We start from the raw sequence: 56,861 nt of genomic DNA, 5'->3' as shown, positions 1-56,861 counted from the left end.
GACCGCGGCGCTCGGCGTCCAGGAGACGGCGCGCGTCGAGAAGATCATCCTCAAGCTGCGCGACGCCGGAGTGGCCGTGCTGCTGATCAGCCACAACTTCGACCAGGTGATGCGCCTGAGCGACCAGGTGTGGGTGATGCGCGCGGGCCTCGCCGTCGCCGGCCGCCGCACCGCCGAGACCAGCGGCGACGAGCTCGTCTCGCTGATCACGGGCGCGAAGGCCGCCTGATGCGCCCCGAGTTCCTGCACCGCGGGAGCACGGAGCGCTCGTCGCCGATCGGGGTCCACGCGGGCCTGCTCGTCGGCGACTGGACGCCGGAGTCGGGGCGCCGCGCGATCGGCGCCGCCGCCTCGATCGGCTTCGACCTGATCGAGATCCCGGCTCCCGACGACCCCGACGCCTCCGCGTGGACCCCGATCGGCGACGAGCGCTCCGTGCTCCCGCGGTGCAGGAACTCGGGGCGCATCAGGCGGCCTTCGCGCCCGTGATCAGCGAGACGAGCTCGTCGCCGCTGGTCTCGGCGGTGCGGCGGCCGGCGACGGCGAGGCCCGCGCGCATCACCCACACCTGGTCGCTCAGGCGCATCACCTGGTCGAAGTTGTGGCTGATCAGCAGCACGGCCACTCCGGCGTCGCGCAGCTTGAGGATGATCTTCTCGACGCGCGCCGTCTCCTGGACGCCGAGCGCCGCGGTCGGCTCGTCCATGATCACGATCTTGCTGCCCCAGCCCGCGGCCCGGGCGATCGCGACCGCCTGGCGCTGGCCGCCCGAGAGGCGGCGGACCTTGCTGGTGACCGGCGGGACGTTCACGGCGAGGTCGCCGAGCAGCTCCTGGGCCGTCTTCTTCATCTGCGTCCGGTCCAGGAACCGCACCCCGGGCACGCCCTTGGTGAGCTCGCGGCCGAGGAAGAAGTTCTGCCACACGGTCAGGTCCTCGACCAGGGCGAGGGTCTGGTGCACCGTCTCGATGCCGCCGTCCCGCGCGCCGAGCGGAGTGGTGAAGTGCACCACGTCGCCGTCGAGGGTGATGGTGCCGGAGTCGGCGGGGTGCACCCCGGAGAGGCAGCGGACGAGGGTGGACTTGCCCGCGCCGTTGTCGCCGATCAGGGCGGTGATCTCGCCGCGGCGCATCGACATCGATGCTCCCTTGAGAGCGTGGACGCCGCCGAAGGACTTCTTGATGTCACGCGCTTCGAGCAGGATGTCGCTGGTCATGGCTGGGCTCACTTCTTCTGGTAGCGGGTGATGAGGGCGGCGAGCACGACCACCAGGCCGACGGCGAGGGGCTGGTAGAACTGCGAGACGCCGAGCAGGGTCAGGCCGTTGGTCAGCGCGGTCAGGAGGAACGCTCCGATGATCGGGCCGACGATCTTGGCCTTGCCGCCGGTGAGGCTCACTCCGCCGAGCACGACGGCCGCGATGGAGTTGAGCAGGTACTGCGTGTTGATGGCCGGCTCCGCGGCGCCGACGCGGTCGACGCGGAGGAGCGAGCCGTCTCCGGCGAGGACCGCGGCGATGATGTACACCGCGATGCGCACGCGTCCGGCCTTGATGCCGTTGGCGACCGCGCTCTCCTCGTTGCCGCCGACCGCCTCCACGTGCAGGGCGGAGCGGGTGCGGAACATGACGACCCAGGCCACGACTCCGATGACCGCGGGCAGGATGATCGGGTAGCCGATGATCCCGATCGAGCCGGTGGTGAGGCGGAGCAGCTCGGGGCTGCCGACCGTGATCGGCTTGCCGTCGGAGACGATCAGCGCGAGACCGGTCGCCACCGAGAGCGTGCCCAGTGTCGCGATGAAGTCGGTGACCTTGCCCTTCGCGATCAGGAAGCCGTTGATCACTCCGATCAGCCCCGCGAAGAGCAGGGCCGCGAGCGCCGAGAGCCAGAAGCCCCAGCCGGCGCTCCAGCCGATGCCGAAGCCGACCGCTCCGACGGTCATCGTCGCCGAGATCGAGAGGTCGATGCCGCCGGTGGTGATGACGAAGGACTGGCCGATCGAGAGGATGACCAGGATCGCGGCGGCGACGAGCATCGCCTTGATGTTGCCGAGGCTGAGGAACGTCGGCGTCGCGATCGAGAACACGATCACCAGGGCGACGAGCCCGATCGGTGCGGCGTTCTCGGCCCAGAAGCTGAGCTGACGGAGGTTCGCCAGCAGCGGGGAGGCGCTGGCCGGGGGTCGGGCGGTGACTGAGGTCATGGTCGCTTCCTGGGTTGCCATGGGCGGGAGGTCCTACTTGCCGGGGACGAGCGCGGCGAGCGGGTTGTCGAACTCCTCGAACCGCTGGGGGAAGGCGCCGAGGGCCTGCTCCGCGGTCTCGGAGGTCACGAGCGCGGTGGGCGACTCGATCTCGGCGGGGATCTCCTCGCCGGCGCCGACGGCCTCGCACGCCTGCACGCCGAGCTGGCCGATCGCGAAGGGGTACTGGGCGACGGTGGCGGTGAGCCCGCCGTCCTTCACCGACTGCAGCGCGTCCTCGTTGCCGTCGACGCTGACCACCTGGACGGAGCCGGTGAGGCCCGCGTTCTCGACGGCCTTGACGATGCCGAGGCCCATGTCGTCGTTCGCGGCGAAGAACGCCTTCACGTCGGGGTTCGCAGCGAGGATGTCGGTCGCCTTGGTCAGCGCGACCTCGCGCTTCCAGTCGGCCGCGGCCTCCTGGACGACGGTGAGGTCGGAGCCGATCGCGGCGGTGAAGCCGTCGACGCGGGCGGCGCTGGTGACGTCTCCCGAGACTCCGCCGATGACGGCGACCTCGGAGCCGGCGGGCAGCTGCTGCAGGAGGAAGTCGCCGGCCTTGCCGCCGGCGGCCTCGTTGTCGGTGCCGATGTAGGTGGTGACGTCGAGGTTCGCGGCCTCGACCGCGTCGGGGTCGAGCGGGCTGTCGATGTTGACGATCGTCTTGCCGGTGGCGGAGGCGAGGGCCTGCACCAGGTTCGTGCCGCTGATCGGGTTGACGATGAGGCAGCCGAAGTCCTGGCCGGCGACGGTGGTGAGCTTGTCGGCCTGGCCGGTGGTGTCGCCGATGTCGGCGGCGGCCTGCACCGAGACGTCCACGGAGTCGTCCTTCGCGGTGTCCTCGATGCCGTTCTCCATCGCCTGGAAGAAGGGGTTGTCGAGGCCCTTGATGACCGCGGCGACCTTGGTCGATCCGGAGCCGCCGGCGGCCGTGTCGCCACCCGAGGCGCAGCCGGTGAGGAGGAGTGCGAGGGCGCCGACCGGTGCGAGAACCGGGAGGAGGCGGCGTGCTGTGCGGTTCATCGTCATCCTTGAGGATCAGTGGCACCACTGCGTGCCGGTGTGTGAAAACTACCGGGGCTTTCGCGTTATCGCAATACGAAAGTCGGGGCACTTCAGGCTTCCCGTCGGCAGGCATGTACGCTGACCGTGACAAGAGGGGGAGCGATGACGGGGTACTCCACCGGCGAGGCCGGTTCGCACGTGGCCGACGTCCTCGCGCTGTTCCGCGAGCAGGGCGAGGTCTCGCGCAACGCGGTGATGGAGCAGACGGGGCTCTCCCGCTCCACCGTCAACCAGCGCCTCGCGACCCTCGTGGAGCTCGGCCTGATCGCCCCCACCACCGGCGGCGAGTCGACCGGCGGGCGCCCCTCGAGCATGTTCGCGATGAACCTGGTCGGCACGGTGTTCCTCACCGCCGACATCGGGGCGAGCGGATTCGTCGCCGCCGCCTGCGACCTCCGCGGCACCCCCCTCCGGCACGAGAGCGGCGTCGTCGACGTCTGGGAGGGACCGGACGCCGTGCTCTCGCTGGTGCTCGCCGCGTTCGAGCGGCTGCAGCAGGGTGACGCGGTCGCCGGCATCGGCGTCGGAGTCCCGGGGCCGGTCGAGTTCGCCGCCGGGCGCGTGCGCAACCCGCCGATCATGACCGGCTGGGACGACTTCGACATCGCCGGCTACTTCGCCGAGCCGCACGAGGGCGTGCAGGTCGTCATCGAGAACGACGCGAACGCCCGCGCCCTCGCCGAGTCGCGCCACCACGGCTCCGACAACCTGATCAGCCTGAAGCTCGGCACCGGCATCGGCTCGGGCCTCGTCTTCAACGGAGCGACGATCCGCGGAGCCGTCGGCGCGGCCGGCGACATCGGCCACACCCGCGCGGTCACGGGCACGGTCGACGCGGATCCGCTGCCCTGCCGCTGCGGCAACGCCGGCTGCGTGGAGGCGTACGCGAGCGGCTGGGCCCTCGTCCGCGACCTCTCGGCCGACGACCCCTCGATCAAGCACGTCGCCGACGTCACGGCCCGCGTGCTCCGCGGCGACATGCGCGCCACCCAGGCGGTGCGCCAGGCCGGCCGCGTCCTCGGCGAGGCGGTCGCCGACCTCGTCAACATCCTCAACCCGCGGACCATCTTAATCTCGGGGCAGCTCGGCGACTGCGGGGAGGTGCTGATGTCGGGCCTGCGCGCGCGCGTCTACCTGCGCACCCACCCGCTCGCCACGCGGCACCTGACCATCCACACATCGGACCTGGGCGAGCTGGCCGGCGTGATCGGCCTCGCCCTGACGACAGCCGACCAGGTCTTCAGCCGCGAGCGCTTCGACCGCGAGGCGAGCGCCGAGAGCCCCCGCGCGGCGGCCGCCGCGAGCTGAGCGGGAGCGCCCGGCAGCGGCGGGACCGGCGTGAGCGACCCCCTCCGCCCCGCGCACTGTTACGCCCGGCGACGAAGGATTACGCCGGGCGACGCGGGCCGGGACGGGCGGGCCCGCGGTGCTCCATCATCGTGTCCGGGACGACGCGGAGAGGCCGCGGCCGCCCGACCCGTCCGAAGGAACGCGATGATCCGGCTCGAGCAGCTCAGCAAGTCGTACGGTCCGGCGACCGTGCTCGACCGCCTCGACTTCTCGGTCGCGACCGGCGAGATCTTCGCCGTCGTCGGCCCGAGCGGTGCGGGCAAGAGCACGCTCGCCGCCTGCGTGAACCTCCTGGAACGGCCCACCTCGGGCACGGTCGTCGTCAACGGGGAGGCGCTCTCGCAGCTCTCGGAGGAGCGGCTGCGCGTCGCCCGCCGCCGCATCGGCACCGTCTTCCAGTCCGACGGACTCTTCAGCCGCCGCACGGCCGAGCAGAACGTGGCCCTTCCGCTGGAGTACCTCGGCGTCACCGCCGCCGAGACGAAGCGCCGCGTCGCGGAGCTGCTCGAGCGCGTCGGCCTCTCGGACCGCGCGCGCTACTACCCGCACCAGCTCTCCGGCGGTCAGCGCCAGCGCGTCGGCATCGCCCGCGCGCTCGCCCTCCGCCCCTCGGTGCTGCTCTCGGACGAGGCCACCTCGGGCCTCGACCCCGCCTCGACCACCGCGATCACCACGCTCCTGAAGGAGCTGCGCGACGACCTGGGCCTCTCGATCCTCTTCATCACCCACGAGATGGAGACGGTGCGCCAGGTGGCCGACTCCGTCGCCCGCCTCGACCACGGCCGCATCGTGGAGTCGGGGCGCCTCGTCGACCTGCTGCGCGACCCCGCGTCCCCGCTCGGCCTCGCCCTCAACCCGGTGCGCCCCTCCGTCGCGCCCGGCCCGGGTCTGGGCGAATGGGTGGTGGGCTACTCCCGCTCCGGAGTGCCGACCGACTGGGTCACCCGGCTCGCGGAGGCGGTCGGCCCCGTCTCGCTGCTCGGCGCGGCGATCGAGACGGTGGACGGGCAGGCGGTCGGCCACGCGACGATCGGGCTCGGCCCGGTCGACGAGGCGCGGCTCACCCGTGCGGCGGCCGAGCTCGGCCTGTCGGTCCGGCCCGCCGGCGTGCGCGTCCTCGCCGAGGAGGTGGCGGCGTGATCCTCCACCTCGACAACAAGGTCCCGCTCGAGCAGATCCCCGCGCTGGTGCTGCCGGCGCTCGGCGAGACGCTGATCATGGTCGGCATCGTCATGGCGATCGTGGTGCTGGTCGGCGTGCCGCTGGGCGCTCTCGTGCACAACCTCGCTCCGGGCGGGCTGGCCGAGAACCGCGCCGCCCACCAGGTGCTCAGCGCCCCCATCAGCGTCGGCCGCTCGCTGCCGTTCCTCATCCTGATGGCGTCGATCATGCTGTTCACGCGCCTGATCACCGGCACCAACATCGGGATCGCGGCGGCCGTCGTGCCGATGTCCATCGCGGGGATCGCCTTCTTCACCCGCATCGTCGAGAACGCGCTGCGCAGCGTGCCGCTCTCGCTCACCCGCGTCGCCCGCGCCTCCGGAGCGTCGCGGCTGCAGGTGGTGCGGACCGCCCAGCTCAGCGAGGCAGTGCCGCAGATCATCGGCGGCCTGACGATCAACACGATCGCGATGATCGAGTACTCGGCGATCGCCGGCACGATCGGCGCCGGCGGCATCGGCTACGTCGCGGTGACCTACGGCTACCAGCGCTTCGACACCACCGTCATGCTCGCCACCATCGTGATCCTGGTCGCCACCGTCGCGACCGTGCAGCTCACCGGCGACGCCCTCGTCCGCGCGACCACGCCCGGCGCCTTCCGCTCGCGGCGAGCGCCGCGGGTCGCGGCCGCCGTCTAGAACCACCACTCCTCCTCCTGCGCCCTCGGGCGTCCCTCCCGCGCGCCCGCGCACCCCCTCTTCGAAAGGCACCGCCATGTCCACTCCCGACGACCTCGGATTCGATCTCAAGAAGAAGCGCCGCTGGCCCTGGATCGCCGGAGCGGCCGTCGTCGTCGTCGGCGTCGCCTCCGCGATCGCCGTCCCGCTCCTCTCCCCCGCCGTCTCGGCCAACGAGCAGGAGGGAGCGACGCTCTACGTCGCGACCGCCGAGGGCAATGCCTCCGAGCAGGCCCTGGTCGACTTCGTCGCGAAGGAGGTGGCGCCGCGCTACGGCATCACCGTCGCCTTCAAGGGGCTCTCGGACAGCAACACCATCAACCGCGCGGTGAGCGAGGGCGAGGTCGCGGCCACGGTGTACCAGCACAAGCTCTGGCTGGGACAGGTGCTCGAGGCCAACCCCGACTTCGAGGAGGAGGCGGCCACCCCCGTCTTCCGCTGGGGCTTCGGGCTCTGGAGCGACAAGTACTCCGACGTCTCCCAGATCCCCGACGGCGGCACGGTCTCGCTCTACTCCGACCCCGCCAACGAGGCGCAGGGCCTCTGGCTGCTGCAGAACGCCGGCCTGATCACGCTGAAGCCGGGCACGGAGCCGGGCACCGCGACCCAGGACGACATCGCCGAGAACCCGAAGAACCTGCAGTTCACGCTGCTCGACTTCGCCGCCCAGTCGCGCGCGCTGCCGGACCTCGACGCGGCCGTCGGCTACACCGAGTACTACCTCGCCGCCGGCATCCCGATCGAGCAGCAGATCTTCGCCCCGCAGGCCCCCGACGACTTCGCCGGGCAGCTCACCATCGGCTCGAAGTACCGCGACACCGAGAACGTGAAGAAGCTCGTCCAGGCCTTCCAGGACCCGGCCGTGCAGGAGTTCCTCGCCACGGACGAGACGGTGAAGGGGATCCTGCTGCCGATCGACGGCTGAGCAGGGCCGGAGCGACGGGGTCGCCTGAGGAGTCGCGCGCGGCTTCTCGGGCGACTCGGCGTCTGCGGACGTAGCGTGGGCTCATGAACACGTTCACTCTCCACAACGGTGTCGAGATCCCCGCCCTCGGACTCGGCGTCTTCCAGTCTCCGCCCGACGAGACCCGCGCCGCCGTCGCCGCCGCGCTCGACGCGGGGTACCGGCACATCGACACGGCGGCGGCCTACGGCAACGAGCGCGAGGTGGGCGAGGCGATCGCCGGCCGCGACGACGTCTTCCTCGAGACGAAGGTGTGGATCAGCGACTACGGCTACGACGAGACGCTGCACGCCTTCGACAAGAGCGCGGGCAAGCTCGGCGTCGAGCGGATCGACCTGCTGATCCTGCACCAGGCCCTGCCCGAGGCCTTCGACCGCACCCTCGACGCCTATCGGGCGCTCGAGCGGCTGCTCGCCGACGGGAGGGTGCGGGCGATCGGCGTGAGCAACTTCATGGTCGAGCACCTCACCCGCCTGCTCGCCGAGACCGACGTCGTCCCCGCGGTGAACCAGCTCGAGGTGCACCCGTACTTCCAGCAGCGGCGGGTCGAGCGCTTCGGCTGCGAGAACGACATCCTCACCCAGGCCTGGTCGCCGATCGGCGGCATCACCGCCTACCGCGACTCCCCGCGCCGCAGCTTCGACGACCCGGTGCTCCTCGAGCTCGGCGCCAAGTACGGGAAGACGGCCGCGCAGGTGATGCTCCGCTGGCACCTGCAGGAGGGCCGCCAGGTCATCCCGAAGTCGACCCGCCCCGAGCGCATCGCCGAGAACATCGACGTGTTCGACTTCGCGCTCTCCGGCTCGGAGCTCGCAAGGATCGACGCCCTCGAGGCCGGCGTGCGCGGCGGACCGGAGCCCGAGGCCGTGACGCTGGAGGCGTACGGCCGCGACATCCCCGAGGCGTGAGGAAGGCGCCCGCGACGGGAACACCGGAGCCGTCGCGGGCGTTGCCCTCACCATGAGCGTTCCCCTCTCCATCCTCGACCTCGCCCCCATCGCCCCCGGTGAGACCGCTCGCGACAGCTTCGCCGCCTCCGTCGCCCTGGCCCAGGAGGCCGAGCGGAACGGCTACCGCCGCGTCTGGTACGCCGAGCACCACAACATGGCGAGCATCGCCTCCAGCGCGACCTCGGTGCTCATCGCGCACGTCGCCTCGCAGACCTCCACGATCCGCCTCGGCTCCGGCGGCGTCATGCTGCCGAACCACTCCCCGCTCACCATCGCCGAGCAGTTCGGCACCCTCGAGACGCTGCACCCGGGACGGATCGACCTCGGACTCGGCCGCGCCCCCGGCAGCGACCAGGCGACCTTCCGCGCGCTCCGCCGCGACCCCGACTCCTCCGAGCGCTTCCCGCAGGACGTGCTGGAGCTGCAGGCCTTTCTCGCCGGCGAATCCCGAATCCCCGGGGTGAGCTCGACGCCCGGTGCCGGCACCCGCGTCCCCCTCTACATCCTCGGCTCCTCGCTCTTCGGCGCGCAGCTGGCCGCCGCGCTGGGCCTGCCGTACGCGTTCGCCTCGCACTTCGCTCCGGACGCGCTCCACCAGGCCTTCACGGAGTACAGGGGCGGTGTCCGCCCCTCCGATCAGCTCGACGCCCCCTACGTGATCGCCGGGATGAACGCCATCGCCGCCGACACCGAGGAGGACGCGCAGGAGCAGTTCGCGCAGATGAAGCGCGCCCGCCTGATGATGCTGCTGCGCCAGAGCGGGCAGATCCCCGTCGGCCAGACCTTCGACGACGAGGAGCTCGACGCCCTGCTCAGCGCGCCGATCGGCGCCCACGTCGCGAGCATGACCACCTACACCGGTGTCGGCACCGGCGACCAGGTGGCCGACTACGCCGCCGACTTCGCCCGCTCCGCCGACGCCGACGAGGTCATCGTCGCTCACGCGTCGCTGCAGACGGAGGCGCGCCTGCGCTCGGTCGCGCTCCTCGCGCAGTCGAACGCGCGCGTCGCCGCCTGACGGGCGGCCGAGTCCGTCGACGCCGCCGCACGGGCCCCGTGCGCGACCGGGGCCGCGCATCGGCGGGCGTGCGGCGCGCATCGGCGGACTCCTGTGAAAGTGAGCCTCTAACGGGGGCCACCTCACAGGGAGTAACCCCGGGAGGAGCGCGTCCGCGGTGCCAGGCTGAGCCCTGTGTCGACGATGACGGGCAAGCGGCGTGAGCCCGGGGACGGCCCTGCGCGGTCAGCGGCCCTGCTGCTGCGGGTCTGCGCGGGCGACCGGACCGCCTTCCGGCAGCTCTACTCGCTCACCGCGGGCCGGGTCTTCTCCAGCGCCGACGTCGTGCTCGACGACCGCGCCGCAGCCCAGGAGGTCGCGCAGGAGGTCTACCTCGAGCTCTGGCGCACCGCCCGCTCGCTCGACCCGGGCCGTCCCGTGCTCGCCTTCCTGGCCCAGGTCGCGCACCGCCGTGCCGTGGACCGCGCCCGGGCGGACCGGTCGGCGCGGCGCCGGGAGCTGCAGTACACGGTCCTCGACCGGCCCCGCGATCACGAGTGGGAGCGCTCGGACGTCCGGCTGGCCCTGGCGCCCGCGGCCGGCGCGATCCGGCAGCTCGCCGCCATCCACCACGACGTCCTCTACCTCGCCTACGTCCGCGGGTACAGCCACTCCGAGATCGCGGAGGAGCTGTCGATCCCGCTCGGCACCGTCAAGACCCGGCTGCGCGACACCCTCATCCGCCTGCACACGCACCTGCAGTCCGCCGGCCCGGCGGATCCGGACGGCGGACCGGGACGGCGCATCCGGCACTGACCGGTGGCGCGAACGCCTCTGCGCCACCGGGGTCGCACGCTTCAGGACCGTGTCCGGCCCGCTCAGCCCGCCTGCGTCGCGCCCGAGACCGCGAGCCCGACGATCACCGTCAGTACCGTCGTCCACAGTGCGATCGCGACGCCCTGCCAGAGCAGGATCCGCCCGCGGCCGACTCCGGCGCCCGCCAGCATCACCGCGGTGAAGTGCGTCGGGAGCAGCAGCGGCCCCAGCAGGCTCACGCCCGGGACGCCGTAGCGGGTGAAGGCCCGCTGGAACTTCTCGCGCCGCGGAGTCGTCCGCTTCGCCTCCGAGCGGCCCGTGATCGCCGAGCGGACGCCGGTGCCCAGCAGCACGAGCAGCGCCACGCAGACGAAGTTGCCGATCGCCCCGGCGAGCCCGGCGACGACCGGGTGGATGCCGCCGATGATCCCGATGCTCGCCCCTCCCTCGCCCTCGATGAAGGGGACGGCCCCGTCGGCGGCGACGACGAGGGGCTGCACGAGGTCGGGAACGCGGCCGATCAGGTCCTGGAATACGAGGATCGCGTCGCTGATGATCGTCATGGTCGTGCCTTACGGTACGTGGCCCCGGCTCTCGGGACTCCTCCATCCGACCGTGTCCGCGCCCGCTGCGGCAGTGCCGCCGGGTCACCGCGTCCCGGGAGGATCGACGGCCCGAGGGGTGACAAGTGTCATGGGCGTAGCCTGGGCCGCATGGTGAACTCGACCGAGGCGCATCCGCCCGTGCGCGCGGGCCGCGGCGTCGCCGTGACCTGGTGGTACACGCTCGCGTCGGCCGCCTCCTTCGTGGTGATCGTCCTGGCCGTCTGGTCCGTGGCGGTGCTGAGCGCCGAGGCCGAGGAGTGGCGGAAGGGCGCCTACTTCCTGGGTGCGGCCGCCTGGGTCGCGGTGTTCTCGCCGACCGCGCTCGCGTACCGGCGCGCCGACCGCGAGGGCCCGGTGCGTCTCCGGGCTGCGCCGACCCTGGTCTTCTGCCTCGGAGTGGCGGCCGCCGCGCTCACCGGCACGGCCGCCGGGAGCCTCGCGCTCGGGCTCTCGCTCGCCGCGACCCTGGTCGCCGTGCTGCCCTGGCAGAGCGGCGTGCGGCTCCGGGTGATGGTGCTCTGCACGATCGTCCTCGCGGTCGCGGCGGTGCTCGAGCAGACGCGCGCGGCGCCGGACGCGTCGGCCGCGCTCTCGACCCTCCTGCTGTTCGCGACGCTGCTGCCCCTGACGGTCGTCAGCGCGCTGTGGTGGTGGGACATCGTCCGCGAGCTCGACCGGGCGCGCGCCGCCGAGGGCCGTCTCGCCGCCGCGCAGGAGCGCCTGCTGCTCGCCGGCGACGTGCACGACCTCCAGGGCCACCACCTCCAGGTGATCGCGCTGCAGCTCGAGCTCGCCGAGCGCCTCCTCGGCAGCGACCCGGAGGCCGCTCTCGATCAGCTGCGCGCCGCACAGCGCTCGGTCGACGGCGCCCGCACCGGCTCCCGCGAGCTAGCCACGCGCTTCCGCAGCGTCCCGCTCGTCGACGAGCTGGCCAACGCCGCCGACCTGCTCCGCTCGGCCGGGCTCCGCGTCGAGCTCGAGGTCGACCCGGCGGCGTCCCACGCGCCGGCGGAGACGCTCGGGCCGGTGGTCCGCGAGACGACGACGAACATCCTCAAGCACGGCGGCGGCTCCAGCGCGCGGCTGCGGCTCGCGCGGGAGCAGGACGAGTGGCGGTTCGAGGCGGTGAACGACCTGGCACCGGACGCGGAGGAGGCGGACGGGACCGGCTCGGGCGTCCTCGGCATGGCGGAGCGGGTCGAGCGCGCGGGCGGGACGCTGCGCGCCGGGGCGGTCCGCCGCTCCTTCGAGCTGGACGCGCGCCTGCCGGTGGGGAGCGACTCGTGAGCCGGGTGCTGATCGCCGACGACGAGGACATGCTCCGCACGGCGCTGGCCGCGCTCCTCCGCCTCGAGGAGGACCTCGAGATCGTGGGCGAGTGCCGCGACGGCGAGCAGGCGGTCGCGGAGGCGCTGCGCCTGCAGCCCGACGTGTGCCTGTTCGACGTCGAGATGCCCGGGCTCGACGGGATCGAGGCGGCGGAGCGGCTGCGCCGGGTCTCGGCGACGCGGGTCGTGGTCGTCACCCGGCACGCGCGGCCGGGGGTCCTGCGGCGAGCGCTCGGAGCGGGCGTCAGCGGCTTCCTGCCGAAGTCGCGCCGGGTCGAGGACGTCGCCGAGGTGATCCGCCAGGTCGCGAGCGGACGCCGCTACGTCGATCCGGAGATCGCCGCCGACGCCCTGGCGAGCACGCGCAGCCCGCTGACCGACCGCGAGCTCGACGTGCTCAGCGCCGGCTCCCGCGGCGAGACGATCGGCGAGATCGGCGCGGCGCTGCACCTCTCCTCCGGCACCGTCCGCAACCACGTCTCGTCGATCCTGCGCAAGCTCGCCGTCGCCACCCGCCAGAGCGCGGTGATCGAGGCCCTCGAGCGCGACTGGATCTGAACGGAGGCGCCGCAACGGCAGCCACTACGCAGGAGTCGTCGCAATCGATCGCGAGTGCGACGACTTCTGCTTTCTCGCGAGCGGTGCCCGTCAGGCCGTCGGCGTCCAGATCCGCATCGTCGACGGCCCGCGGTTCGCCCAGCGGTGGTACGGCCGGAACTCCGCCTCGAAGCGGCGCCCCTCCTCCACCGGCACGGAACCGTAGGGCCAGCCGGGAGCCGCCTCCCGCGCCACGAGGGACACGCGCGCTCCCTCCGCCGTCACGACGGGCGGCACCGACGCGTCGACCGCGATGTGCTCGGTGTCCAGGCCCTCGGGCAGGTCGAGCGACTCGATCGCCAGCACGAACGGCCCGCGCTCGAGGGCGACCTGGCCGCGCACCGCGTCGATCCGGGGGTGCGGGGCGACGAAGCGGGCCGACATCGGCAGCGAGAGACGCACGGTGTCGCCGGCGGAGAACGCCCGGCGGACGGTGACGGTCGGCGTCGAGACCGGCTCGCCGTCGAGCAGCGCCGAGCCCCGCGCGAACGGCGGCACCCGCAGCGTCAGCGCGAACTCCGCGTCCTCGAGGATCCGCACGACGATCTCGCCGTCGGCCGGGTACTCCGTCTCGACGCGCAGCGCGACGCCACCGGTGCGCACCTCGTACGCGCCGTACTGGTGGAGCTGCACCCCGTCGTCGGTGGCGGTCGCGAAGCCGAGCTCGACGCTCGCCAGAGTGCGGGCGGTGTTGGTCGGGCAGCACGAGACCCAGAACCAGGGCGCGCGGAGGCTGGACTGCGCGCGGTCGGTCTCGCGCGACTCGTCCGGCGCGACTCCGTCGACGCGCTGCTGCAGGGTGTTCGTGTAGAAGAAGGCGCGGCCGTCCTCGCGGGTCGCGGGGAGCACCGCGTTCAGCAGTGTCCGCTCCATGAGGTCCGCGTAGCGGGGCTCGTTCGAGCCGAGCAGGAGCCGCCAGCTGAGCATCGTGGAGCCGATCGCCGCGCAGGTCTCGGCGTACGCGCGGTCCGGCGGCAGCTCGTAGTCGGCGCCGAACGCCTCGTCCTGGTGGTGCGAGCCCATCCCTCCGGTGACGTAGGTGCGCCGCTCGACGGTCGCCTCCCACTGGCGGCGGACCGCCTCCTCCAGCTCGGCGTCGCCGGTCTCGACCGCGACATCGAGAGCCCCGGAGGCGAGGTAGAGGGCCCGCACCGCGTGGCCGCGCAGCACCTCCGCGTCGCGCACGGGCACGTCGTCCTGGAAGTACTCGGCGCCGAACGCGATCGGCTTCAGCGTCCCCGTCCCGCGCCGCTCCACGAAGAGGCGGGCCAGCTCGAGGTAGCGCTCCTCCCCCGTCGCCCTCGCCAGCTCGGCGAGCGCCGGCTCGATCTCGGGGTGGCCGCACACGGCGACCCTCCGCTCGGGCCCGAACTCGCGGTGCACGTGGTCGGCCAGCCGTCGGGCGACCTGCGGCAGGAGGTCGTCGTGCCCGGTGCGGAGCCGCGCCACGGCGGCCTGGATCAGGTGCCCGAAGCTGTACAGCTCGTGGCCCCACTCCAGGTCGGAGTAGCGCGCACGCTGGCCGGGCCGGCCGAAGCTCGTGTGCAGGTAGCCGTCCGGGTGCTGGGCGGAGGCGACCCGCGAGACGAGGTCGTCGTACCGCTCCTGCAGCCCGGCGTCGTCGCTCCGGCCGAGCTCCCAGGCCATGGCCTCGAGGAGCTTGTAGACCTCGGAGTCCACGAACTCGATGCCCGCGTGCGCGTCGCCGCTCTCGGCTGACGAGATCGAGCCGTCGGCAGCGCGGTCGAAGTTGCCGGCCCAGCCGACGCGCTCGATCCATGAGCGGCAGTGCTCGATGACGGCGGAGGAGTTGAGGTCCTGGTAGTGCTTCCAGAAGCCGCCGGTGAGGCGGATCTCGTCCTGGCGCAGCGGCCGGAGCACGCTCCGCGAGGGGGCGACCGGGCCGCCGAGGGCGGTGGCGGTGGGGGCGGTGAGGGTCACGGTGTCTCCTTGGAGGGACGGGTCAGTCCTTGACGGCGCCGGCGGTGACTCCCGCCGAGACGTACCGCTGGGCGACGACGAGGAGGACGGCGGCCGGGAGCGAGGCGACCACGGCGGTCGCCATGATCGAGTTCCACTCCTGGTTGTTGTTGCCGATGTACTTGTAGATGCCGAGGGTGATCGGCTGGAGCTTCCCGCCGCTGTCGAGCGTCGAGGCGAAGATGAAGTCCGACCAGGCCCAGAGGAACGCGAACAGCGAGACGGTGACGACGGAGTTGCGGCTGATCGGCATGATCACCGAGGTGAAGGTGCGCCAGGCGCTCGCTCCGTCCATCCGCGCCGCCTGGGTGAGCTCGTCGGGGATCCCCGACATGAAGGCCGTGAAGATCAGCACGCCGAACGGCACCGCGATGGTGGAGTCGGCCACGATCAGGCCCGGGATCGAGTTGAGCAGCCCCAGGTTGAGGTAGATGGCGTAGAAGCCCATCGCCATGATGATCGCCGGGATCATCTGCGCGATCAGCAGCACGAACGAGAGGGCCTGACCGCCGCGGGGCCGCAGCTTCGCCAGCGAGTAGGCGGCGGGAGCGGCGATCGCCACGGTCAGCAGCACCGTGCCGAGGCCGACGACGAGGCTGGTGCCCAGGTAGGGCAGCTGCTCGCTCAGCACCGCCTGGTAGCCGGTGAACGTGGGAGAGAACGGGAACCAGTCCGGCGGATCCTTCCGCATCGAGCCGGTCGGAGTGAGGGAGACGTTGATCATCCAGTAGACGGGGAACAGCATGACCGCCGTGAGGGCGATCCCGACCACCGTCAGGTACCAGGGGCGGCGGGCGGTCACGAGTCGGCCTGCTTCCGCTGGACCCGGATGTACACGAGGCCGAAGACGAGGGCCAGGATGATCAGCAGGTTGCCGACGGCCGCGGCCGGTCCGAAGTCGGGCAGCATCGAGCCGAAGCCGAGCTGGTACGTCCAGGTGGCGAGCGTGGTCGAGGAGTCGGCGGGCCCGCCCTTCGTCATGATCCAGATGATGTCGAACACCTTCAGCGTGTAGACGAGGCCGAGCAGGATCGTGATCGCCGACACCGGCCGCAGCAGCGGCAGCGTGATCCGCCAGAACTGCTGGGCGCCGGTCGCGCCGTCGAGCGAGGCCGCCTCGTAGAGGTCCTGCGAGATGTTCTGCAGGCCGGAGTAGAGGATCACCAGGTTGAACGGGATGCCGATCCAGATGTTCGCGATCAGGACCGCGATCAGCGAGGTGGTCGGCGAAGTGAGCCAGTTGATCTGGCCGATCCCGAACGCCTCCAGGCACGCGTTCACGATGCCGGAGTCGCTGTTCACCATGCACGACCAGGTCGCCGCCGAGACGATCAGGCACAGGCGCCACGGCACCAGGAACACCGCCCGGAGCGTGCTCGCCAGCGGGAAGCGGCGGTAGAAGAACACGGCGAGCGCCAGCCCCAGCGTGAACTGGAAGAGGAGCGAGACGCCGGTGAAGACCGCCGTGTGCAGCAGCGCCGGGCCGAAGGTCGCGTCCTGGAACACCTGGACGTAGTTGTCGAACCAGACGAAGGGCGCGTTCCCCTGCACGAACGAGCGGACCGTGTAGTCCTTCAGGCTCAGCTCGAGGTTGCGGTAGAGCGGGAACGCGTAGAAGACGAGCAGGTAGGCGACGAGCGGGGCGAGGAACGCCCACGCGACCAGACGGCCGCCCTCGGGGCGCCGGCGGCGCCGACGGCTCTCGGCGGCCGGGGCGGGCGGGGCCGGCGGCTCGGTGCCGCGCCGCAGGAGGCGGGCGGTCTCGGTGGCAGTGGTCATGGTCTCTCCCGTCCCCCCGGCCGGTGCGCGGAGCACCGGCCGGGGGGACCTCGTTCGGGGAGCGGGAGCCCCCGGTCGTCCTACTTCGTGGCGGATTCGGCGGCCGACTGGGCGGCCTTCAGGGCGTCCTCGGGAGACTGCGAGCCGCTGAGCACGGTCTGCACCGCGCCCCACAGCTGCTCCGAGATCTTCGGGTACTTCGTGCCGAGGTCGTCCGAGGTGCGGCCCTTCGCGGCCTGCACGGCGGTGACCCACGGCTCGAGGTCGGCGTTGCCGGCGACCTGCTCCTGCTGCGCCTCGGCCGTCGGCGCGATGTACGAGAGCGTGTTGTCGGTCGTGACCAGGCTCTCCGTCGAGGTCAGGCACTCGGCGATCTTCTTCGAGGTCTCGTAGCGCGCCGTGTCCGACTGCACCGGGAGGGTGAGGAACTCGCCTCCGGTCGGTGCGGGGGCCGCTCCGCCGTCCTTCGACGGGATGGTCAGGACGCCGTAGTCGATGCCCGAGGCCTTCGCGTTGGCCAGCTGCCAGGTGCCGTTCTCGCCGAACGCGTACTCGCCGGTCTCGAACTCCTGCCAGCTCGTGGTCTGCGTGTTGCCGATCACGGAGTTGGGCGCGTAGCCCTTCTCGAGCCAGTCGCTCCAGAGCGAGACGGCGTCGACCGCGGCGGGCGAGTCGAGGTCGGTCAGCTCGGCGCCGGAGCCCCAGAACCACGGCAGGAACTGGAAGGTCCCCTCCTCCGTGCCGATGCCGGAGAACGTGATGCCCTTGCCGCCGGAGGCGGTGACCTTCTCGAGCGCGTCGGTCAGCCCGGCCCAGTCCGTGATGGAGGCGGCGTCCACGCCGGCCTTCTCGAGCACGGCCTTGTTGTAGTACAACGCGAGCGTGTTGGCGCCGATCGGCACGCCGAAGGTGTCGCTGCCGGTCTGGCCGGCCGCGAGGATGTTCGCGTCGATCCCCTCGGTGGAGAGCCCGGACTCGGCGGTCGTGGTCAGGATGCCCGACTCCGCGAGCGTCGAGACAACGGGGTTGTCGACGAGCAGGAGGTCGGGCGAGTTGCCCTGCTGACCGGCGAGCAGCGCCTTGTTGGTCAGGTCGGTGGTGTCGTAGCCGGTGCGCTCGACGGTGACGCCGGCCTCGGTCCCGCAGGAGTCGATGAGCTTCGCCCAGTCGGACGACTCGTCGAACTGGGGGTACGGGTCCCAGAACGTGTAGCTGCCTCCCGCGGCGGAGCCGGAGTCTCCCCCGGAGCCGCTCGCGCAGCCGGTCAGTGCGGCGGCGGCCGTCCCCAGCAGGACGGCGGCGGCGAGGCCCCGAGCGTGCTTCCTCGTCTTCACGGATGATCCCTTCGTCGTTGACGGATTCCTCGGCAGTCGTCCCGATCGTCTGCGCCGGGCCGAAACTACTTTCTGTCGGGTAAACCTAGGCAGGGGAGGTCAGCGCGTCAAGAGATGCGATCTTTTCGGTCTTTTCGGTTTTTCGCCGGAGTCGTGCGAGGATCGACGCGGCGGCCCGCCGGGCCCGGAACGGAGGCGCGGTGCCACCACGCAAGCCCACCGGCACCATCACGCTCACCGACGTGGCGGCCGCCGCCGGCGTCTCGATCGCCACCGCCTCCAAGGCGCTCAACGGCCGCGACCAGGTGCGCGCCGAGACCCGCCAGCGCGTGCTGGACGCCGCCGAGGCCCTCTCCTTCACCCCGAACCCGTTCGCGCAGGCCCTCAACTCCCGGCGCACGGGCACCACCGGGATGCTCACCAACGATCTCGACAACCGCTTCGTGCTCCCCGTGCTGCTCGGCGCCGAGGACGCGTTCGGCGCAGGATCGACGTCGGTGCTCCTCTGCGACGCCCGCGGCGACTCGATCCGCGAGCAGCACCACATCAAGAACCTGCTCGCCAAGCGCGTCGACGGGATCGTGGTGCTCGGCCGGACGACGAACCCGCGCCCTTCGATCACGCGCACCATCCCGGTGCCGGTCGTCTACGCCTATGCGCCCTCGGAGGATCCGCGCGACTCCTCCTTCACGCCCGACAACGTGCAGGCCGGCGTCCTCGCCGCCCGCCACCTGATCGAGCGCGGACGGACCAGGATCGCCCTCGTCAACGGCGAGCCGAGCTACACCGCCGCGCACGACCGCGCCCGGGGCGTCGAGCAGGCGCTGACGGAGGCGGGGCTGCCGCTGGTCGGCGGCGGCGTCCTCTTCGGGCAGTGGTCCGCGAGATTGGCGCGTGAGTGCGCCGAAACGATGCTGCGAGCGCATCCGGACCTCGACGCGATCATCTGCGCGAGCGACCAGATCGCCCGGGGCACGCTCGACCACCTGCGCGAGACCGGCCGCCGGGTGGCGCAGGACGTGGCCGTCGTCGGCTTCGACAACTGGGCCCGCCTCGGCGGGGCCGCCCGCCCGCCGCTCTCGAGCATCGACATGATGCTCGACACGCGCGGCCGCGCCGCCGCGGAGGAGCTCTCGAACGCGATCCACGGACGTCCGACCGCAGGCGTGCAGGCCATGCCCGTCCGCTTCGTGCCGCGGGAGTCCTCCGGCTGACGCCCCCGCCCTCCGCGAGAACGCGGAGGACACCGCCTGCTCAGCGGTGCCCCGACGCTCGGAGCGGCGTCTCGACGCACGAGCGGGCCTGCGCGCATCGGCGAGGACACCCGAGAGACGGGCGGAGCGGGATCGTGGGCGCAGACGTGCGCCGGACCCCTCGGGAGTCCGGCGCACGGCCTGGCGGTGATCAGCTGCCGGTGATCAGCCGGGATCAGCTCCCGGTGCGCTCACCGCGGCGTCGGAGGGTGAGGAGCATCAGACCGCCGCCGAGCAGGGCGAGCAGGCCCAGCACTCCGGCGGTCGCCGTCGCTGCGGCGTCCACTCCGGTCGAGGCGAGAGCCGGACCGCGGGGACCGTTCGACCCGGACACGGGAACGACCGCGGCGTGGGAGGGCGCCGGTCGCGGCGCTGTGGTCGCGGTCGGAGTGGGCGAGGCCGTGGGCGTCGCGGTCGGCGTGGGGGTGGGGGTCGCCGTCGGAGCCACGGTCGGGGTCGCCGTCGGCGTGGTCGTCGGCGTGACCGTCGGAGCCACGGTGGGCGCGATCGTCGGAGTCACCGTCGGAGTGACGGTGGGCGTGACAGTCGGAGTCACCGTCGGAGTGACGGTGGGAGTCACCGTCGGCGTCACAGTCGGCACGACGGTGGGAGTCACCGTCGGGGTGACGGTGGGAGTCACGGTCGGCGTGACGGTCGGGGTCACCGTCGGAGTGACCGTCGGCGTCACGGTCGGCGTGACCGTCGGAGTCACGGTCGGCGTCACGGTCGGAGTCGCCGTCGGCGACGATCCGCCGTCGGTGGGCTCGCAGCCCGGCTCGGTGAAGTCGTTGGAATCGAGCGTGACCGCTCCCGTGCGGGCCAGTGCGCGGCCCTCGACGGAGACGCCCGTCGTCACCGTGATCGAGACCGAGGCGAGCACGGAGCCCACGAAGTCCGAGTCGGTGCCGAGCGTCGCGGAGCTGCCGATCTGCCAGTAGACGTTGCAGGCCTGCGCTCCGTTGAGCAGGGCCACCGTGCTCGACGACGCCGTCGTCAGCGTCGACGCGGCGCGGATCACGAAGACCGCCTCGTTGACGCCCTCGGCGTCGAGCGTGAGCGTCCCCGTCGCTCCGACCGGTCCGGCCGCGGTGTACACCCCGGGCTTCAGCGTGCTGCCGCCGATCTCGGCGTCGACCTGCGCGGTCGTCGCCTGCGAGGCGAGCTGTCCGTAGGCGGTGCCCACGTCGGCCTGGGCCTGAGCCGCCTCCGCGTCTCCGCGGTGGATCACTCCGTCCGTCCGTCCGGGCGGGAACCCGGTGACGGCGGTCAGCGGGCTGACCCCGACGCTCTGGTCCAGGACGCTCGACCCCGTGTTCGTCACGGTCGACGCGGCCAGGACCGAGTAGTCCTCCGCCGTGCCGAGGTCGGGAGCAGTGGCCGCCTGCGCCGAGACGCCGGCGAAGAGCGCGGCGCCGACGACGGCGAGGACGACACCCGTCCCGATCGCCCCTCTTCTGCGGTTCTGCCGATGACGGCGGAGCGAGGTGCGAGAGGACACGTGCGGCATGAGGCCAGCGATCTGCCCACGTCAGCGTGAGCTCAATAACCCGAGGTGGGAGGCTCGAACCGTGGGTCGCGCTCCTCGCCCGCGTCGACGCCGCGACCCTGACGGGGGGCAGGATCCGCCGACGGCGTCCCCCGACCCGGGACATGCCCGCCACCGGAGTCCTCGCGCCGGTGACGGCGGACCCGGCCGGCGGAGCGGATCAGCGGTGACGCCCGCGGCACCCGAACCGGTCGGAGTGCTGTGCGTCCCGGGAGCCCTCAGCCGAGAGCCGCCACCCGCTCGATCACGCCCTCGCCCAGCCGGGCGACGTACCCCTCCGGATCCGGCCCGGCCGGCGCCAGCTGCACGTGGTCGATCCCCAGCGCCGCGTACTCCTCCATCGCGCGGACGAAGCCGTCGGGGTCGCCGATCGGATCGCCGCCCCCGGTGATGGTCTTCGTGATCGTCGCGTAGTCGCGCCCGAGGTCGTCGCAGTGCCGCTTCAGCACGTCGAGCTTGTGCGCCACGTCGTCCGCGCCGGTGCCGAACAGGTTGCAGGCGTCGCCGTACTGCGCGACCAGCCGCAGCGTCTTCCTCTCTCCGCCGCCGCCGATGAGGATGGGCGGGCCGGGCTGCTGGATCGGCGCCGGGTGGTTCAGCGTCTCGGCGAGCCGGTAGTGCGTCCCCTCGAACGGCCCGTCGTCGTCGCTCCACATCTGACGGCAGATCCGCAGCGTCTCCTCCAACCGCTCGAACCGCTCCTTCAGCGGCGGGTACGGCACGCCGAGCCCGAGGTGCTCGCGCTCGTACCAGGCCGCGCCGATCCCGAGCATCGCGCGCCCGCCGGAGAGGACGTCGAGGGTAGTGACGATCTTCGCGAGGAGTCCCGGGTGGCGGTAGGTCACGCCGGTGACGAGCAGCCCGAGCCGCATCTTCTCCGTCCGGCCGGCGACGAAGCCGAGCGAGGTGTAGCCCTCGAGCATCGGATCCTCGCTGGTCGCGAAGTGCTCCATCTGGAAGTAGTGGTCCATCAGGGTGAACCAGGCGCAGCCGACGTCCTCGGCCGTCCGCGCGGTCGCTCCGAGGATCGGCGCGATCCCCGCGCTCCCGCCTGGAAGGGTGAAGTTCATGAAGTGAATGCCGAGCTGCACGCGCGTCTCCTGTCGTCCCGGGATGTCCAGGAGCCAGTGTGCGCCGAGCCACCGCTCAACACGCCGACGCGCCCGCCTCTGAGCGGCGTCTCATCCGTTCCGCGGTGTCTCGGCCGATCGCACCCGCCGAGGGGCGGCCGCCCTCACTCGCAGACGCGGAAGCGGTTCCGGTCGAACCCGACGACGTCGCCGACCGCGAGCTGGCGGCCGCGGCGCAGATCGACTTCGCCGTTGACGGTCACCATCCCCACGCCGACCGCCTCCTTGGCCTCGCCGCCCGAGAGGATCCCCGCGAACTTGAGGAACTGGCCCAGACGGATCGACCCGCCGCCCAGCGGGACGTCGACGGGCTCGGGGACGGCAGCGGCGCCCTTCACGTCTGTGAACGCGCCCGCGAAATGTCGCCGCAGGCCCCCTGGATCAGCGGGTTTCCCACGTAAGTGTCGCCGCAGTTTCCAGCACAACGTGTCGCTCCGAACATGCCCGCGTGATTCCGCGGATCTGAGGCCTCGATGGGGTCATTCGGTGGCCCCTCGCCGCGCAGGAAGTGCCCGGCGGCCATACGAGGTCGGGTTGGCACAGACTTCGGGTTCAGTCTCCACGAAGCCTTCCTCGGCGTCGCGGTCGGCGTCGGAGCTGCCGCCCTGCGCGGCCTGCTCGAACGGGCTGGCTGCCGGAACAGCCGCAACAAGCGAGGCGTCAGGGCGATGTCGGTGCGGCTGTTTCGCATGCATGCCTGCGGGCGAAGCACTAGAGGGTGTTCTTCGTGGTCGCCAGGTACTCCGGCGTGGCGAGCGCTTGCATGGAGAACCAATGTGTCGCCTCGAGGCTCGCCTCCAGGTGTCGCCAACCGTTCGAGACGAACGAGCTCGTCTGCGCGCCGGTGAACATATAGACGACGGCTCGAGCGGCAGTCGGGATATCGACCTCGGCGCGAAGATTGCCTTCAGCTCGTGCCTGTTCGAGAAACAACGCTATCGCGTCGAGCCAGACTGGATCCGGCAACTTCGCAACGCCGGGGAATTCAGATGAGGCTTGTGCGACGAGACGCAGGCCTGCTTGCGCCGTTGGATCGTGCTGCACTGCTCTCGCGAGGGACCGGGACAGCGTGAGCAGTGAAGCGAGGCCGTCGTCGCCCGACTCCAGAATCGAATCCCGGAGGAGGATGAAGCCCTGGTCCTGGCGGCGGATGATCTCCTCCGCCACCTCGATCTTGCCCCTGCGGAAATGAAAGTAGAAACCACCCTGCGTGACGGATGCTGCTTCTAGGATATCGGCGACGCGAGCGGTCGAGTAGTGCAGGCGCGCAAACACCTTCGCCCCACCGAGAATAATCGCCTCTCGTGTGGCGATCCCGCGTTCCTGTTGTGCCACGCGCACCTCCGACTGATCCCAAAGCCACTCTATCGGCCCATGGTTCAGCGTCTCTGCCGTCTGGTCCCCGTTCGGGAGGGTTCACGCTGAGTAGCCGAACGCCGCGCTGGCGCTCGCACCGTGCTCGGATGTCGAGACCAACCTCACGTCGCGGAGGGTTCGGCCGCCGATGACGACCTCGGCGTTCCTGCGCACGGACGTGCGAGCGGAGAATCGAGCCTGGCCGCCGGACGGAGCGGGCGTCCGAGAGACGGAGGCGCGCCTGAGCCAGAGGTTCGGTACAGCGGAGCGGCTGGTGTCATTGACGGCGTAGATGAGGACTTGCGCCAACTGACCGAACATGACGAGTTCATCGACGGCGTCAAGGCGGGGCGGGGCGGCTGAGTACCCTGCCTGGGATGATGTGACGGAATGGGACGTCTCGAGGTGTCCATCGACGAGGTCCACGCGATCGACGTGGGACGACATCTGGTTCGAGTCGCCTGCTGCCGCATGGGTGAGGCCGGGTGCCGCCTCGGCTGCGCCCGGTCGGGCTCGGCTCGGGGCGCACTCCAAGTCGACGTCCAGTCCGCCGATACAAGCCCGCAATGACTTGGTGCTGACGAGCGGTCCGCCGTGATCGGTCGTGATGCCGATGGGGACAGAGCCCACATCAGTTGTCGCCACACGTCCGGCGACGACTGAGAACCCTGTGACATCGAACGGCCCTTCCCACCAAGCGCCGCGATTCGTGTTCTCACACAAGCTGATGGTCTTCAGCGCCAGGCTGATCGCATCGATAGAACTGAGATGCACCTCGCGGGGATCTCCTGCCGCGTCCAGCGACCAGCGGCGCGGATAGACCGCCTGCTTAACCGCCGAAAGTCGGATCCTGTCACCGTCGACGTGTTCGGCCACCTGGCTGACGGTATGCCTGATGTGTCGATGACCCGAACCGAAGTATCGGCCGGACTCCTTGCCGAGTATCTCCTTTAATGGCCGCCCATCAAAGTGGTGCATCTCGTCCCTTCGGATCTTCTGATCGGTCTGGTGATATGTGCACGCCTGGAAGGTGTCTCGCCGGATTCGATCCCAGGATCTCGAGCGGCGTCATGCACCCGGACCGTGCCTCGGCTGCGAGGGCTGCCGGTACTTCCAGGTAGATCGCAGCCGCAAAGGCTGTTCCAGACCCAGCAGTCAGAACGAACGATGCACGATCGCCGGCGCTGCCTTCCACGGTGACTCGGAGACGAGGCTTGATGATGGTGCTCGCGGTCGACGTGAGCATCCGAGGCCGCGTTCGCCGATGTGATGGAAGCCTGAGAGGGCGAACTCCGTGCAGCGAAGACAGCACTCGCAGGAGCGGGAGTAGCAGGAGGAGCTGGCCGCGAGGCAACCCGAGCTCGGCGAACACCTGGATGTCGGTCGCCGCCGTCGTCCTCCGCAGAGCGAACAGGTCGCCGGTGTGCAGTGTCAGGTGAGAGCTCGTCTCAGAGGTCTCAACTGCTCTTCCAACTCTCAGCCTGACCAGCGTCCCGGACCGGAAGCGCCAGCTTCCTGAAGCGAGAACTGCCTGCGACGAAGCTGTGACGCCTGGTGACTTCGAAGTCCTGCCACTCGCGAGGCTCGTCAGGCTGACCTTCTGCGGCTGGTCTATCGTTCGGAGCGCATGCTCGGCGAGCACTTCGGCCAGATACGTGCCGAACCCCGCGCCGGTTACCACGGCGATGCCGCATTCTCGCCAGTGGGCATCCCGTTTCCACGCGTACTCGTGAGTGCGGCCCTCATTCGACAGGTCAGCGTAGGAGACGCAACCTTCCGCGCTGGCCTCCATGAGCGGCTTCGCGGTGGAGGACTATGGTCCGGCTGCGTTGATCACCCCGCTGACGCCGTCGAGGTGTTGCGTCAGGGAGCTCGCACGCTGCCGGAGGTCGAGCTGCATCCTCGCGACGCCGTACCGGTCAGCCAGCATGTCGAGACTCGCGCCGTCGCGCCCGGCGAGGAGGAACGGCATGCCCCGGCGCCTTGCCTGCATCGCGAGTTCCGCTGCAACCGAGCCCGTGCCGTAGATCAGGCAAGGTGTCACCGGATCGACAGGGATGGTGCTCTCCCGGAGTGCATCGTGCTGGACGCTAGGGGAGGGGCGCTGCTCGCCGGTCGTCGTCGACGCCCGGCGGGGGGACCTTGCGTGCCGCGCGCACGGCGATCGCGCTTCCGAGCAGCACGAAGATCAGAAACGCCGACAGGCCTGCGAGCACGAACGCGTTCGAGTGCGTGGGGTCGACCACGAGGCTGAGCGAGCCCCCCGTGACCGCCAAGAATGCGCCGATCCACACGCAGGGTCGGGCTGCCTGATGGCCCCGCTGCCAGGCTTCATCGGAAGCCATGACCGAGGCTGCTCTGATCCCGACCAGGTTGTTCGGGCCGAGTCGCCCTCGGGCGGCGCATTCGACGGCTGCGACGACGGCAGCAGCAGCGAACACGAGGACGAGCACTCCGAAGACCATGAACCAAACATACATGCACGGTTGTATGTCGTCGTTCGCGCCGTCGGTCGTCGCGCCAATTTTCGCGCCCAGAAACAAAGCACCGTACATGTTTGGTTTGATTCGACGAGTCTGCGAAGTGCAGCTCGCGATGTGGCGCTGGCAACTCGCCTCCGCTCCACTGGTCCACGAGCCCGTCCCTGGCGCTCGAGGCCATCACTCTTGGGGGAACATTGGCTATCAGGATGAAGTCGGCTGTCTCGGTGCTGTGTGCGGCAGCGTTGGTACTCGCGGGGAACCTGCCTGCGGTTGCGGCGCCCTCCGGCGCGAGCCTTGTTGCACAGCACGAGGCGGCGACGACGACGTCGTACACGGACCACGACATCATCAGCTTCCTGGTGCTCGGCTCGGGTCCGGTCTACGAGGACCACAAGGCACTCTCGCCGTATGCGCCGGAAGTGGATAGCGTCACCGTCGAAGCACGAGACGAGATGTACGCCCTGTTCATGGGTGTCGAACCGAACTTCAACGTGCTCGTTACCGTGCCGCTGCAGGCCGGTGATCCTCGTCTCGTCGACGTTGCACTCGAGAACTTCTCCGAGATCTCCTACGGCGTAGCGGAGGTCATGGGGCTCAACGTGCCCGACAAGGAGGAGTTCGTCTCGGCGCGATCGATCGTCTTCGTCGTCGTCGTGGCTGCTGTCGCCGGAGCGGCCGTGGCGACGGTCGCCGGGGCGGGGAACGTGCGATGGGTCTGGAACACCATCGATTTCTGGGGGACGAGCACTGAGCAGAGCCCGATCTCGCATGAGAAGCGCGCGGCCCAGTTCGCTGCGGCTCTCGGCAAGTAGGTGAGGCTGCCTCCGCGCTCGAGGGAGAGGGGAGTGATCGCGGACAAGGCTGTCTGGTTCTTCGGGGCAGCCTTGGCCGTGCTCGCTGTTTGGATCGGGGCAAGCGTGTACTTCGTGCTCCCGCCCAATGTCCTGTCAAGTGAGTCGGACGTGCACAAGAACCTGCAGCTGGCATTCACAACGGTCTCCCCACAGGGGTGGGGGTTCTTCACGAACGCACCACAGGCGACTGAGATCGCCGCATATGACGCGGAGACGATGGCGTCGTTGATGCTTGCACCTCAAGGGCGGGTGGAGAATCTCTTCGGCCTCAGCAGGGCGCAGCGGGCGCAGGGGCCCGAGCTCGCACAGCTCTCCGAAGCCGTCGGGCAGTGGCACGAGTGTGAAACTGGCCAGACCCGCGAACACTGCCTCGCCGAGGCCAGTTCATTGCAGCCACAGAAGATCACCGTGAACCTCGCTCACCGTACGCTTTGCGGCCCGATCATTCTGACCACAGAGACGTTCACGCCCTTCGAATACCGAGAATTCGATCTCCCCATGCACTCCATCGAGACCTTCACGACCGTGGACGCGGTGTGCTGATGCACGAGCGACCCGGGCCAGCGCTACGGCTCCAGATCGCCTTGCAATCGTTGGAGGTTCGGCAGCGTGCCTTCACGCTCGGCCGCGGCGCTCTGGCGGCCGCCCAGATCTCCATCCTCGTTTTCACGCCGTTCAGCGCACTGATGCAAACGGTCGGAGGAGCCGAACCGGCGCCTTACTGTGCTGGGGCGCGGATCATCTCCGCCTTCTGCATCGGTGGTCCAGAGGTGCCCTCGATCGTGCGGGTCATCGTCATGATTGTTTTGCTGGGCCTCGTGCTCGTCGGGTTCCTGCCGAGGGTGATGGCGTTCGTTCATGCCTGGATCGCCATCTCCATCTCCACCGGAATCTCATTGCCCGATGGCGGCGATTCTGTGGCCGCGATCGTCTCGGTGATCATCATCTTCATCATGGCTGCGGATGATCGGAGATGGGCATGGTCCAAGGAGCGCCGGCCCGTCGGACCAGTCGGTCGAGGTGTTGCACTCGCTGGGATCTATGCCCTGCGACTCCAGGTGACCTTGATCTATCTCAATAGTGCATTTGAGAAGTTCAACGTCGATGACTGGTCCAACGGATCGGCCGAGTACTACATCTCTCGCGGGTACATGTTTGGCGCAAGCGGCCTCATCGCAGATGTGCTGCACTGGGCGACGTCAGTCCCGCTCCTCTTAGCCGTCATCACCTGGGGTGTCATCGTCGCAGAGATCTGCATCGGAATTCTCGTTGTGACCATTGACTTCGGTCGACGGATCGCGTTCATTATGGCGGTCGCATTGCACGTCGGGATCATCCTCAGCATCGGGCTGTGGAGTTTCGGGATCATCATGATCGCAACCGTCGGGATCGCGACGATGAAGCTCGTCCCGCCCTCCGCTTCGCCCGGTTCTGCGAGTGACGAGGACGACTCTCCATCGATCCTCGGAGACGACGATGCCGTTCGGCGATCGGAGGTGTTGTGATGCTGCGATTCCTCCGGTCGGCCAGGCCGCGGCAAAGGCGTGAGGCGCCGAGCACGGGTGGTTGCGTCCGGCGCGCAGTCCGCACGGATCACGCCTACTGGCGCAAGCTCGCCGTTCCGCTCCTCCTGTGCTCGGTGCTGGTCGGATGCAGCCTGAATCTGGGAGAAACTGTTCCGACAGCGGGCACAGACCTGACCGCTGAGGAACTCCGGACCCAAGATCTGATGCTGTGGGCGGTCGAACGGCTGAACGCAGAGGAGGACTTGACCACTGAGGCTGTCGAGTCGAAATCGGACGCGGGTGCGTTCGACTCGGAGTCCACCGCGCATCTGGTCACCATGGTGAATTCGAGCCTTCGGCCCCTGGGCCCATACACGGTGAAGTCCTTCGAACTTCGACCCGAGGGAGCTCTTGCTGTCGTCCGCAATCGGCTTGGCATTCTCCTCGATCTGCAGATCACCGCGAACGCGAACGGAGAGCTCAGCTCGCTCGTCGTGAACGCGGCGGTTGCCACTGCATCACCATCGATTGCATCCTTTGCCGAAGCAGCGGATCGTCTCGAAGCGCTCGTTCCTGCGTCATCACTGCTCATGCAGGTGACACGCGGGTCGCACACGGAGTCGGTTCACGAGCGGGCGCACGACATTCTCCGTCCGGTTGGATCGGTGATGAAGCTGTACGTTCTGGCAGCTGTAGTGGAAGCGATCAAAGAAGGGGATTTCTCCTGGGAGGACGTGCTCATGATCGACGATGGGAAGAAGAGTCTCCCAACCGGTCGGCTGCACCTCGAGCCGGACGGAACAGAAATTAGCGTGTTCGAGCTCTCACGTTTGATGATGCAGATCAGCGACAACACAGCAGCCGATGTTCTCATGGACGCTGTCGGAGCCCAGCGGTTGTCGGCCGCGGTGCGCGATCTCGGGCATCACCAACCTGACCTCCTCGAACCGTTCCCGACGACGAGGAAAATGTTCCAGTTGACGCTCGGCGGTGACACGTCGCTCGCGAACGACTGGAACGAGGCATCCAGCGCGGCTCGCCATGGCATTCTTGAGAAGTTGAGCAGTCAGCCGCTGACAGTGGACCCGGCATGGATCGAGCGCGCGCCGTTCTGGCCACGCGACATCGATTGGTTCGCGAACGCTGAAGACGTGGCGAGTGCGCACCGGGCGGTCGTGGAGCTGGGACGCGACGATCCGCGCATGTCGCAGATCCTCCGGTCACCCGAGATCGCGTCTTCTTCGCCGTTTGTAGAACGCGGGTTGGTGACACTCTCGGAGAAGATCGGAAGCTCGCCAGGCGTCGTGGCGGTCACGCTGGTTGCCGTGGGGAGCGACGGTGCCGTCTATTCCGTGGTTGCCCTGGGCATATCCGAACAACCCGGTGACCCACTGGAGCTCTATCGATCGAAGTTCATCGATGTTGCCAGGAGCGCCCTTGACCTATTGATCGAGTGACGCGACATCTCGGATTCTCGACAACCGGTTCGGATCCGTTCAGAGCACGGCGCGGCTGGCGTTCACCTGCTGTTCCGGTGAGGCGGCGTGTCCGATGATGGCATTCCCGCTGAGGAGCGCCGACAATTTCGATGCAAGGAGAGCGCTTCGGCAATTGGCTCACCGGCAAGTGTGGGGAGTGGCCGAGATCGATCCGACGCCGATTGTATTCGGACGCGATCGGAAGCAGTCTGCCGTCATCGATGCTATTGCACGGCACGCTGAACAGTACGGTTCCAGCCGCAGTTCGGTCTTGCCTCGGTGCCCTTACATGCACCTCGCACTGAGTAGGTCAAATTGGGAAGATCATGACCGGGACTCGCCCCTGTCGGTAGCACACGTCAGACCGCCGGGATGTCGGCGAAGCGCGAGAAGTGGCCGTGGAAGCCCACGGTCACCGTGCGGGTCGGGCCGTTGCGGTGCTTGGCGACGATGAGGTCGGCCTCGCCCGCGCGCGGGTTGTCCTTCTCGTAGGCGCTCTCGCGGTGCAGGAGGATCACCATGTCGGCGTCCTGCTCGATCGAGCCGGACTCGCGGCGGTCCCCGATAGCGGGGAGCTTGCCTGCGCGCTGCTCCGGGCCTCGGTTCAGCTGCGAGAGCGCGATGACCGGCACCTGCAGCTCCTTCGCGAGGAGCTTGAGGGCACAGGAGCACTCCGAGACCTCCTGCTGGCGGCTCTCGACCTTCTTGCCGGAGGTCATCAGCTGCAGGTAGTCGATGACGACCATCTTGAGCCCGACCCGCTGCTTGAGCCGGCGGCACTTCGCCCGGATCTCGACGAGGGTCATGTTGGGCGAGTCGTCGATGTAGAGCGGCGCGTCGTTGATCCGGCCGCGGGTGGAGGCGATGGTCGTCCAGTCGCGCTGGTCGACCGTGCCCTTCCGCATGTGCTGCAGCGGCACGGACGCCTCGGCCGAGAGGAGGCGCATCGCGATCTCGCTGCGCCCCATCTCGAGGGAGAAGAAGATCGTGGCCATGTTGTGCTTGATCGCGGCGGCACGGGCGAAGTCGAGCGCCAGCGTCGACTTTCCGAGCGCGGGGCGCGCGGCGACGATGATCATCTGCCCGGCGTGGAAGCCGTTGGTCAGGTCGTCGAGGTCGGCGAAGCCGGTGGGGACGCCGGTGAAGCTGCCGTCCTTGTGAGCGGCCGCCTCGATCTCGTCGATCGCGACGGTCACCGCGTCGGTCAGCGGGACGTAGTCCTCCGCCGTCTCGGAGCCGGTGACGTTGTAGATCTCGGCCTGCGCCGTGTTGACCAGGTCGAGCACCTCGCCCTCGCCCTGGTAGCCCATCTGCGCGATGCGGGTGCCCGCCTCGACGAGGCGGCGCAGCAGAGCGCGCTCGGCGACGATGGAGGCGTAGTAGCCAGCGTTGGCCGCGGTGGGGACCATCGAGGTGAGCGTGTGCAGGTAGTCGGCGCCGCCGGCCCGCTGCAGCTCGCCCTGCTTCGTGAGCTCGTCGGTGACCGCGATGACGTCGGTCGGCTCGCCGTGCGAGTAGAGGGCGAGGATCGCGTCGAAGACGATCTCGTGCTTGGGGATGTAGAAGTCGGTGCCCTTGACGCTCTCGACGACGTCGGCGACCGCGTCCTTCGAGAGCAGCATGCCGCCCAGCGCCGACTGCTCGGCGAGGAGGTCGTGCGGAGGGGTCCGCTCGTTCCCGCGCGACTCACCGCGGTCTCCGCGACCGTCCCGTCCGTCCGAGCCGGGTACCGCCAGGTGCGCGATCGTCATGCCTTCGCCTCCTCCTGTCGGGTGCTGCGCGTCCGGTCGAGCCGGTGCCGGGATCCGGTCTACCAGCGACCTCCGACAGCGGCGCACGGGCGCCTGCCCGCACCCCTCGCGGGGCGCTGCGCCACCCTACGGACCGCCGCCCGCGGCACGCAAACCGCCCTGTGGAGAGAGCTGTGCAGAACCGAGGGGAAACGCCGGGCCCACTGTGGGCAACATGTGGACAACCCTGTGGGATCAGCGGCTCTCTGCAAGTTTTTTCTGGCCTCTGACCAGGCATTTCCTGCTTTCCACAGGTGTGTGGGGAAAAGAGTCTCAAGACCACAGTGAAGGTTGGTCACGCTGGAGGGTGTATGTGGATGGAGCTGTGGAGAACGGGAACGACGAAGGGGGGTGCGAGGGGACTCGGAAGTCCCGTCGCACCGCCCTCCGCGGCGTTCTCGCGGCCTTACTTGGCCGCGACCACCTGCAGCTTCACAGTGGCCTGGATGTCGTCACGCAGACGCACCACGGCCTCGTGCTCGCCGACGTGCTTGATCGCGTTCGAGATGACGATCTTGCGCTTGTCGAGCTCGCCGAATCCGGCCGCCGCCACCGCGTTCGCGATGTCGGAGGTCTTCACCGAGCCGAACAGGCGGCCGTCCTTGCCGGCCTTGACCGTCAGCTTCACGCGGTTGGCCTCGAGGACCTGCTTGGTGTGCTGGGCCTCTTCGATGGTCTTGTGCTCACGAGCGGCTCGCGCCGACTTGATCTGCTCGACCTGCTTCTCGCCACCGCGGGTCCACGCGACGCCGAAGCCCTGCGGGATGAGGTAGTTGCGGGCGAACCCGTTCTTCACGTCGACGACGTCGCCGGCCGAGCCGAGTCCGTCGACCTCGTGGGTCAGGATGACCTTGGACATACCGTTACCTACCTTCCGCTGCCGGCGTAGGGCAGGAGCGCCATCTCGCGGGCGTTCTTGACGGCACGGGCGATGAGGCGCTGCTCCTGAACGGAGACGCCGGTGATACGACGGGCGCGGATCTTCCCGCGCTCCGAGATGAACTTGCGGAGGGTCGCGACGTCCTTGTAGTCGATGACACCCACGCGGACCGACTTCGCGGGGGCCGCGTTCTTCGCGCCCTTGCCGCGGATCGGCTTGCGGCGGTCGCCGCTGCTCTTTCCAGCCATAGTGGTTTCCTTAGATTCTGGTTCGCCCCTGCCCCGCCGCGAGCGATCGCGGTGCGGGGGAGGCGTGATTCAGGTGAGGAGAGCGTCCGAGCCGAGGCTCAGAACGGCGTCTCGTCGTTGTAGCTGCCCGGCGTGCTCCACACGTCGCCACCGGCGGGAGCGCTCGGCGCCCACGGCTCCTCGGCCTGACCGCCACGGTTGCCGCCGGCGTTGCCGGAGCCCCCCTGACCGCCGCCGCCGAAGCCGCCCTGGCCGCCGCCGATCTGACCGCCGTTGCCCTGGCCGCCACCGGCCTGGCCGCGTCCGCCTCCACCGGAGGCGCGCGTGACCTGCGCGGTCGCGTAGCGCAGCGAGGGCCCGATCTCGTCGATCTCGAGCTCGATGCTGGTGCGCTTCTCGCCTTCCTTCGTCTCGTAGGAGCGCTGCTTCAGGCGGCCGGTCGCGATGACGCGGCTGCCCTTGGTCAGCGTTCCTGCGACGTTCTCGGCGAACTCGCGCCAGACGGACGCGCGGAGGAACAGCGCTTCGCCGTCCTTCCAGTCGTTCGCCTGACGGTCGAAGGTGCGCGGCGTGGAGGCGGTGGTGAAGTTCGCGACCGCGAGCCCGCCCTGCGTGTACCGCAGCTCGGGGTCGGCGGTGAGGTTCCCCACCACGGTGATGATCGTCTCGCCGGCCATGAGCGCTACGCCTTGGGAGCGGCCGAGGCCTTGGCAGCCTTGCGGGCGGCCTTCTCGTCGGCGAGCTTCGCGGCGGCCGCGACCTGGGCGATGCCCTCTTCGGCCCGCAGCACCTTGGTGCGCATGACGGCCTCGGACAGCTTCAGCTGACGGTCGAGCTCGTTCGCTGCGGCGGAGGTCGACGTGAAGTCGACGACGGCGTAGATGCCCTCGGACTTCTTGTTGATCTCGTACGCCAGACGACGGCGGCCCCAGACGTCGACCTTGTCGATGGATCCACCATCGGTGCGGATGACGTTGAGGAACTTGTCGAGACTCGGAGCGACGGTGCGCTCATCGATCTCGGGGTCCAGGATGACCATGATCTCGTACTGATGCGTCACTAACCCACCTCCTTCGGACTGAACGGCCACGGTATTTCCGTGACAGGAGGGTATGTAGCATCTGCCCACTCCCGCGGACGCGAGTGCGTCTGGTCGTGGACAACCTGTACAGACTACAACAGGACCGCCGCGACGCGCCGGACGGATCCGCTCGAGGCGCACCATCCAGGGCGCAGGGCGAGGCGAGCACGGGGCCCGGCTCAGCGCCTCAGCGCGACGCCCACCACTCGCGGAGCCGCTGCGTCGCGACCTCCTCGCCGAGCGGACCCTCCTCGAGCCGCAGCTCCAGCAGGAACCGGTACGCCTGCCCGACCTCGGGGCCCGGGGCGAGGCCGAGGATCTCCATGATCCGCGTGCCGTCGAGGTCGGGGCGCTTGGAGGCGAGCTCCTCCTTCTCGGCGAGCTCCGCGATGCGCGCCTCGAGGTCGTCGTAGGCGTGCGCGAGCCGGTCGGCCTTGCGGCGGTTGCGCGTGGTCACGTCGGCGCGGGTGAGGATGTGCAGCCGCTCGAGCAGGGGCCCGGCGTCGGTCACGTAGCGGCGCACCGCGGAGTCGGTCCACGCGCCGTCCGTGTACCCGAAGAAGCGCAGGTGCAGCTCGATGAGACGGGCCACGTCCTTCGTCGTCTGGTTGTCGAACTTGAGGGCGCGCATCCGCTTGATCGCGAGCTTGGAGCCGACCAGGTCGTGGTGGTGGAAGCTCACCGCTCCGCCCGGCTCGAGCCGCCGCGTGGCCGGCTTCCCGATGTCGTGCAGGAGGGCGGCGAGCCGCAGCACCACGTCGGGCGCGGCTCCGGGGTGCCGCGACTCCTCCAGCGCGATCGCCTGCTCCAGCACGGTGAGGCTGTGGGTGTAGACGTCCTTGTGGTGGTGGTGCTCGTCCTGCTCCAGGCGCAGCGCGGGCAGCTCCGGGAGGAAGCGACCGGCCAGACCGGTGTCGACGAGCAGCTCCAGGCCGGCTCGGGGCGAGGCGGTCGCGAGGAGCTTCCGCAGCTCCTCCTGCACGCGCTCCGCCGAGACGTCGTCGATTCGGCCGGCGAGCTCGGCCATCGCCCACTCGACCTCGTCGGTGGTGCGGAAGCCGAGCTGCGAGGTGAAGCGCGCGCCGCGGAGCATCCGGAGCGGATCGTCGCCGAAGGAGAGGTCGGCGGGGGAGGGGGTGCGCAGCCGGCCGGCGAGCAGGTCCTCCACTCCTCCCGAGGGATCGACGAGGACGACCTCCGGGAGCCGCAGCGCCATCGCGTTGACCGTGAAGTCGCGCCGCACCAGGTCGCCCTCGAGCGAGTCGCCGAACTCGACCTCGGGCTTGCGGCTCACCCCGTCGTAGCTGTCGCTGCGGTAGGTCGTGATCTCGACCGTCTCGCCGGCCACGCGAGCGCCGATCGTGCCGAAGGCCCGGCCGATGTCCCAGTGCGCCTCGGCGATCGGAGCGACGATCCGCACGATGTCGTCGGGGCGTGCGGAGGTGGTGAAGTCGAGGTCGTGCACGCCGTGGCCGAGGAAGGCGTCGCGGACCGGGCCGCCGACCAGCGCGAGCTCGTGGCCCTGGGCTGCGAACGCCTCCGCCAGCCGCGCCACCGTGGGCGTCCCCGCGAGCGCGCGGAGGGTCTCGAGAGCGGTCTGGACGCTGTGCATTCGCACGATCCTAGTGGCGGGGGGTGTCCCGGCAGCGGGTGACCGTGCCAGGGGGTTACGCGGGGGAACCGCCTGCACAGCGGACGCACCGCCTGCCCCGAGGAGGGCTGCCCGTAGAATCACCCGCATGGAGGCCGAGTGAGTCCGATGCATCGGCGCGACCCCTCCCTCCGCTCCCGCCGCTCGCGGGCGGCCCTCCTCCTGCTCCGCTCGGCAGGTGCTGCCGCCCTCGCGCTCGGCCTGACCGGCGTGGCCTCCCCCGCCCTCGCGGCCCCGGTCACCGCCGCGACGGCGACCTCGACGCCCGCTCCCGGCACCGTCACCACGACCGCCGGGGCCGGCAGTGACGGCGTCCTGCGGCCCGGCCAGGACCTCGAGCTCTCGATCGCCGTGCGCAACGGCACCACCGAGGCGATCGACAGCGCCGACGTGACGGTCGCCCTCTCCTACGCCACCCTCGACACCCGCGCGGAGCTGCACGACTGGCTCGACGCCGAGGCCGACAACGACACCGACCCGGTCCGTGCGACCGCCCAGCTGCGCCTGCTGCCCTCCAGCACCGCCGAGGCCGGCCTCACCGTGCCGGTCGACCAGATCCCCTTCTCCAACGACCGGACCGCGCTCGGCACCCACGCCGTCCTCGTCACGGTCACCGGTCCGGGTGGTGTCGTCTCGACCGCTCGCACCGCCGTCGAGCTGACCGACGACGCGGTGGCCCCGGAGCGCGAGACCGGCGTCAGCGTCCTCGTCCCGCTCACCGTCCCGGACACGGCCGACGGCCTGCTCTCGGCCGAGGCCCTCGCCGACTACACGGACGGCACGGGGACCCTCACCCGGCAGCTCGACGCGGTCGCGGGGAAGGGCGTCACGATCGGGGTCGACCCGCGCATCCTCGCTTCGATCCGCATTCTCGGCAGCGCCGCTCCGGAGTCCGCCCTCGACTGGCTCGACCGGCTGCAGTCCGTGCCGAACGAGCGCTTCGCCCTGCCGTACGCCGACGCCGACGTCTCGGCCCAGGCGCAGGCCGGGCTCTCCGCGCTCCTCTCTCCCACCTCCTTCGAGTACGCGATCGACGACACCCGCTTCGCCGCGGTCCCCGGCACCGCCAGCCCGGCGCCCACGGTCGCCGTCGACTCCGACCAGCCGGCCGAGGACCTGCCGGCGCGTCCGAGCACCGAGTCGCTGCTCGCCTCCGACTGGAGCACCTCCCTCGGCAGCGTCGCGTGGCCCGACGAGGGCACCCTCCGGGGGTCGGACCTCGACGTCTACGCGGCCAGCGGAGTGAACCGCACGGTCGTCCCCTCCTCGGGTCTCCTGCTGCCGGAGGAGGTGACCACCACCTCGCGCGCCACCGTCGGCGACTCGGACCTGGTCGTGGCCGACTCGCGCCTCACCGAGGCGTTCGACGCGGCCGCCACCGCCACCGACGACACCGAGTGGCGCGCCCGCATGTCCGAGATCGCCACCGATCTCGCCGAGGTGCAGGAGGAGGGGACCGCGCCGGACGTCGTGCTCACCCTCGGCCGCGGCTCGGCGATCGGCGCCGCGCGCCTCTCCGAGACCCTCGACGCGATCGAGTCGCTGCCCTGGGCCCGCGGAGTCGCCCTCTCCACCGCCCTCGCCTTCCCCGCGACCGAGGGCGCGAGCGTCGTCGACTCGCCGGAGTCGGAGTCGCGGCTCGACCGGGTGCGCGACCTGCTCGACGCCGGCTCCGAGGTCGAGGCGTTCTCCTCCGTGCTGCAGGAGCCGGAGCTGCTGTCGGGCAAGAGCCGCAACGACGTGCTGGCGCTGCTCTCGGTGACCTGGCGCGGAGACGGCAGCGGCTGGGGCGACGCCGTCGGCGCGGCCATGACCGAGGCCGACCGGACGCTCTCGCTGGTGTCGATCGACGCGACCGGCAGCATCCTGCAGGTCTCCCGCGACTCGAGCATCCCCGTGTACGTCCGCAACGAGCTCCCCTGGCCGATCGCCGTCCGCATCCAGGCCTCGACCTCGAACGCCGTCCTCGACATCGACGAGGACGCGATCGAGACCACCGAGATCGACGCCCGCTCGCAGGGCCGCGTCCTCATCCCCGTGAAGGCCCGGGTCGGCAACGGCGAGACGAGCCTCGGCCTGCAGCTGACCTCGGCGCAGGGCGTCCCCATCGGCACCCCCACGGGCATGACAACCAGCGTCCGCGCCGACTGGGAGACCGTCGGCACCCTGGTCATCGGGATCGCGCTCGTCGTCGTCTTCGGAGCCGGCATCCTCCGCAACATCCGCCGTCGCCGTCGAGGCGACACCCCTGAGGACGAGGAGGACCCGAACGCCGTGCTCGAGGTCCAGCCCGACCTCGACGACCAGCGATCGGACCCGCGTGGCTAGCTTCTCCCTCGGACGCGCGAGCGCCGTCCTCGCCTCCGGCACGATGGTCTCGCGGATCCTCGGCTTCGTCATGTCGATCGTCATGGCGAACACGATCGGAGCCGCGGTCGCGCCGGGCGCGGACGCCTTCACGACGGCGAACCTGCTGCCCAACACGATCTACTCGATCATCGCGGGCGGCGCTCTGAACGCCGTCCTCGTCCCGCAGATCGTGCGGGCGGGCCCCCACGCCGACGGCGGCCGCGGCGACATCAAGCGCCTGCTGACCCTGGCGCTCGGCCTGCTCCTGGTGACCACGATCGCCGCCACGGTCCTCGCTCCCCTGCTCGTGCGCCTCTACGCGCCCGGCTACGGACCGGAGCAGTACCAGCTGGCCGTCGCCTTCGCGTTCTGGTGCCTGCCGCAGGTCTTCTTCTACGGCCTCTTCACGATCCTCGGCGAGGTGCTCAACGCCCGCGGCTCGTTCGGCCCCTTCACCTGGGCGCCCGTGCTGAACAACGTCGTGGTGATCGCCGGGCTCGTCGCCTTCATGGTGCTGTTCGGCGCCGATCCGGAGGGGAACCGTCCGGTCGACTCGTGGTCCCCGGCGATGGTCACCCTCCTCGGCGGGAGCGCGACACTGGGCATCGTCGTCCAGTCGCTGTTCCTGATGCTCTTCTGGCGGAGGGTCGGCCTCAGCTACCGCCCCGACTTCCGCTTCCGGGGCGTCGGTCTCGGCACGGCCGGGCGGATGTCGCTGTGGTCGTTCGCCACGGTGCTGCTGACCATCGTCGCCGGCATCGTCGAGAGCCAGGTCTCCTCCGCCGCGTCCGGCGAGGGGCCCTCGGCCGCGGCGCTGCAGAAGGCGTGGCTGATCTTCATGCTGCCCCACTCGGTCATCGCGATCTCGATCGCCATGGCGTACTTCACCAAGATGAGCGGCCACACCGCGCGGGGGGAGATGAAGGAGTTCCGCTCGGACGTCTCCACCTCGCTCCGCCTGGTGCTGATGATGCTCGTCTTCGCCGCCGCCGCGATCGTCGTGGTCGCGGTGCCGTTCGGCTCCGTCTTCACCGACTCGTTCGCGGACGCGCAGGCCATCGGAGCGATCGCCATGGCCTACGTGATCGCCCTGCCGCTGTTCTCCTCGATCGCCATCATGCAGCGCGCGTTCTACGCCCTGAGCGACGGAGCGCGGCCGTTCCTGTTCACCCTGGTGCAGGTCGTCGTGGCGGTCGCCGGGTACCTGATCGTGCTCCGGCTCCCCGCCGACCGCACCGCCGTCGGCATCGCCGCTGCGACCTCGCTCGGCATCTGCGTGCAGGCCCTCGTGGCGGCCCTCCTCCTGCGCCGCCGGCTCGGCGGCCGCGGAGGCAGGCGGATCCTCGTCAGGCTCGCGCAGTTCGTCCTCGCCGCGCTGCCCTCCGCCGCCGCCGGCTACGGCGTCCTGGTCGCCCTCGGCGGCACGCGCGCGGGCGGTTTCGCCGTCTCGAACTACGTGGAGCCGCTGCTCTCGATGGCCGCGATCGGCACCGTGATGGCGCTCGTCTACTTCGCGGTCCTCTGGTTCCTCCGGGTGCCGGAGCTGCGCGCCGTCCTCGCTCCGGTGCTCCGCCGACTGGGCCGCTGATGCTGCTCCGGTAAAAGCCTGGTCAGAGGCTCTTTCTGATTCTGCTGAGTCGACCGGACCGTAGCGCTGCCCACGCTCCCGGGCCCGCGGAATAGTGCCCGCCTAGGATGTGTTGTAGCCCACGGAGCCGCGGAACGATTCGAGCGACCGGCTCCGGGTGCTCGGCTCCCGCCCCACCCGTCACCGCTCGTACAGACCCCGAGGAGTTGCCGTGCGCGACATCGTCATCATCGGATCCGGCCCCGCCGGCTGGACCGCCGCCATCTACGCGGCGCGCGCCGAGCTGCACCCGGTGGTCGTGGCCTCGTCGGTCGAGATCGGCGGCGACCTGATGAACACGACGGACGTCGAGAACTTCCCCGGCTTCCCCGACGGCGTCCTCGGCCCCGAGCTGATGACCTCGATGCAGGCGCAGGCCGAGAAGTTCGGCGCCGAGACCTTCTACGACGACGTCACCTCCCTCGATCTCGAGGGTGAGATCAAGACCGTCCACCTCGGCTCCGGTGAGAGCATCGAGGCGAAGACCGTCGTCGTCGCGACCGGATCCGCCTACCGCAAGCTGGGCCTCCACGATGAGGACCGCCTGTCGGGACACGGTGTCTCGTGGTGTGCCACCTGCGACGGCTTCTTCTTCAAGGGGAAGACCATCGCCGTCGTCGGCGGAGGCGACTCCGCCATGGAGGAGGCGACCTTCCTCACCAAGCACGCCGTGAAGGTCTACGTGATCCACCGCAAGGACTCTCTCCGCGCCTCGAAGGTCATGCAGAAGCGCGCCTTCGACAACGAGAGGATCGAGTTCATCTGGAACGCCGAGGTCACCGGCATCACCGGCGAGAACCACGTCGACGGCGTGAAGCTGCGCGACACGGTCGACGGCACCGAGTCCCACCTCGACCTCGACGGCCTGTTCATCGCGATCGGCAACGACCCGCGCACGCACGTCGTTCACGGCAAACTCGACCTCACCACCGAGGGCACCATCTCGGTGGTCGGCCGCTCCTCCCAGACCTCCGTTCCCGGCGTCTTCGCCGCCGGCGACGTGATCGACCCGACCTACCGTCAGGCCGTCACCGCCGCGGCATCCGGAACGGTCGCCGCCCTCGACGCGGAGCACTACCTCGCTTCGCTCGCCGATGGCACCGCCCACACCGAAGGCTCACCCCGGGCCGAGCTCATCACCCGCTGACCGTCCGGTCATCGCACATCGGAGCCGGCAGCCCGCCGACTCGTGAAGGAGAGAACACCATGTCCACCGCGAAGAGCGTCACCGACGCATCGTTCCAGTCCGACGTCCTCGACTCCGAGAAGACCGTCCTGGTCGACTTCTGGGCCGAGTGGTGCGGCCCCTGCCGCATGGTCGCACCGATCCTCGACCAGATCTCGGCCGAGCACGGCGACAAGATCGAGATCGTCAAGCTGAACGTCGACGAGAACCCGCAGACCGCCGCGAAGTACCAGATCACGTCGAGCCCGGCGATGAAGGTCTACCAAAAGGGCGAGGTCGGCAAGACCGTCATCGGCGCCAAGCCGAAGCCGGCCCTCGAGGCCGACCTGGCCGCGTTCCTCTGAGTTCGCACCTCTGACCGCCCCGTGCGGTGTCTGAGAGCCCCTGTCACGTCGTGACGGGGGCTCTCCTCGTTCCCGGAGCTGTTTCACGTGAAACAGTCCCGCTGGGACGCAGGCCACGATCCCTGCGGTGGCGACCGACCGCCCCGCCGCAGCACAGGACCGGCCGGTACTGTGGATCCACCCGGCTCCGGCCGGAGAGACCCTGTCCACCGAGCGAAGCGGAACCATCGTGACCAACCGCGGCACCAACCTCGACCCCTGGTACAACTCCTACGCGGAGCGCACGGCCGGTCTGGCCGCCAGCGAGGTCCGAGCCCTGTTCGCCGTCGCGTCACGCCCCGAAGTGGTCTCGCTCGCCGGCGGCATGCCGTTCGTGTCCGCGCTCCCCCAGGACCTGGTGACCGGCGCCATCGAGACGGTGATGCGGGAGCAGGGGCCCGTCGCGCTGCAGTACGGGTCGGGCCAGGGCGTCCCCGTCCTGCGCGAGCAGATCCTCGACGTCATGGCCCTCGAGGGCATCTCCGCCAGCGCGGACGAGATTGTGGTCGCCACGGGTGGTCAGCACGTCCTGGAGCTCGTCTCCAAGCTCTTCCTTGACCCGGGGGACGTCGTCCTCTCCGAGGGCCCCAGCTACGTCACGGCGATGGTCATCTTCCGGTCGTACCAGGCCGAGGTCGAGCACGTCCCGATGGACGAGCACGGGCTCATCCCCGCGGCCCTCCGCGAGCACATCGCCCGCGTGCGCGCCGCCGGCAAGACGATCAAGTTCCTGTACACGATCCCCACCTTCCACAACCCCGCAGGCGTGACCCTCAGCTGGGAGCGCCGCGTCGAGATCCTCGAGATCTGCAAGTCCGAGGGAATCCTCGTGCTCGAGGACAACCCGTACGGCCTCCTCTACTTCGAGGACGTCCCGCCGAAGGCGATGCGCTCGCTGGAGGAGGACGGGGTGATCTACCTCGGGACGTTCTCGAAGACGCTCGCTCCCGGCTTCCGGGTGGGCTGGGCTCTCGCTCCGCACGCGATCCGGGAGCGGCTGATCCTCGCCAACGAGGCGGCCGTCCTCAGTCCGTCGTCCTTCAGCCAGCTGGTCATCTCGAAGTACCTCGAAACGGCCGACTGGCGCGGACAGATCGACACCTTCCGCGGCGTCTACCGTGAGCGGAAGGAAGCGATGCTGAAGGGCCTGCAGACCCATCTGCCCGGCCTCAGCTGGACGAACCCGAACGGCGGCTTCTACGTCTGGGTCACGCTGCCCGAGGAGCTCGACTCCAAGGCGATGCTGCCGCGCGCAGTGAAGGAGCTCGTCGCGTATACGCCGGGTACCGCGTTCTACGGCAACGGAGACGGACGTCAGAACATCCGCCTCTCGTTCTGCTACCCGACGCCGGAGCGCATCGGAGACGGCATCCGCCGCCTCGCCACGGTCATCAACGGGGAGCTCGACCTGCTGTCGACCTTCGCGGGTACGGGCCGGCTGAGCAGCGCCGACGCGAGCAAGCGCGACGCCGTCCTGCCGCCGAATGTCTCCTGACACCGCTCCTTCGATAAGAAAGCCCTGGTCATGACCGATTTCTCTGTGCTCGACCGTACTCTCGACATCGTCGTCATCAGCGGTGGCATCAGCCACGAGCGCGACGTCTCCCTGCGGTCGGGTCGTCGCGTGGCGGACCGTCTGTCCGCCATGGGCCACCGCGTCTCCCTGCACGAACCGGACGCCGGCCTCCTCTCGACGCTCCTGCAGAAGCGTCCCGACGTCGTCTGGCCCGCGGTGCACGGAGCGAGCGGCGAGGACGGTGCGCTCCTCGGGCTCCTCGAGGCGGCTGGCTTCGCCTACGTCGGCTCGCAGACGGACGCGGCGCGCCTGGCCTGGTTCAAGCCGACCGCGAAGACGCTCGTCGCTCGCGCGGGCTTCTCGACCCCGCGCTCCGTCACCCTCCCCCGCGAGACCTTCCGCGAGCTCGGAGCCGCCGGGATTCTGGAGCAGGTCGAGGCGCACCTGCCGGGCTCCCTCGTGGTGAAGCCCGCTCAGGGCGGTTCGGCCCAGGGCGTCAGCATCGTGACGGAGTCGTCGCAGCTCCCGCGAGCGATGGTCGAGGCGTACACCTATGGCGACGTCGTGCTCATCGAACAGCAGATCCAGGGGACCGAGGTCTCCGTCGGTGTTCTCGACCTCGGTGACGGTCCTTTCGCCCTGCCGCCTGTCGAGATCGCACCCGTCGCGGGCCAGTACACCTTCGAGGCGCGCTACAACGCGGGGGAGACGCACTTCTACACGCCGGCACGGATCCCGCCGGAGATCACGGAGGAGGTGTCCCGCGTGGCCGTTGCGATCCACGAACTGCTGGGACTCCGCCACCTGTCGCGGCTCGACTTCATCATCGACGACGCCGGACTCCCCTGGTTCTTCGACGCGAACGTCCTTCCCGGAATGACCGAGACCTCACTCGTTCCCCAGGCCATCGAGGCATCCGGCCGCTACCTCGGCGACGTCTACTCCACTCTCGCGAAGCTCGCCGCCTCCTGACTCCATACCGTTTCACGTGAAACGGTCCGCTGCGCGTACGCTCCTGATCACATGGCTGCTGAGTTCTGAACGAAAGCTCGAATCCATGCCAGACGAGTAGTTGCGTCGCGGCCGATCAGGACCCTCTATCGCCGCCTTCTCCCTACAATGCGGGTCGAGTAGCCGCTCAATAACGGGTCCACGTCATCATCAGCAGACCATTAGTGCCAACTCGGGGAAGAACCCGAGGCCGCGTATCGACTCCCACCAACGTCGGACATCTGTCGCCGCGCCGGCCGATTATCCGCAGATCAGCGTGGTACATCCCGCCCCCGCCGCCACCTTTTCACCAGGCCCACGGGCATCCATCGCCACCTGGTCCTCGTCGTCATGCTGGTCGAGTAGACGCATTGCCGCGTATCGAGACCCGGCCACCCCCAGTGGGTACCTGGCGGGCGTTGCCTGGAGCGATGTATCCACGCCCACTGTCTGGCCATATCCGCAGACATACCGGTGAAGAGCAGTAGTGCGTCGAATCGAGGCTCACCACGATCGCCACCCGCGCCATCTCTGGGGAGACACAACATGGTCGATCGACGCTGATCGACACCAGGCACCCGTCGCCATGCGGGTCGAGTAGCCACTACGCGACGTACCGAGACCCACGGCCCGAAGGGACCCCTTCAGCTTGATTCTCCGACCTCAACTTCGCCTCGGGGGGGTGGTGTCTCTATCCCGCTGGTCAGGCGAGCAATCTCTTTCGAGCATTGCGGTCGAAGTCGGTCCCACGATGATCCGCATGGGCGTCCAATGTTCTCGGCAGGGGCGTTTCACGTGAAACGCTTCCGCAGCCGTTGAGCAACTTCGATCCGAAATGTTGCGCTCGTTGGAGCGAGTCGAGCCGACGAGGGCCTCCTCTCCTACCTGACAAGCTCGTAGCTCTTCAATGGCTAGGCCGCCCTAGAGCGGACCGTTTCACGTGAAACGGCCCTTCCATCGTCTCTTTCAGTGCTCTCCGGGGGCGACCGCCGACGGAGTCCTCCGTCAAAGCTCGGCGAACCCAGTCATCACATCTGCATCGATCCGCGAAAACGAAGCAATACTGCAATTCGTCTAAGGTTGCCCCCCCGCCGGCCAATTTCTGGAGGCCGAGGAAGCGCTCCTCACCGGAGACTTGGGATGCACGGACAGCCGAGGTGATCCTCATCTCAGCGGCCAACGTAGGAATGTTTCACGTGAAACATTGCGCACGCGACTATGGGCGACCATGACGTCGCCCCGGGCAGCGGAGAGCGCCACCGAGTACGACCCGCCCAGGCACCCGTCCTGAGCCCGCCAGCGAGTCACTGAAAGCGACATGAACTCCGGAGGTCAGGAGGTCTGAACTCAGCCAACCCTAGATCCGGCGCTCCACGCCTACTCAACCGCGATATAGGCGCATCGTGAGCTACTCCATCCAGAGATCAATGCCCCAGATACCCGGCGATCGTCACCGTTCGGCGATACCAGCCGTATTCTCGACCAGGACCGGAGTCAGCAGGGCCCCGCAGAACCTGGAACCACTTCATCGGACTGTACCGGTCAGAAGGGCCTATCAATCAGAGAGAGGACGACAACCGAGAATCCTCAGCTCACAAGGCATCTCGAAGATCGCCCCAAGCGTGCTGATCTGCGATCGCGGTGCCGACGAGGGGAGCGGATACCGCCACATCGGCGATTGCGGCCAAGAACACAGCGCGAGCACGCGCACGCCAGCCGCACGGCGAATCAGTGGCGGCCGCTAGGCCGGCCACTACGGAGCGAGCGACACCTCGGTCGGCTCCCCGATCTCGGCGAGGATGCGGTTCAAGTCCTGGATGGTGGCGAAGTCGATGACCATCTGGCCCTTGCGAGCACCCAGGGTGACCTTGACGCGCGTGTTCAACCGGTCGCCGAGGTGATCCGCGATCGACGAGAGGTGTCCGGAGTGCCCGCCCTGCTCCTCCACCACGGGACGCGTGGTCGTCCGCGGCGCCTTCATCTGCGCGGCGGCAGCCTCGGCGGCGCGGACGGACAGGTCCTCGTTGACGATCTTGTCGGCCAGGCGGCGCATCATCTCGACGTCGTCGAGCGACAGAACCGCACGCGCGTGTCCCGCGGTCAGGACGCCGGCAGCGACACGGGCCTGCACGTCAGCCGGGAGGCGCAGAAGACGGAGTGTGTTCGAGATCTGCGGCCGCGAGCGTCCGAGCCGCGTCGCCAGGGCCTCCTGGGTGATCCCGAAGTCGCTGAGGAGCTGCTGGTAGGCGGACGCCTCCTCGAGCGGGTTGAGGTCGGCGCGGTGCAGGTTCTCCAGCAGCGCGTCGCGGAGCATGTTCTCGTCGGCCGTGTCCTTGACGACCGCGGGGATGGTGGTCAGTCCCGCGGCCTTCGATGCGCGGAACCGGCGCTCACCCATGACGAGCTCGTACTTCGCTCCGCCGCGAGCCGTCACGGGCCGGACGACGATCGGCTGCAGCACTCCGAACTCGCGGATGCTGTGGACGAGTTCCGCGAGGTCGTCCTCGTCGAACACCGACCGCGGCTGCGCCGTGTTGGGCGTGATGTCGGCGAGGGGGAGTCGCGCCAAGCGTGCTCCGGGGACCTCGAGGAGCTCCTCGGCACGGGCCGAATCGCCGACCTGATCAGGGAAGAAGACGTCGACAGGCCGGGAGCGCGACTCGTCGCTGGTCGGGATGAGCGAGCCGATCCCCCGGCCGAGTCCCGTGCGCTTGGTCGCCATCAGCGTGCCTCTCCTTCGTGTGCCGTCTCGGGTGTCTTCCGGGCTCCGCGTCGTGCGATCTCCGCGGCCGCCTCCAGATACGCCAGCGAACCGGACGACTGCGGGTCGTAGCTGATCACGCTCTGTCCGTAGCTCGGCGCCTCCGAGATCTACACGTTGCGCGGGATCACCGCGCGCAGCACCTCCTTCGGGAAGTGCTCTCGGACATCCGCTGCCACCTGCTGGGAGAGGTTCGTGCGGCCGTCGTACATCGTCAGGAGGATCGTCGAGACACCGAGGTTCGGATTGAGGTGCCGCTCGATCAAGTCGATGTTCTTGAGCAGCTGGCTGAGCCCCTCGAGCGCGTAGTACTCGCACTGGATCGGGATGAGCACCTCGCGAGCGGCGACGAACGCGTTGATGGTCAGCAGACCGAGCGACGGCGGGCAGTCGATGAAGACGTAGTCGAACGGCTCGTCCATGGTGTCGAGCATGCGGTCGAGCGCACGACGGAGACGCTGCTCGCGTGCGACGAGCGAGACCAGCTCGATCTCGGCGCCGGCCAGGTGGATGGTCGCCGGCACACCGTAGAGCGAGGCGAACTCCGGGCTCTTCTGCACGACGTCCGCGAGGGGAGTGTCGTTGACGATCACGTCGTACACGCTGGCCGTCTCGGCGCGGTGCTCGATGCCCAGGGCCGTCGACGCGTTGCCCTGCGGATCGAGGTCGATGACGAGCACCTTCGCCTCACCGCGGGCGAGCCCGGCGGCGAGGTTGACGGTCGTCGTCGTCTTGCCGACGCCGCCCTTCTGGTTCGAGATCGTGATGACGCGCGTCGACTCGGGCTTGGGCAGCGGCTGGGCGTTCAGCAGTGCGCGCCGACGGGTCATATCCGCGATCTCCCGGGCCAGGGGAGTCGAGGAATCGAAGCCTCCGGTCAGACCGGCGGAATCGGTTTGTTTCACGTGAAACCTTCGCTCAGCGAGTGGGACGGACATCAGCACCGAGGAGTCGACGGACGAGGAGTCGGGGGCTCACTGCGGCGTCGTGGCGATCAACCCACTGTAGCCCGGACGACCCTCGTCACCTCGGAGAGCACGCCGTCGCCGAGCACGACGACCTCGGGCGGGGAGAGCCGGAAACGACGGATCTGCTTGGCCGCCGCCTCGATCTCCTTCTCGGCGTTGATGCCCTTCAGCAGGACCAGCTCGCCTCCGGGCCGCAGCAGCGGCGCGGTCAGCGGGATCAGCTTCGAGAGGGCGCTGACCGCCCGAGCGGTCACCTGGTCGAGAGGCTCCGCGAGCTCCGCCTCTTCAGCACGGGCTCGAATAACTGAGACATTCTCGAGTGCGAGTCCGTCGACCTGCTCTTGAAGCCAGACGACGCGACGCTCCATCGGCTCGATGAGCACGAAGCGGACGTCCGGCCGCACGATGGCCAGGACGAGCCCGGGAAGGCCCGCGCCACTGCCGACATCACCGACCAGTCCCGGACGCAGGAGAGGGGCCACCAGGGCGCTGTTGAGCACGTGCCGCGTCCAGAGCCGGGGGAGCTCCAACGGCCCGATCAGGCCGCGCTCCTCGCCCTGGTCGGCGAGAGCCTCCGTGAAGCGCCGCAGAACGGGCAGGCGGTCGCCGGCGATCGCCGCAGCGGCTGCAGGCTCGGCCTCGAGGGTCGACTCCACGCCGCTCAGCCGCGGGTGATGACGGTGTGGCGCTCGCGCGCCTCGCCGCGCGACTCCGACACGAAGCCGCGCTCGCCCACCATGTCGTGGACCAGCTTGCGCTCGTACGACGACATGGGCGGGAGCGAGGCCGACGTGGCGCCGTCCTCGATCCGCTCGATCGCGCGGTCGACCAGCTGGGCGAGCTCAGCCTCGCGGGCGTCGCGGGAGCCGCCGATGTCGAGGATGAGGCGGGAGAACGCGCCGGTCTTCGTCTGGACCGCCAGGCGCGTCAGCTCCTGCAGTGCCTGGACGGCGTCGGGGCGGGAGAGCACCCGGAGGTTCGTGTCGCCGGAGGCGGTGACCGAGAGGTAGGCGCGGCCGTTGCGGACCTCGATGTCGATGTCGCCGTCGAGGTCGCAGATGTCGAGGAACTCCTCGATGTAGTCGGCGGCGACGTCGCCCTCGTCCTCGAGCTGAGAGAGCGTGGACTCGGGCGCCTCGTCGACGGCGGACGCGTCCACGTCCACGGGTGCGGACGCGTCCTCGGTGATGGTCTGCATCGGATCGGTCATGGCGGCTCTACTTCTTTCCGGCTTGCTTCTTGGAGCGGTTCTTGCTCACGGGCTGCGTGCGCTGCACGGCCTTCTTCTCGACGAGGGTGACGTCGCCGGCGGCCGTGGTCTCCTCGACCAGCTTGCCCTTGCGGCGCAAGCGCTCCTCGCGGGCCTTGGCGGCCTCGCTGCCCGGGGTCGGCATGTTCCGGATGACGATGAACTGCTGGATCATCGTCCAGATGTTCGAGGTCAGCCAGTAGAACATCACGCCGAGGGGGAAGGCGAAGCCAGAGAAGGCGAAGACGAGGGGGAGGATGTAGAGCAGGATCCGCTGCTGTTTGAACGTCGGCGAGGCCTTCGCCTCGGGCGACATGTTCTTCGACACGATCTGCAGCTGCGTGATGAACTGCGACGCCGTCATCAGGACGACCATGATCACCGCGATGATGATGACCGGCTCCTGGCCGCCCTCGGCGAGTGCGCCCTGGATCGACTGGTGCAGCGGTGCGACGCCGAAGAGGTTCGCCTCGCCGAACTGGCGGGCGAGCGTCTCGTCGAGCGGGCCCACGCCCTTCTGGCTGTGCTGCGCCGCGTTCAGCACCGAGAACAGGCTGAAGAAGATCGGCATCTGGATCAGCAAGGGCAGGCAGGAGGCGAGCGGGTTGGTGCCCGTCTTCTTGTAGAGCTCCATGGTCTCGCGGGACATCGCCTCGCGGGACAGCTGGTCGCGCTTGCCCTTGTACTTGTCCTGGATCTTCTTGAGCTGGGGCGCGACCTCGAGCATCCGGCGCTGGCTCTTGATCTGCTTGACGAAGATCGGGATGAGCGCGGCGCGGATGACGATGACCAGGCCGACGATCGAGAGGACCCAGGTGATTCCCGCGGCCGCCTCCATGCCGGTGAAGGTCAGCAGCTGGTGGAAGGCGACGAGGAGCAGCTCGACCACCCACTTGAGGGGCCAGAGGATCGTGCCGAGGAGGTCCATGGAGTGGGGTCAGTCCTTTCGAGGGCCCACGACGAACCCGGCTCGCGTCACGGCGAAGCGGGTCCGGCCGGAAGCCGGTCGGTGCAGGGGGATCGAGGTCGGGACGTCGTCGATGCCGCCGGCCGGCCACGGGTGGCAGCGGAGCAGACGGCGGGCCGCGAGGACGGAGCCGAGGACGAGCCCGTGGAGCTGGACCGCCTGGAGCGCGTACGCGGAGCACGAGGGGTAGTAACGGCAGACGTCCCCGTAGAGAGGGGACACGACCGCCCGGTAGACGATCAGGAGCAGGACGCCGATGTTCCGCGGCAGCAGGAGGATCGCCCACCCGAGCCGGGCGAACGGCGCCTCGCGGCGGGGGAGCACGGCGGTCACGAGGACGCCCCGCTCTTCCGCGCGGCTCGCGCCATCGCGGACCACACCTCGGAGCGCAGCTCCGACCAGGGGGCGTCGGCGCTGCCGGGCAGCGCGCGGACGACGACCTGGGTGCCGGGGTCGATCTCGGGGACGAGCTCGAACGCCACGGCCTTGAGCCGGCGGCGGACGGTGTTGCGCGTCACCGCGGTGCCGACCGTCTTGGCGACGATGAACCCGAACCGCGCCGGATCGCCCGCGGAGGACCGGCGGACATACGTGACGGTGTGCGGTCCTGTGGACCGCACACCGCGACGGACGACTGTCCGGTACTCGCCTCCGTGGACGATGCGATTGGCTCTGGCCAGCACCGCTGGTCGGTACCGCTCGCTGCTAGGCGGAGAGCTCGGTGCGCCCCTTGGCGCGGCGCGCGCTGAGGATGCCGCGGCCGGCACGGGTGCGCATGCGCAGACGGAAGCCGTGCACCTTGGCGCGACGACGGTTGTTCGGCTGGAAGGTTCGCTTGCTCATAATCAGATCTCCACGTACGTGTTCCGCGGCGCGAACCGGCACCACCCGCTCGGGCGGAGACTCGGATCCTCCGGGAAGAAGGGGTGCCCGGCTGCGGAATCCGCTCGGCCTGCGAGGGCCGCACGGACGACACCGGGCAGGCGTCAACTGATTTAAACTACGGCCTGTTCCGCCACCGGTCAAATGTGGACGGCGCGAAACCTCGATCATGCACATGGGACACGGGGTTCCGCGCATTGACACGCGGGTGTCGCTGTGGTGGATTTGTCTCCCGTCGGCTCCGTTCGTTACGGTGTTGAGCCGCAGTTATCCACAGGTGGGATCCGCGTCCTCCCGCGCCCGCACAGGCATCGCTCGAGGCCGGTGGACAACCCTGTGGAGAGAGCGGCACTCGAGACCCGGCTCCGCGCCCGGTCCGCGACGCCCCTGCAGCGGGCGGCGACGGGTCCGGCGGAGACGGCGATCCCGCAGCGACTTCACAGCGACAGCACCCAGGACCGGAGACAGATGGCAGACGACACGTCGATGGTCGACGCGTGGAAAGTGATCCTCGGCGCACTGTCCCAGGACGAGCGGATCACCGCTCCCCTCTACGGGTTCGTCTCGCTCGTGGAGCCCAAGGGCATCATGGCGGGCACCTTCTACCTGGAGGTCCCGAACGAGTTCACCCGCGGGATGCTCGAGCAGCGCGTGCGCGTGCCCCTGCTCAGCGCGATCGGGACGCTCGACGACTCCTTCGGCGTCACGACGTTCGCCTTCGTGGTGAACCCCGACATCGAGCACGAGCCCCTCAGCTCCCCGTCGTCGCAGGAGTCGATGAACCCGTTCGAGCCGATCACCGCCTCCTCGGCGACGGTCGCGCCGACCCGCGGGGTCGAGGAGCTGCGGACCGTGCCGGCGACCGATACCCGGCTGAACCCGAAGTACAGCTTCGACAACTTCGTCATCGGAGGCTCCAACCGGTTCGCGCACGCCGCGGCCGTCGCGGTCGCCGAGGCTCCCGCCAAGGCCTACAACCCGCTCTTCGTCTACGGCGACTCCGGGCTCGGCAAGACGCACCTCCTCCACGCCATCGGCCACTACGCGATGAGCCTCTACCCGGGGATCCGCGTGCGGTACGTCTCGAGCGAGGAGTTCACGAACGACTTCATCAACTCGATCGCGAACAACCGGGGCAACGCCTTCCACGGCCGCTACCGCAACGTCGACATCCTCCTGATCGACGACATCCAGTTCCTGCAGGGGAAGGCGGAGACGCAGGAGGCGTTCTTCCACACCTTCAACCAGCTGCACGACCACAACAAGCAGGTCGTGATCACGTCCGATCTGCCGCCGAAGGCACTGACGGGCTTCGAGGACCGGATGCGCTCGCGCTTCGAGTGGGGCCTCATCACCGATGTGCAGGCTCCCGACCTCGAGACCCGCATCGCGATCCTCCGCAAGAAGGCGGTCAGCGAGAAGCTGCTCGTGCCCGACGACATCCTCGAGTTCATGGCGTCGAAGGTGTCGAGCAACATCCGCGAGCTCGAGGGGACGCTCATCCGCGTCACCGCGTTCGCGAGCCTGAACCGGACGCCGGTCGACATGTCGCTCGTGCAGACCGTGCTGAAGGACCTGATCACGCTCGACGAGGACAACGTCATCTCGCCGGTCGACATCATCAACCACACCGCGGACTACTTCAAGCTCACGGTCGACGACCTCTACGGCTCGTCGCGCTCGCAGGCCGTCGCCACCGCGCGCCAGATCGCCATGTACCTGTGCCGCGAGCTGACGAACCTCTCGCTGCCCAAGATCGGCCAGCTGTTCGGCAACCGCGACCACACCACGGTCATGTACGCGAACAAGAAGATCTCGGAGCTCATGAAGGAGCGCCGCAGCATCTACAACCAGGTCACCGAGCTGACCACCCGCATCAAGACGAACCGCTAGCCGACAGTCGTGCGGTCCCCGGGACCGCCTGTCGCGGGTGGCGCGCCTGGGGGTCCATCGGCGTACGAGCCCGGTGGTCGGGTAGTCGCTCTCCTTCCTCGCGTGAGGGGAGGCGGAGGCGACGGGGGTCGCGGCGCGAGCAGCAGGACGTCGGTGTCGGCGCGCGTCGAGATCGGGCGAAGGAGCCGGCGGGGGTCTCGATACGCCGCGCTGCGGCTACTCGACCAGCATGAACCGCACGTGCTCAAGGGGTCCGGGTGAGCGGCTGAGCGGCCGGCGTGCGATCGGACGGTGTCGATCCGCCGTGCGTTGGCCCGGAGGGCAACGCGGGGGAGAGGGAGCGCGCACTGTCTTCCGGGCCGCTCGGACGGCGGCAGCTGCCCTCGACGGTCTCCGTCGTGACCGGAGAAGTCGTCGACGGACTCCTCGGACCTGCCTCGCGCGCCCCGGACACGCCGCCTCGCGCCCCTCGGAGGGCCGATTTCCACAGTGTGAGGAACCTGTGGATAACTGTGGACAACCGCCTCGGGACTGTGCGCCGGGAGAGCCCGCCTGTGGAGGGCGACCGGTCGGCTCGGATCGCTCCACAGGGCGTCCACGGGCCCGCTCACACTCCCTCCACAGGGGCGGGTCCCTCCGATCCCACCCAGGAGTAGGGGTCCGAAGCGTTTTCCACAGTTTCCACACGTGTTAACACTGTTAACGCAGTTCTCTCTTTAATGAAGCCTCGACCGGCAACCTCTCCACAGCGGCTCGGGAGTGCTCGGCGGTCCACCCCCTTCCGAGCTCGTCGAGCCCGGCGGGTACGATGGGCGACGGTCTTCGTCCGCGACTCGTCAGGGGTGTACTCGTGAGGTTCCAAGCCAACCGCGATGTCTTCAGCGAGGCGGTGTCCTTCGCGGTCAAGCTGCTTCCGCAGCGCACGACCCTGCCGATCCTCTCCGGAGTCCTCATCGAGGCGACCGCCGAGGGTCTGACGCTGTCCTCCTTCGACTACGAGGTGTCCGCGCAGACGCAGATCGCCGCCGACGTGGAGGAGACGGGGACCGTGCTCGTCTCGGGCCGTCTGCTCGCCGACATCGCGAACCGCCTCCCCAACGCTCCCGTGCGCATCGCCACGGAGGAGTCGCGCGTCTCGGTCTCGGCCGGCTCGGCGCACTTCACGCTCCTGCAGATGCCCGTGGAGGAGTACCCGAGCATCCCCGAGATCGACGCCTCCACCGGCCTCGTCCCGGCCGACGCCTTCGCAGCCGCTGTCTCGCAGGTGGCGGTCGCCGCCTCCCGCGACGACGTGACCCCCGTCATCACCGGCGTGCAGCTCGAGATCACCGAGAACACGATCGGCCTCGTCGCGACGGACCGCTACCGCGTGGCCGTCCGCGAGATCGACTGGGACAACGGGGACAACCCCGCGCCCACCCAGCCGCTCACCGCCCTCGTGCCCGCGCGCACGCTGCAGGAGGTCGGCAAGACCTTCGGCCACTCCGGCACCGTCTCCGTCGCGATCACCAACCGTGACGAGCGCGAGCTGATCGCCTTCACCGCGGACCGCAAGACCGTCACCTCGCTGCTGATCAAGGGCAACTTCCCGCCCGTGAAGCGCCTCTTCCCCGCCTCCGTCGAGAACTACGCGGTCATGTCGACCAGCGACCTCATCGAGGCCACCCGCCGCGTCTCGCTCGTGCTCGAGCGCGAGGCGGCCCTCCGCTTCAGCTTCAGCAGCGACGGCCTCACCCTCGAGGCCATCGGCTCGGAGCAGGCGCAGGCGTCCGAGAGCATCGACGCGATCGTGACCGGCGACGACGTGGTCGTCTCGCTCAAGCCGCAGTTCCTGCTCGACGGCCTCGCCGCCGTCCACTCGGAGTTCGTGCGCATCGCGTTCACGAAGACCGAGAACCCCAACAAGCCCGGCCCCGTCCTGATCACCGCGCAGACCTCGCGGGAGCAGCCCGGCAGCGACAGCTACCGCTACCTGCTCCAGCCCAACCTGCTGCTGCGCTGACCACTCCCCGGATCGCAGAGCCGCGACCGCCCCGCTCCCGACGAGCGCCCGCCCGCCGGACAACGAATCCAGGAAGGTTCACCATGCACATCGGACTCGTCGGCCTCGGCAAGATGGGCGACAACATGCGCTCCCGCCTCCGCTCCAAGGGGCTCGAGGTCACCGGCTACGACCGCAATCCCGACGTCTCGGACGCGGCCTCTCTCGACGAGATGATCGCCGCACTCCCCTCGCCCCGCATCGTCTGGGTGATGGTGCCGGCCGGCGAGATCACCGACGCGGTCGTCAAGGACCTGTCGGAGAAGCTCAGCGAGGGCGACCTCGTCATCGACGGCGGCAACTCCCGCTTCACCGAGGACTTCAAGCACGACGCGCTGCTGAAGCCCAAGGGCATCCACTACATCGACGCGGGAGTCTCCGGCGGCGTCTGGGGACTCCAGAACGGCTACGGCCTGATGGTCGGCGGCCCGAAGGAGCTCGTCGAGTACGCCATGCCCGTCTTCGACGCGCTGCGCCCGGAGGGCCCCCGCGAGGAGGGCTTCGTCCACGTCGGCGAGGTCGGCGCCGGCCACTACGCGAAGATGGTCCACAACGGCATCGAGTACGCCCTGATGCAGGCGTTCGCCGAGGGCTACGAGCTGCTCGAGACCCGCAGCGACATCATCAAGGACGTCACCGGCACCTTCAAGGCCTGGCAGCGCGGCACGGTCGTGCGCTCCTGGCTGCTCGAACTCCTCGTCCGCGCCCTCGAGCAGGACCCGGACTTCAAGAACATCGAGGGCTACGTGCAGGACTCGGGCGAGGGCCGCTGGACCATCGAGGAGGCCATCAACAACGCCGTCCCGGTGCCCACGATCAGCGCCTCGATCTTCGCCCGCTTCGTCTCCCGCCAGGAGGACTCCCCCGCGATGAAGGCCGTCGCAGCGCTCCGCAACCAGTTCGGCGGGCACTCCGTCAAGGCCGTCGACTGAGTCGGCTGGTGAGGACTGCCTCCGGCAGTCCTCACGGCGGTCGGCTTCCGGAGGGGGGCGCGTTCCGCAGGGCCGGTGACGGACGGCGGACTGCGGCCCGCCGCCCCCGTGAGGCAGGGATGCTCTCACGGGGGCGGCGGGCCTCCGGCCGCCTCCACCTCGCTACCGACGTCGGGCGGCGAGCCTTCGGCCGCCTTCACGGGCGGGGACGGGGCTCGGCCGATCATGGTGAGCGAGTAGTGGCCCCGGACGGGCGTATCGGGATCCGCGTCCCGGACGGTTCCGCCGCCGTGCTGGTCGAGTAGCCCGCAGGGGTGTGTCGAGACCGGGGGCGAAGGCCTGGCCGACCGTGGGACAGCGGGCCGCAGGCGCCGGAGCGGGTGGATCGGCCGAGCGAGACGGGCCAGGAGCCCGCAGGGGTGCAGTGAAGGCCCGCGACGACGGGTGGAGGAGAGGAGCGCGACGTGCAGGTGACGCAGCTGGCGCTCAGCGACTTCCGGAACTACGAGTCGGTCGATGTCGAGCTCGTGCCCGGACCGAACCTCTTCGTCGGCCGCAACGGCCAGGGCAAGACGAACCTCGTCGAATCTCTCGGCTACCTCTCCACCCTGGGCTCGCACCGCGTGTCGAGCGACCAGGCGCTCATCCGCGCCGGCCGGGACAGCGCCGTGGTGCGCGCCCGCCTCCGCAACGGCGAGCGCGACCTGCTGGCCGAGGTGCAGATCAACCGCTCCTCCCCCAACCGCGCGCAGATCAACCGCGGCGGGATCAAGCCGCGCGAGCTCCCCCGCTTCTTCTCCAGCGTCCTCTTCGCGCCGGAGGACCTCCTCCTCATCCGCGGCGACCCGTCGGCCCGCCGCCGCTTCCTCGACCAGCTGGTGATCCTCCGCTCCCCGCGGATGAGCGCCGTCCAGGCCGACTACGAGCGGGTGCTGCGCCAGCGCAACTCGCTGCTCAAGTCCGCACGGGCGAGCGGCGTCCGGGACCCCTCGAAGCTCGGGACCCTCGACATCTGGGACGAGCGCCTGATCGCGCTCGGGACCGAGATCATGCAGTCGCGCCTCACCCTGGTGGAGGAGCTGAGCGGACCGGTGCGCGCCGCGTACGAGGCGGTCGCCGGTGCCGACCAGCGTCCGGTGCTCCGCTCCCGCCTGAGCATCGAGGGCGCGGTCGACGACGACGGCGAGCCCGTGGAGCAGCCGGGCGCCGCGTCACCGGCGGCGGGCGAGGGACTGGCGGAGGCGTTCGCGTCCGCGCTGGCCGGGGTGCGCCGCCGCGAGCTCGACCGGGGCGTCTCCCTCGTCGGCCCGCACCGCGACGACGTGCAGTTCGAGCTGAACGCGCTGCCGGCCAAGGGCTACGCCAGCCACGGTGAGAGCTGGTCGTTCGCCCTGGCGCTGAAGCTGGGCGCTGCGGAGCTGCTCCGGCGCGACTCCCCCATGGGCGATCCGGTGCTGATGCTCGACGACGTCTTCGCCGAGCTGGACGCGCGCCGGCGCGAGCGCCTCGCCTCGGTGGTCGCCGACTACGAGCAGGTCCTGATCACCGCGGCCGTCTTCGACGACGTCCCGGAGGCGCTGGCCGCGCACACCGTGCGGATCGAGGCCGGCCGGATCGTCGGCACGGGCGCCGCCGCCGCGCCGATCGCCGTGCCGGAGCCGACCGCACCCGACTCCGCCTCGCCCGATCCGGTGTCCTCCGACTCCCCTCCTCCCGGTCCCGAGTCCTCCCGCTCCTCTTCTCCCGATCCGGTCTCGTCCGACTCCCCTTCTCCTGGTGCCGTCTCCTCCGTCGCGGCCTCCTCCTCGGAGACCGCGTCCCCAGCGCCTGCGTCCACAGATCCCGCGTCCCCGGAGCCGCCCGCCGAGTCGCCCTCGACGATGAAGATCTCGGAGATCGACGGATCCTTGGACTGGCAGTCCTTGAGCTTGCCCGGCATGCCGCCGCCCTCGAGC

Annotated in this window: 53 protein-coding genes and 2 pseudogenes (1 of these 55 running past the window's edge); 26 read left to right on the top strand and 29 right to left on the bottom strand. The window is 69.6% G+C overall.

What is annotated here, in order from left to right:
• Together C5D04_RS00830 and C5D04_RS00825 are read left to right on the top strand one after the other, a co-directional pair.
• Positions 1–229: the final stretch of an ATP-binding cassette domain-containing protein gene (locus tag C5D04_RS00830; RefSeq protein ID WP_104222715.1), read on the top strand. It extends 521 nt beyond the left edge of the window; only the last 229 of its 750 coding nucleotides appear in the window; its start codon lies beyond the left edge, outside the window; the stop codon is at positions 227–229.
• Entirely contained in the window at positions 229–489 is a 261-nt protein-coding gene (locus C5D04_RS00825; protein WP_104347067.1) for a hypothetical protein, read from the top strand. The genes C5D04_RS00830 and C5D04_RS00825 overlap by 1 nt, the downstream gene beginning before the upstream one ends.
• On the opposite strand, the gene C5D04_RS00820 is transcribed toward C5D04_RS00825, so the two are convergent.
• Genes C5D04_RS00820 through C5D04_RS00810 form a run of 3 tightly spaced genes read right to left on the bottom strand, consistent with a single transcriptional unit; the run spans position 467 to position 3,267 of the window.
• Positions 467–1,216, bottom strand: a complete 750-nt coding sequence (locus tag C5D04_RS00820) for an ATP-binding cassette domain-containing protein (protein ID WP_104222715.1) — start codon at positions 1,214–1,216, stop codon at positions 467–469. The genes C5D04_RS00825 and C5D04_RS00820 overlap by 23 nt on opposite strands.
• Positions 1,217–1,224: 8 nt before the next feature.
• Entirely contained in the window at positions 1,225–2,205 is a 981-nt protein-coding gene (locus C5D04_RS00815) for an ABC transporter permease (RefSeq protein ID WP_104347066.1), read from the bottom strand.
• 33 nt (positions 2,206–2,238) lie between these two features.
• Positions 2,239–3,267 carry a substrate-binding domain-containing protein gene (locus C5D04_RS00810; RefSeq protein ID WP_104347065.1) on the bottom strand — a complete coding sequence of 343 codons (1,029 nt, stop codon included), beginning with the start codon at positions 3,265–3,267 and terminating at the stop codon, positions 2,239–2,241.
• A 144-nt stretch (positions 3,268–3,411) separates the two neighbouring features.
• Between C5D04_RS00810 and C5D04_RS00805 the strand changes: the two genes are divergently transcribed.
• The 7 genes from C5D04_RS00805 (at position 3,412) to C5D04_RS00775 (ending at position 10,284) form a co-directional block, all read left to right on the top strand.
• Positions 3,412–4,617 carry an ROK family transcriptional regulator gene (locus tag C5D04_RS00805; protein WP_104347064.1) on the top strand — a complete coding sequence of 402 codons (1,206 nt, stop codon included), beginning with the start codon at positions 3,412–3,414 and terminating at the stop codon, positions 4,615–4,617.
• 186 nt (positions 4,618–4,803) lie between these two features.
• Positions 4,804–5,799 (top strand): methionine ABC transporter ATP-binding protein, encoded by a 996-nt coding sequence (locus tag C5D04_RS00800; RefSeq protein WP_104222709.1) that lies wholly within the window; start codon positions 4,804–4,806, stop codon positions 5,797–5,799.
• Positions 5,796–6,518: a methionine ABC transporter permease gene (locus C5D04_RS00795; protein ID WP_258068802.1), complete on the top strand. Its 723-nt coding sequence runs from the start codon at positions 5,796–5,798 to the stop codon at positions 6,516–6,518. The genes C5D04_RS00800 and C5D04_RS00795 overlap by 4 nt, the downstream gene beginning before the upstream one ends.
• A 76-nt stretch (positions 6,519–6,594) precedes the next feature.
• Positions 6,595–7,482 (top strand): MetQ/NlpA family ABC transporter substrate-binding protein, encoded by an 888-nt coding sequence (locus tag C5D04_RS00790; protein WP_104257783.1) that lies wholly within the window; start codon positions 6,595–6,597, stop codon positions 7,480–7,482.
• Between the two features lie 83 nt (positions 7,483–7,565).
• Positions 7,566–8,429, top strand: a complete 864-nt coding sequence (locus tag C5D04_RS00785) for an aldo/keto reductase (protein ID WP_104257784.1) — start codon at positions 7,566–7,568, stop codon at positions 8,427–8,429.
• A 52-nt stretch (positions 8,430–8,481) separates the two neighbouring features.
• Positions 8,482–9,489: an LLM class flavin-dependent oxidoreductase gene (locus C5D04_RS00780; RefSeq protein ID WP_104347063.1), complete on the top strand. Its 1,008-nt coding sequence runs from the start codon at positions 8,482–8,484 to the stop codon at positions 9,487–9,489.
• A 183-nt stretch (positions 9,490–9,672) separates the two neighbouring features.
• On the top strand, positions 9,673–10,284 hold the full coding sequence (locus tag C5D04_RS00775; protein WP_258068808.1) for a sigma-70 family RNA polymerase sigma factor: 612 nt from the start codon (positions 9,673–9,675) through the stop codon (positions 10,282–10,284).
• Positions 10,285–10,346: 62 nt separating this feature from the next.
• Here the strand turns inward: C5D04_RS00775 and C5D04_RS00770 are convergent, their stop codons facing one another.
• Entirely contained in the window at positions 10,347–10,847 is a 501-nt protein-coding gene (locus tag C5D04_RS00770) for a small multidrug efflux protein (RefSeq protein WP_104347061.1), read from the bottom strand.
• 150 nt (positions 10,848–10,997) lie between these two features.
• Between C5D04_RS00770 and C5D04_RS00765 the strand changes: the two genes are divergently transcribed.
• Both C5D04_RS00765 and C5D04_RS00760 read left to right on the top strand, forming a co-directional pair.
• The gene (locus tag C5D04_RS00765) at positions 10,998–12,176 is read left to right on the top strand and encodes a sensor histidine kinase (protein WP_104347060.1); all 1,179 of its coding nucleotides are present in this window, start codon (positions 10,998–11,000) and stop codon (positions 12,174–12,176) included.
• A complete protein-coding gene (locus C5D04_RS00760) occupies positions 12,173–12,775 on the top strand; it encodes a response regulator transcription factor (RefSeq protein WP_104347059.1) in 603 nt (200 codons plus the stop codon). The genes C5D04_RS00765 and C5D04_RS00760 overlap by 4 nt, the downstream gene beginning before the upstream one ends.
• A gap of 90 nt (positions 12,776–12,865) precedes the next feature.
• Here C5D04_RS00760 and C5D04_RS00755 read toward each other — a convergent pair whose 3' ends face one another.
• The 4 genes from C5D04_RS00755 to C5D04_RS00740 form a co-directional block, all read right to left on the bottom strand.
• The gene (locus C5D04_RS00755) at positions 12,866–14,755 is read right to left on the bottom strand and encodes a glycoside hydrolase family 127 protein (RefSeq protein WP_104347058.1); all 1,890 of its coding nucleotides are present in this window, start codon (positions 14,753–14,755) and stop codon (positions 12,866–12,868) included.
• Between the two features lie 22 nt (positions 14,756–14,777).
• Positions 14,778–15,596, bottom strand: coding sequence for a carbohydrate ABC transporter permease (locus C5D04_RS00750; RefSeq protein ID WP_104222699.1), 819 nt, complete (start codon positions 15,594–15,596; stop codon positions 14,778–14,780).
• A complete protein-coding gene (locus C5D04_RS00745; protein WP_104347057.1) occupies positions 15,593–16,573 on the bottom strand; it encodes a carbohydrate ABC transporter permease in 981 nt (326 codons plus the stop codon). Before C5D04_RS00745 ends, C5D04_RS00750 begins: the two co-directional genes overlap by 4 nt.
• A gap of 80 nt (positions 16,574–16,653) precedes the next feature.
• Positions 16,654–17,907 carry an extracellular solute-binding protein gene (locus C5D04_RS00740; protein WP_104225801.1) on the bottom strand — a complete coding sequence of 418 codons (1,254 nt, stop codon included), beginning with the start codon at positions 17,905–17,907 and terminating at the stop codon, positions 16,654–16,656.
• Between the two features lie 200 nt (positions 17,908–18,107).
• On the opposite strand from C5D04_RS00740, the gene C5D04_RS00735 reads away from it, so the two are divergent.
• Positions 18,108–19,121: a LacI family DNA-binding transcriptional regulator gene (locus tag C5D04_RS00735; protein ID WP_104347056.1), complete on the top strand. Its 1,014-nt coding sequence runs from the start codon at positions 18,108–18,110 to the stop codon at positions 19,119–19,121.
• Between the two features lie 214 nt (positions 19,122–19,335).
• On the opposite strand, the gene C5D04_RS00730 is transcribed toward C5D04_RS00735, so the two are convergent.
• From C5D04_RS00730 to C5D04_RS00700, 7 genes are all read right to left on the bottom strand, one after another.
• The gene (locus tag C5D04_RS00730; RefSeq protein WP_181137650.1) at positions 19,336–20,658 is read right to left on the bottom strand and encodes an ice-binding family protein; all 1,323 of its coding nucleotides are present in this window, start codon (positions 20,656–20,658) and stop codon (positions 19,336–19,338) included.
• Between the two features lie 266 nt (positions 20,659–20,924).
• Positions 20,925–21,797 carry an LLM class F420-dependent oxidoreductase gene (locus C5D04_RS00725; RefSeq protein ID WP_181127047.1) on the bottom strand — a complete coding sequence of 291 codons (873 nt, stop codon included), beginning with the start codon at positions 21,795–21,797 and terminating at the stop codon, positions 20,925–20,927.
• 143 nt (positions 21,798–21,940) lie between these two features.
• Complete coding sequence (locus C5D04_RS00720) at positions 21,941–22,174, bottom strand: RNA-binding S4 domain-containing protein (RefSeq protein ID WP_104347054.1); 234 nt, start codon at positions 22,172–22,174, stop codon at positions 21,941–21,943.
• A 373-nt stretch (positions 22,175–22,547) separates the two neighbouring features.
• Positions 22,548–23,171 carry a TetR family transcriptional regulator gene (locus C5D04_RS00715; protein ID WP_104257791.1) on the bottom strand — a complete coding sequence of 208 codons (624 nt, stop codon included), beginning with the start codon at positions 23,169–23,171 and terminating at the stop codon, positions 22,548–22,550.
• Positions 23,172–23,252: 81 nt separating this feature from the next.
• Positions 23,253–24,170, bottom strand: coding sequence for an AvrD family protein (locus C5D04_RS17835; RefSeq protein ID WP_146078445.1), 918 nt, complete (start codon positions 24,168–24,170; stop codon positions 23,253–23,255).
• A gap of 835 nt (positions 24,171–25,005) precedes the next feature.
• On the bottom strand, positions 25,006–25,164 hold the full coding sequence (locus C5D04_RS18080) for a hypothetical protein (protein ID WP_181068330.1): 159 nt from the start codon (positions 25,162–25,164) through the stop codon (positions 25,006–25,008).
• A 118-nt stretch (positions 25,165–25,282) separates the two neighbouring features.
• A complete protein-coding gene (locus C5D04_RS00700; RefSeq protein ID WP_104347053.1) occupies positions 25,283–25,747 on the bottom strand; it encodes an SdpI family protein in 465 nt (154 codons plus the stop codon).
• 134 nt (positions 25,748–25,881) lie between these two features.
• Between C5D04_RS00700 and C5D04_RS00695 the strand changes: the two genes are divergently transcribed.
• From C5D04_RS00695 to C5D04_RS00680, 4 genes are all read left to right on the top strand, one after another.
• Positions 25,882–26,487, top strand: coding sequence for a hypothetical protein (locus C5D04_RS00695; protein ID WP_146087822.1), 606 nt, complete (start codon positions 25,882–25,884; stop codon positions 26,485–26,487).
• 33 nt (positions 26,488–26,520) lie between these two features.
• A complete protein-coding gene (locus C5D04_RS00690; RefSeq protein WP_181065488.1) occupies positions 26,521–27,072 on the top strand; it encodes an SdpA family antimicrobial peptide system protein in 552 nt (183 codons plus the stop codon).
• Entirely contained in the window at positions 27,072–28,034 is a 963-nt protein-coding gene (locus C5D04_RS00685; RefSeq protein ID WP_146078446.1) for a sporulation-delaying protein SdpB family protein, read from the top strand. Before C5D04_RS00690 ends, C5D04_RS00685 begins: the two co-directional genes overlap by 1 nt.
• A gap of 134 nt (positions 28,035–28,168) precedes the next feature.
• Entirely contained in the window at positions 28,169–29,491 is a 1,323-nt protein-coding gene (locus C5D04_RS00680) for a serine hydrolase (protein WP_181137649.1), read from the top strand.
• A 380-nt stretch (positions 29,492–29,871) separates the two neighbouring features.
• Here the strand turns inward: C5D04_RS00680 and dnaB are convergent, their stop codons facing one another.
• The 6 genes from dnaB to C5D04_RS00650 all read right to left on the bottom strand — a co-directional run bounded on the left by dnaB (position 29,872) and on the right by C5D04_RS00650 (position 35,123).
• The gene (gene dnaB, locus C5D04_RS00675) at positions 29,872–31,263 is read right to left on the bottom strand and encodes a replicative DNA helicase (RefSeq protein ID WP_104347050.1); all 1,392 of its coding nucleotides are present in this window, start codon (positions 31,261–31,263) and stop codon (positions 29,872–29,874) included.
• Positions 31,264–31,708: 445 nt separating this feature from the next.
• A complete protein-coding gene (gene rplI / locus C5D04_RS00670; protein ID WP_104222692.1) occupies positions 31,709–32,161 on the bottom strand; it encodes a 50S ribosomal protein L9 in 453 nt (150 codons plus the stop codon).
• Positions 32,162–32,169: 8 nt separating this feature from the next.
• Positions 32,170–32,430, bottom strand: coding sequence for a 30S ribosomal protein S18 (gene rpsR / locus C5D04_RS00665; RefSeq protein WP_055784551.1), 261 nt, complete (start codon positions 32,428–32,430; stop codon positions 32,170–32,172).
• Positions 32,431–32,528: 98 nt separating this feature from the next.
• Positions 32,529–33,107, bottom strand: a complete 579-nt coding sequence (locus C5D04_RS00660; protein ID WP_104347049.1) for a single-stranded DNA-binding protein — start codon at positions 33,105–33,107, stop codon at positions 32,529–32,531.
• A gap of 5 nt (positions 33,108–33,112) precedes the next feature.
• Entirely contained in the window at positions 33,113–33,490 is a 378-nt protein-coding gene (gene rpsF / locus C5D04_RS00655) for a 30S ribosomal protein S6 (RefSeq protein WP_068207796.1), read from the bottom strand.
• A gap of 208 nt (positions 33,491–33,698) precedes the next feature.
• Entirely contained in the window at positions 33,699–35,123 is a 1,425-nt protein-coding gene (locus C5D04_RS00650) for a CCA tRNA nucleotidyltransferase (RefSeq protein ID WP_104250244.1), read from the bottom strand.
• A 147-nt stretch (positions 35,124–35,270) separates the two neighbouring features.
• Between C5D04_RS00650 and C5D04_RS00645 the strand changes: the two genes are divergently transcribed.
• From C5D04_RS00645 to C5D04_RS00620, 6 genes are all read left to right on the top strand, one after another.
• Positions 35,271–37,490: a DUF6049 family protein gene (locus C5D04_RS00645; RefSeq protein WP_104347048.1), complete on the top strand. Its 2,220-nt coding sequence runs from the start codon at positions 35,271–35,273 to the stop codon at positions 37,488–37,490.
• A complete protein-coding gene (murJ, locus tag C5D04_RS00640; protein WP_258068801.1) occupies positions 37,483–39,099 on the top strand; it encodes a murein biosynthesis integral membrane protein MurJ in 1,617 nt (538 codons plus the stop codon). The genes C5D04_RS00645 and murJ overlap by 8 nt, the downstream gene beginning before the upstream one ends.
• A gap of 211 nt (positions 39,100–39,310) precedes the next feature.
• Complete coding sequence (gene trxB / locus C5D04_RS00635) at positions 39,311–40,285, top strand: thioredoxin-disulfide reductase (protein WP_104347047.1); 975 nt, start codon at positions 39,311–39,313, stop codon at positions 40,283–40,285.
• Between the two features lie 59 nt (positions 40,286–40,344).
• Positions 40,345–40,668 (top strand): thioredoxin, encoded by a 324-nt coding sequence (trxA, locus tag C5D04_RS00630; protein ID WP_104347046.1) that lies wholly within the window; start codon positions 40,345–40,347, stop codon positions 40,666–40,668.
• Positions 40,669–40,870: 202 nt separating this feature from the next.
• Positions 40,871–42,202 (top strand): PLP-dependent aminotransferase family protein, encoded by a 1,332-nt coding sequence (locus C5D04_RS00625; protein WP_374954370.1) that lies wholly within the window; start codon positions 40,871–40,873, stop codon positions 42,200–42,202.
• 30 nt (positions 42,203–42,232) lie between these two features.
• Positions 42,233–43,195: an ATP-grasp domain-containing protein gene (locus C5D04_RS00620; protein WP_104347045.1), complete on the top strand. Its 963-nt coding sequence runs from the start codon at positions 42,233–42,235 to the stop codon at positions 43,193–43,195.
• A gap of 1,771 nt (positions 43,196–44,966) precedes the next feature.
• Here the strand turns inward: C5D04_RS00620 and C5D04_RS00615 are convergent.
• From C5D04_RS00615 to rpmH, 8 genes and pseudogenes are all read right to left on the bottom strand, one after another.
• Positions 44,967–45,935 carry a ParB/RepB/Spo0J family partition protein gene (locus C5D04_RS00615; RefSeq protein ID WP_104222684.1) on the bottom strand — a complete coding sequence of 323 codons (969 nt, stop codon included), beginning with the start codon at positions 45,933–45,935 and terminating at the stop codon, positions 44,967–44,969.
• Positions 45,935–46,804, bottom strand: a pseudogene (locus C5D04_RS00610) (ParA family protein). The gene C5D04_RS00615 and the pseudogene C5D04_RS00610 overlap by 1 nt, the downstream one beginning before the upstream one ends.
• Positions 46,805–46,968: 164 nt before the next feature.
• Positions 46,969–47,598, bottom strand: coding sequence for a 16S rRNA (guanine(527)-N(7))-methyltransferase RsmG (gene rsmG, locus C5D04_RS00605; RefSeq protein WP_104347044.1), 630 nt, complete (start codon positions 47,596–47,598; stop codon positions 46,969–46,971).
• A 5-nt stretch (positions 47,599–47,603) separates the two neighbouring features.
• Positions 47,604–48,152 carry a R3H domain-containing nucleic acid-binding protein gene (locus tag C5D04_RS00600; protein ID WP_181127048.1) on the bottom strand — a complete coding sequence of 183 codons (549 nt, stop codon included), beginning with the start codon at positions 48,150–48,152 and terminating at the stop codon, positions 47,604–47,606.
• Between the two features lie 7 nt (positions 48,153–48,159).
• A complete protein-coding gene (gene yidC / locus C5D04_RS00595) occupies positions 48,160–49,119 on the bottom strand; it encodes a membrane protein insertase YidC (protein ID WP_104222681.1) in 960 nt (319 codons plus the stop codon).
• Positions 49,120–49,128: 9 nt separating this feature from the next.
• The gene (gene yidD, locus C5D04_RS00590; RefSeq protein ID WP_374954369.1) at positions 49,129–49,491 is read right to left on the bottom strand and encodes a membrane protein insertion efficiency factor YidD; all 363 of its coding nucleotides are present in this window, start codon (positions 49,489–49,491) and stop codon (positions 49,129–49,131) included.
• On the bottom strand, positions 49,488–49,841 hold the full coding sequence (gene rnpA / locus C5D04_RS00585; RefSeq protein WP_104222680.1) for a ribonuclease P protein component: 354 nt from the start codon (positions 49,839–49,841) through the stop codon (positions 49,488–49,490). The genes yidD and rnpA overlap by 4 nt, the downstream gene beginning before the upstream one ends.
• A gap of 22 nt (positions 49,842–49,863) precedes the next feature.
• Positions 49,864–50,001 (bottom strand): 50S ribosomal protein L34, encoded by a 138-nt coding sequence (gene rpmH / locus C5D04_RS00580; protein ID WP_055784512.1) that lies wholly within the window; start codon positions 49,999–50,001, stop codon positions 49,864–49,866.
• Positions 50,002–50,508: 507 nt separating this feature from the next.
• Between rpmH and dnaA the strand changes: the two genes are divergently transcribed.
• The 4 genes and pseudogenes from dnaA to recF all read left to right on the top strand — a co-directional run.
• Positions 50,509–51,933, top strand: coding sequence for a chromosomal replication initiator protein DnaA (dnaA, locus tag C5D04_RS00575; RefSeq protein ID WP_104347043.1), 1,425 nt, complete (start codon positions 50,509–50,511; stop codon positions 51,931–51,933).
• A gap of 850 nt (positions 51,934–52,783) precedes the next feature.
• Positions 52,784–53,935, top strand: coding sequence for a DNA polymerase III subunit beta (dnaN, locus tag C5D04_RS00570; protein WP_104232992.1), 1,152 nt, complete (start codon positions 52,784–52,786; stop codon positions 53,933–53,935).
• 83 nt (positions 53,936–54,018) lie between these two features.
• Positions 54,019–54,906: a phosphogluconate dehydrogenase (NAD(+)-dependent, decarboxylating) gene (gnd, locus tag C5D04_RS00565; protein ID WP_104222677.1), complete on the top strand. Its 888-nt coding sequence runs from the start codon at positions 54,019–54,021 to the stop codon at positions 54,904–54,906.
• Positions 54,907–55,370: 464 nt separating this feature from the next.
• Positions 55,371–56,531 (top strand): annotated as a pseudogene (gene recF, locus C5D04_RS00560) (DNA replication/repair protein RecF); the annotation flags it as partial.
• Between the last annotated feature and the right edge of the window lie 330 nt (positions 56,532–56,861).

It is taken from the genome of Rathayibacter sp. AY1D2 (assembly GCF_002932695.1).
In the GTDB taxonomy this organism is placed as follows: domain Bacteria; phylum Actinomycetota; class Actinomycetes; order Actinomycetales; family Microbacteriaceae; genus Rathayibacter.
Note: the sequence above shows the minus strand (reverse complement) of the source record. Positions and strands in the feature narration are given on the sequence as shown.

Excerpts from the sequence above, each read along its gene's own strand:
- C5D04_RS00815 (WP_104347066.1), bottom strand. The coding sequence starts at position 2,205 with ATGACCTCAGTCACCGCCCGACCCCCGGCCAGCGCCTCCCCGCTGCTG.
- C5D04_RS00825 (WP_104347067.1), top strand. The coding sequence starts at position 229 with ATGCGCCCCGAGTTCCTGCACCGCGGGAGCACGGAGCGCTCGTCGCCG.
- C5D04_RS00615 (WP_104222684.1), bottom strand. The coding sequence starts at position 45,935 with ATGGCGACCAAGCGCACGGGACTCGGCCGGGGGATCGGCTCGCTCATC.
- C5D04_RS00770 (WP_104347061.1), bottom strand. The coding sequence starts at position 10,847 with ATGACGATCATCAGCGACGCGATCCTCGTATTCCAGGACCTGATCGGC.
- C5D04_RS00620 (WP_104347045.1), top strand. The coding sequence starts at position 42,233 with ATGACCGATTTCTCTGTGCTCGACCGTACTCTCGACATCGTCGTCATC.
- rplI (WP_104222692.1), bottom strand. The coding sequence starts at position 32,161 with ATGTCCAAGGTCATCCTGACCCACGAGGTCGACGGACTCGGCTCGGCC.
- C5D04_RS00820 (WP_104222715.1), bottom strand. The coding sequence starts at position 1,216 with ATGACCAGCGACATCCTGCTCGAAGCGCGTGACATCAAGAAGTCCTTC.
- C5D04_RS00685 (WP_146078446.1), top strand. The coding sequence starts at position 27,072 with ATGCACGAGCGACCCGGGCCAGCGCTACGGCTCCAGATCGCCTTGCAA.
- C5D04_RS18080 (WP_181068330.1), bottom strand. The coding sequence starts at position 25,164 with ATGCCGTTCCTCCTCGCCGGGCGCGACGGCGCGAGTCTCGACATGCTG.
- yidC (WP_104222681.1), bottom strand. The coding sequence starts at position 49,119 with ATGGACCTCCTCGGCACGATCCTCTGGCCCCTCAAGTGGGTGGTCGAG.
- C5D04_RS00805 (WP_104347064.1), top strand. The coding sequence starts at position 3,412 with ATGACGGGGTACTCCACCGGCGAGGCCGGTTCGCACGTGGCCGACGTC.
- C5D04_RS00645 (WP_104347048.1), top strand. The coding sequence starts at position 35,271 with ATGCATCGGCGCGACCCCTCCCTCCGCTCCCGCCGCTCGCGGGCGGCC.
- C5D04_RS00765 (WP_104347060.1), top strand. The coding sequence starts at position 10,998 with ATGGTGAACTCGACCGAGGCGCATCCGCCCGTGCGCGCGGGCCGCGGC.
- dnaA (WP_104347043.1), top strand. The coding sequence starts at position 50,509 with ATGGCAGACGACACGTCGATGGTCGACGCGTGGAAAGTGATCCTCGGC.
- C5D04_RS00700 (WP_104347053.1), bottom strand. The coding sequence starts at position 25,747 with ATGTACGGTGCTTTGTTTCTGGGCGCGAAAATTGGCGCGACGACCGAC.
- C5D04_RS00785 (WP_104257784.1), top strand. The coding sequence starts at position 7,566 with ATGAACACGTTCACTCTCCACAACGGTGTCGAGATCCCCGCCCTCGGA.
- dnaB (WP_104347050.1), bottom strand. The coding sequence starts at position 31,263 with ATGACGATCGCGCACCTGGCGGTACCCGGCTCGGACGGACGGGACGGT.
- C5D04_RS00745 (WP_104347057.1), bottom strand. The coding sequence starts at position 16,573 with ATGACCACTGCCACCGAGACCGCCCGCCTCCTGCGGCGCGGCACCGAG.
- trxA (WP_104347046.1), top strand. The coding sequence starts at position 40,345 with ATGTCCACCGCGAAGAGCGTCACCGACGCATCGTTCCAGTCCGACGTC.
- C5D04_RS00600 (WP_181127048.1), bottom strand. The coding sequence starts at position 48,152 with ATGACCGATCCGATGCAGACCATCACCGAGGACGCGTCCGCACCCGTG.
- C5D04_RS00810 (WP_104347065.1), bottom strand. The coding sequence starts at position 3,267 with ATGAACCGCACAGCACGCCGCCTCCTCCCGGTTCTCGCACCGGTCGGC.
- C5D04_RS00695 (WP_146087822.1), top strand. The coding sequence starts at position 25,882 with ATGAAGTCGGCTGTCTCGGTGCTGTGTGCGGCAGCGTTGGTACTCGCG.
- C5D04_RS00780 (WP_104347063.1), top strand. The coding sequence starts at position 8,482 with ATGAGCGTTCCCCTCTCCATCCTCGACCTCGCCCCCATCGCCCCCGGT.
- rpmH (WP_055784512.1), bottom strand. The coding sequence starts at position 50,001 with ATGAGCAAGCGAACCTTCCAGCCGAACAACCGTCGTCGCGCCAAGGTG.
- C5D04_RS00775 (WP_258068808.1), top strand. The coding sequence starts at position 9,673 with ATGACGGGCAAGCGGCGTGAGCCCGGGGACGGCCCTGCGCGGTCAGCG.
- gnd (WP_104222677.1), top strand. The coding sequence starts at position 54,019 with ATGCACATCGGACTCGTCGGCCTCGGCAAGATGGGCGACAACATGCGC.
- C5D04_RS00800 (WP_104222709.1), top strand. The coding sequence starts at position 4,804 with ATGATCCGGCTCGAGCAGCTCAGCAAGTCGTACGGTCCGGCGACCGTG.
- C5D04_RS00660 (WP_104347049.1), bottom strand. The coding sequence starts at position 33,107 with ATGGCCGGCGAGACGATCATCACCGTGGTGGGGAACCTCACCGCCGAC.
- C5D04_RS00650 (WP_104250244.1), bottom strand. The coding sequence starts at position 35,123 with ATGCACAGCGTCCAGACCGCTCTCGAGACCCTCCGCGCGCTCGCGGGG.
- rpsR (WP_055784551.1), bottom strand. The coding sequence starts at position 32,430 with ATGGCTGGAAAGAGCAGCGGCGACCGCCGCAAGCCGATCCGCGGCAAG.
- C5D04_RS00790 (WP_104257783.1), top strand. The coding sequence starts at position 6,595 with ATGTCCACTCCCGACGACCTCGGATTCGATCTCAAGAAGAAGCGCCGC.
- C5D04_RS17835 (WP_146078445.1), bottom strand. The coding sequence starts at position 24,170 with ATGCACCACTTTGATGGGCGGCCATTAAAGGAGATACTCGGCAAGGAG.